Source organism: Clostridium aceticum (genome assembly GCF_001042715.1).
GTDB lineage: Bacteria > Bacillota > Clostridia > Peptostreptococcales > Natronincolaceae > Andreesenella > Andreesenella acetica.
Genome location: NZ_CP009687.1, coordinates 346,029 through 403,699, shown reverse-complemented (window position 1 = coordinate 403,699; position 57,671 = coordinate 346,029). Strand labels below are relative to the sequence as shown.

Genomic DNA, 57,671 nt, shown 5'->3' with positions numbered 1-57,671 from the left:
ATGGGGGAGATCTGTAGACTTTACAATTTCTTCTCCGTTTAATGTAATTCTTTCTGTGGCTGTATGAGAATGAATCCATTGATAAGCTTCAAACTTCTCTTCTATATCCATCATAACGATATAGCCATCCTCCACCTTTACCTCCCCCTTATCATGAGGTATACCAGCACCAAAACCTTTGAAACGTATTTCTTTTAATACAAAGTTCTTTTTCTCATCAATAACGAAATATTCTATCCAAGGGATATGTTCCACAGAATGTATCCAATGAAAGGCTACCTCATCTCCTTCTTCTACTTCAATGGAAACAAATATTTCACCTGTTGTTTCCTCCTTTATAATTAAATAGTAGCTAGGATGGAGAGAATAAATAAATCTCATATGCAAAAAAGATATCAATAAAATCATTATGCTAAAAAAAACAATGCAAATCCTTCTTTTCTCTTCATTAAAACCCTTATTCAATTACACCAACTTCTTTAAAGTATTTCTCTGCTCCTGGGTGTAGAGGTACTACCATACCCTCCATTACACTTTCTAAGTCAATATGTCTTTCAGCAGCACTATGAGAACTATGAATAATTTCTAAATTCTCAAAAACACCTTTTGTGATATTATAAACAACTTCTTCTGATAAATTCTTATCCACTAACATTAAATTCATAATACTTGCCGTATTAATATCTTCTTCATTATCATAAGTACCAGCAGCTATGATATTTGATGTAAAGAAAGGATAATTTTCTTTTAAGTATTCCATACCCTCCCCTTCAATAGGGATGATTTTAATCTTATGAGTAGTGGCAAGATCCATAATAGTTGAATTAGGTAAACCACTGGTTACAAAGGCAGCATCGATCATGCCGTTTCTGATTTGATCAATAGCCTCTCCATAGTTTAAGTAGTCAGGTCGGATGTCTTCATAACTCATGCCGTGAGCCTCCAACATTAATCTAGCATTTAATTCAACACCTGAGTTAGGTGCTCCTACCCCTACTCTTTTTCCCCTTAAGTCGTCAAATGTATTAATTCCTGAATTTGCTGTAGTTACCAACTGTACATAGTTAGGATACAAACTCATTAGACCTCTTAAATCTTCCTTTGGTGTTTCTCCATCAAAAGCACCAAATCCTTGGTATGCCTGTAGTACAGCATCTGCCATTGTGATAGCTAACTCTGCACGATTGTTTAATAATAGATTGATGTTTTCTACCGAAGCTCCTGTAGACTGTACTGAAGATCTATAACCTAGTTCATGCTCGATGATATTAGAGAATGCTCCTCCAATAGGGTAATAAACGCCACTGGTGGCTCCTGTTGCAACGGTGATAAACATATTTCTATCTGCTTGCTCTCCTTCACCAGCTGGACTTTGACTACCACATCCCACCATCATCAAGGCAACTGCCAGTAAAAGAACTAATAATTTTTTCATTCGTATATTCTCCCTTTCTTCTTTTAAGTATTTTTAACCTTCTCTTCCTTAAAATATAATAGCAAGTTATGTGCCAACTTATTTTTTATAGTCATTGCAGTGGGTGGAAGTTTTTCTCTGCTTTTTCTTATATCTATAGAACGGCACAAATATCCCTTCTTGTGCAATATTGGTTATGAAATATTGCATTTGAAATATTGCATTTTAAAATTTGTTTGTATATAAACTCCTCATTTTGCTATGTTTTATCAGCTTTTTATTTAGATATTTGAATTAATTCTATCTAATTATTTCACAAAAGTGTAAAAAGGGAAAAAAATTCCCCTTAGGAACTTTTTTCCCTTTTGTGTATTTTAAAGCTACTCATTCAGCTTATACTTTGCAATTTTGTTCCTTAGACCCCTTTCACTGATCCCTAAAATTTTGGCTGTTTTCTTCCGTTGTCCTTCATTTCTGCTTAGTGTTGCTTCTATCAACAATCGCTCTACTTTATCAATACTCAATCCAACCAAAGACTCGATAGGATTTTGATTATAGCTAAAGGTGGCAATACTAGATTTCTTTTGCACCTCTAAAGGCAGGTTTGTTACTTGGATATAGGAGCTTTCTGCCATAAGCATAGCATATTCAATAATGTTAGCCAATTCCCTTATATTCCCCGGATATTGATACTGTAAAAGACATTCCTGAGCTTCCTCAGAAAGTCCTCGAATATCTTTATTTAATTCTGCATTATAGTTTTGTATAAAGTGCTGAAATAAAAGAGGGAGATCTTGAGGTTTTTCCCGCAATGGGGGTAAATACATCTCTACCACGTTCAATCTAAAATAAAGGTCTTGTCGAAAAACACCCTCCTCTACAGCTTTTTTTAGATCCTTATTGGTGGCAGCAATTACTCGTAGATTTAACTCTATAGGATCGTTTGAGCCCAGTGGTATTACTTGTTTTTGTTGAAGTACCCTTAATAACTTTGCCTGTAATGGCATAGGCATATCCCCTATCTCATCTAGAAAAATAGTACCGTGATTAGCATATTGGAACTTTCCTATCTGGTCTGAAGCCGCACCACTAAAGGCTCCCTTCTTATAGCCAAACAACTCACTTTCTAAAAGATTTTCAGGAATAGCAGCACAGTTTACCGCTACAAAAGGATCAGTTTTTCTTTTGCCGGAGTAGTGGATTGCCCTTGCCACCAACTCTTTTCCTGTACCACTTTCTCCAATAACAACAACATTGGTATCCACATCCTTTAATTTTTCAATAAGGTTGAAAACATTTTTCATTAAAGGGCTTTTACCAATAATTCCTTCGTAGCCATATTTATTTTCTAACTCTTTACTTAAATACTCTACTTGCCTATTTAATTTTTGATACTTTAATGCCTGCTCAATAATGGAATAAAGCCCTTCCTTGTTTAACGGTTTTGTCAAATACGTGTAGGCTCCTTTTTTTATAGCTTCAACAGAGGAAGATATCGTGCCATAGGCGGTCATAATAATGACTAATAGATCCTTCTGTATACTCTTTAATTCCATTAATATTTCAATACCATTATACTGTCCAATCTTTAGGTCTAAGAGACATATATCAAATTTCTCTTCTTTTACCCAAACCAATGCCTGTAGTGGATCTGTAGTACTTTTTACAGCAAAGTTATCTTCAAGGGCAAAGGTTAAAGAGGAGCAAATGGCAGCTTCATCATCAATAATAAGAATTTTTTCCATTTCCTTATCTCCCTTCGAAAATAATCATCATTTTGGTTCCTATATTTTTCTCACTCTCTATTTTCAACTTTCCTCCATTTTCCTCCAGAAACTGTTTAGATAAGGCAAGTCCCAATCCCGTTCCTTTTGGTTTTGTGGTATAAAAAGGATTAAATGTCTGCATAATTTCTTCCTGAGTCATTCCTATTCCTTCATCTATAATTTCTATATGCACGTTGTTTTCCTTCTTCCACCCCTTCACACGAAGGACCAGAGGTGGACTTTTTTGACTTTGCACTTCCTCCATAGCCTCTATGCCATTAATGATAAAATTGATAATGGTTTGTTTAATTTGTCCTTTATCAGCCTCTATCTTCAGTCCTTTTTCTGCCCTGATCTCTAAAAGCAATCCTTTTTGCTTAATGATTGGCTTATATAATCCACAGCAAGTTTCAAGCAGCTGCTGGACATCAATCATTTCCTTATTGGGCTTTTTAGGCTTTGCATAGTCAATGAGATTTTCAATTAATTGATCTACCCTTTCTACTTCCTTCGGAACATAGTTTACAATATCTCTTTGGAAATTTACATTGCTAAGTTTTTCAGGGATTAGCTCTACAAAGGTTTTAATAGAAGTCAGCGGGTTTCTAATTTCATGAGCAATACCAGCAACAATGGTATTAAGAGCTTGTGCCTTTTCTTTTTCAATCAATTGTGCTTTTATTTTTTTCTCAATCGTGTTATCTTCGAAGGAGAGCATTATACCTGTGATCAATTTCTCATAGTTTTTTAAAGGATAAATAATGTAACGAATATGATAATTCATTCCATCTTCCCGCAGCCACTGAACTTCTTCACTTAAAAACTGTTGATGTTTCTCTATCACTTTTTGCAGTTTATCTTCAAGTAGTTTTTGCAGCAGAGGTACTTCTCTATAGGATTTACCCATTGGATTTTCATCTATCCCTATGATTTCTATAGCCGTAGGATTATAAGAAGTAACATTTCCTTCGATATCAAAAGTAACCATGCCCCTTGGACTGCTTTGTAATATTTGATGAATTAGCTCACTCTTATTTCTTGTTTCCTTCACTTGGTAAGCTAGATCTGCATTAATTTTTTGTAACTCTGTGGTTTTTTTGCTGACTTCTTTTCTTAAACCTGTGTTCCATCGAAGGCTGAAGATAAAAACAACCATCGTCAAGATGATAAAAACAATGAAGATATTCATCAGCTGCTGCAACCTCTTCTGCATAATGAATTCCTCATCAACAAACCAGCGTTCATAGATTTCTCCGTAAAAACCTCTTTCCTTTAGTTGTCGAAGTCCACTATTTAGTTCCTCCAATAAACTATGACTTTCCTTGTCAATGGCAATAGAGTACTCTATTGGAAGGATATAACTACTGACAACTTTGTATTTGCTATCTAATGCGTACTTTTCTAGCAGGTATTCAGCTATGACCTTGTCCCCTATAAAAGCATCTGCTCTACCACCCAGCATTAAGTTAAAAGCATCTATCGTGTTGCTGGTGGTATGATACTGTATTCTTCTGACATTTTGCAAATATTGATATTCTACTGTATTTCTCTTCAAAGCAATAAGCATATCTGTCAATTCCTCCGGAGAATTCTTTGCCACCAAACCCACAGAAGAGTTCAAAAGTGCTTCTGTAAACATAAAGTTTTCAGACAAACCCGCCAAATAATTCACCCCTAGAATACCATCTACTTCCCCATCTTCTAGTGCTTTTATGCTCTTTTCCAATGACATTGGTACATATTCAATACTTATATTTTGAAGCTCTCCTATGCTATTCAAAAGATCTATATGAAAACCTGTAGGTTGATGGTTTTCTATATACTGTAGTGGAGGCATATTCAATTCCACAGCAATAGAAATTGTTTTTTGCGGTTCTATCTCATCAGCATTTTCAGCACTTGCTATAACTATTACTCTGTTTAAAAACAATAGTGCAATCATTATCATTAAATACACTTTTTTTATGTTCATTACTGTATCTCCTTCTACGCAGCAATCATCGCCTACAACTACCTCTATATTTTATAACAATGACTGTTTCTCCACAAGTAGGTGTGTTTAAGGATAGCTCTAATGGAGGTTTCACATAAAAAAACAGCGGTACTTAGGAACACATAGTATTTACAAGCATATACTTTATTGAAAAGAGCAGAGAGCTCTTCAAAATTTCCTATACAAACTGCTTGTTGTTAAGCATACTGGTTTTCCCTCCATTTATTTCATATCCTTAGAAATAGATATAGCAGTGAGAGTTATCTCACTGCTATATCTTTTCGATAAGTTTTTCCTTCAAAATCTATGTGATCTACACTTATATAAGCCTGTTTTTTAGCAGTTTCTATGTCTTGTGCCCAAGAGGTAACCCCTAGTACCCGCCCCCCATTGGTTACTAGTTTATTTTCCTTTATAGCAGTTCCAGCATGAAAAACAATGGTATTTTCCGCCACTTCCCCTAGTCCTGAAATCGCTTTACCTTTTTCATAGTCTCCAGGGTAGCCTCCCGAAGCCAGTACCACACATACTACAGCTTTGTTGTTCCATACAATCTTTATATCAGAAAGTTTTTCTTCTAGCATAGCAAGAAATATTTCCATTAAGTCAGTCTCCAATCTAGGCAAAACCACTTGCGTTTCAGGGTCTCCAAATCTTACATTATATTCCAGTACCTTTGGACCTTCTTTTGTAATCATCAGACCAATAAAAAGTATGCCTTTGTAATCCATGTTTTCCTCTTGGATTCCCCCTAATGTAGGTTGTAGTATATCTCTTTCAACCACTTTAGCCACTTCATCTGTGTACACATAGTTAGGAGAATAAGTTCCCATTCCTCCAGTATTTGGTCCTTGATCTCCATCATAAATTCTCTTATGATCTTGACTACTTACCATCGGCACAATGGTTTTGCCATCTACAAAACAAAGGACTGAGGTTTCTATACCTTCTAAAAATTCTTCAATAACCACCTTATTTCCTGCACTTCCAAAGACCTTTGTGATCAATATATCCTCTAGAGCCTTTTCTGCCTCCTGTTGATTGCCGCAGATTAAAACACCCTTCCCTGCCGCTAAACCATCTGCCTTGATCACTACTGGAAAACTATATTCCTTCAATGCTTCTATCGCCTCGTCATAGGAATGTACCTCATGATACATAGCCGTAGGGATATGGTACTTCTTCATAAAATCCTTAGAGAAGGATTTGCTGCCCTCTAGTTGTGCTGCCCCTTGAGAAGGTCCTATAACCTTAAGCCCTTGCTCTTTAAACTTATCAGCAATTCCTAATACCAACGGCACTTCAGGTCCTACTATAGTTACATCGATTGACATTTCCCGGGAAAAATCTGCAAGTTCCTCTATATTTTCCACAGATATTTCTACACACTTTGCTAATTCTGCTATTCCAGGGTTTCCAGGTGCACAATATATTTCCTTTACCAATGGACTTTGACTTAATTTCCAAACAATTGTATGCTCCCGGCCCCCATTGCCAACCACCAATACCTTCAATATCTTCACCTCCATATGTTATAAATACCTATAGATATCTAAATTAGAAACTTATACTCATAAATAGTTAAATAGTTAAATAGTTGAATTGTGCAATTATAGATGTGCGCTTCTAAAGTTAAATTTTAATATACACGGTCTACGGTTTCGCCTCAAAACCGCGGGCTGCAAATGTAGCCCTTAGTATATTAAAATTTAGGGGCGCACATCTATATAGATAACCAACTACAAAGCTTAACAAAATGCAGACTGGAGTGAATTGCTAACATTGTTCATTTCTGAAATCGCAGGAAGGCGTATTTTGTTAAGGTATAAAATTGGTTATCTATATCTGATGTAGTAATGAAAATTTAATATATACCCTCATTTCATTTCAAGTATTGACAACGCTAAAGCTCTGGAATGAAAAATCCTAAAAATTGCACAAACCAAGTTGCATATATAACGCATTAGCGTTAACTTAGTCCATAATTTGTCATCCTGAGGGGAGCAAAGCGGAGTCGAAGGATCTTAGTATTAGTAAAATTCTTCGTTACTCCAAGATCCCTAAACTAATGTTTAAAATGTCTCATTCCTGTAAACACCATAGCAATCCCCTGTTCATTGCAGGCTTCAATAGACACTTTATCATTTAGAGAGCCTCCCGGCTGGATGATGGCTTTTACACCAGCTTTAAAAGCCGCCTCTACACAGTCGCTAAAGGGGAAGAAAGCATCTGATGCTAAAACACTGCCCTCAAGATTATGGGTGCTATTTTTAATGGCATTTTGCAGAGCCCATATTCTACTGGTTTGTCCCGGTCCTACCGCCAAGGTTTGTTTATCCTTTACCAATACAATAGCATTAGATTTTACATGCTTCACGATTTTAAAAGCAAACACTAGGTCTTCCATCATTTCTTCAGTAGGCTTTTTCTCTGTCACTGTTTCTATTTCTTGCATCAAGTTCTTATTGATATCTTGAATCAAAAGACCTCCAGCTACCTTTTTCATATCGATAGCTTTTTGTTTTTTCACTGTAATATTCGACAACTTGATTAATCTTAGATTCTGTTTATCACTGAATATTCTTAAAGCTTCTTCAGTAAAATCAGGAGCTATAATTACTTCTAAGAAAACATCCTGCATTTTTTCTGCTGTTCTTCCATCTATGACTTGGTTGGTAGCAATAATACCTCCAAAAATAGACAGAGGATCTGCTTCAAAGGCTTTACTATAGGCTTCATAGATATCTTTACCAGAAGCTACTCCGCAAGGATTTGTGTGCTTGATGGCCACCACTGTAGGTTCTTCAAATTCCTTTAATAATTCTAACGCCCCATTGGCATCATTGATATTATTAAAAGATAGTTCTTTCCCCTGTAGTTGGACACCTTCTACCAATGTTCCCGCTTGAAATCCTACTTCCCTATAGAAAACCGCCTGCTGATGAGGGTTTTCACCATACCTTAAATCCTGTACCTTTTCATAGGTTAAGGTTAAAGTATCACCGAAGCCCTCTTTATCTTTACCTAAGTAAGCAGCAATCAATGTATCATAATGACTTGTATGTTGAAAGACCTTTAAAGCTAAGTCATATCTTGTTTCAAAGGCTGTATTCCCTTTTTCTCTCACTTCTTCAAGAACTTTTTCGTAATCTCTAGGATCTGTTACAACCGTCACGAATTTGTGGTTTTTCGCAGCAGATCGCAACATGGCTGGTCCACCAATATCAATGTTTTCTATAGCTTCTTCCATTGTTACCCCTTCTTTTAAGATGGTTTCTTTGAAGGGATATAGGTTGATTACCACCAAATCGATAGGTGTGATATTTTGCTGTTGCAAAGTCTTTTGATGTTCTTCATTATCCCTTATAGCTAAAATACCTCCGTGAACTGCCGGATGTAAAGTCTTTACCCTGCCATCAAGACATTCTGGAAAACCTGTTACATCAGAGACATCGATGGCATTTACCTCAGCATCTCTTAAAAGCTTAGCCGTTCCTCCAGTGGACAATATCTCTATCCCTAACTTTACCAACTCTTTTGCAAAATCTACAATACCAGTTTTGTCAGAAACGCTTATTAGTGCTCTTTTTATCATATCTCCACCCCATTTACAGATTTTTTATGTTTTATTTTTACTACAGAATTTTCACTCTATTTCCTATAACCTTTAGCCTGCCCTCTGCAAATAACCTTACTGCTTGCGGAAGGATTTTATGCTCGATCTCTAGTACTTTTGTCTGTATGTCCTTTAAGTCATCATCAAAGTCTATTGTGACGGTTTCCTGTAAAATAATAGGTCCTCCATCGGTTTCTTCGTTAACAAAATGAACCGTCGCCCCTGTCACCTTCACACCTCTATTCAAGGCTTCCTGATGCACCTTTTCACCATAATAGCCACTGCCGCAAAAGCTTGGTATGAGGGAGGGATGAATATTTATCATTCTGTTTTCATATTTGGCAATAATCCTCTGTGGGACTATCGCTAGGTATCCTGCTAAAACGATTAAATCTATTTTCTGCTCCTGTAATATCTGCAGAAGAGCAGCATCCCGCTCTTCTATTCCTCCGTAGGTTTTCTTGTCCAAAAGCATTGCTTGTATTCCATGATTTTCTGCTCTCGTAAGTCCAAAGGCTCCTTTTCTGTCGGAAATCACTAAAGCAATGCTTCCTTTGATAGATCCTTCTTCTACTGCATCTATCAAAGATTGAAGATTGGTACCGCCGCCAGATATAAGCACAGCTATTTTTATTCCCTGCATAATACCACCTGTTTATTTCCAGCACGGATTTCTCCTATTTTATAAGGGTTTTCTCCAGCTTCCTGTAAAATTGTTAAAGTTGTTTCAACATCCTTCTCCTGTACCACCAGCATCATACCGATTCCCATATTGAAGGTCTTGTACATTTCTTCTTCTTGGATGTTCCCTACTGTTTGAATCATTTTAAATATTTGAGGTATCTGCCAACTGTCTAATTGAATGTGGGCATCCACTTCCTCCGGTAAGATTCTTGGGACATTCTCATAAAACCCTCCGCCAGTGATATGGGCAATCCCTTTTACTTCTATTGACTTCAATACCTCTGTAACTGCTTTAACATAAATTTTTGTAGGAATAATTAAGGCTTCTCCCAAAGTACTTCCTAGTTCTTCTATCGGTGCATTTAAAGAAAACTTGTCTCCTTCTAAAAACACTTTTCTTACTAATGAAAAACCGTTACTGTGAAGTCCACTGGAGGGAATCCCTATGATCACATCTCCCGCTTGAATCTCTTTGCCTGTGATTACTTTGGACTTATCCACCAAGCCTACAGAAAAACCAGCAACATCATACTCTCCATCCTGATAAAAGCCCGGCATTTCTGCTGTTTCTCCACCAATCAAGGCACAACCTGCCATTTTACATCCTTCTGCAATACCCTTTACGATATCCGCTACTTTTTCAGCTTTGAGCCTGCCAGTAGCTATATAGTCTAAAAAGAATAGTGGTTTTGCTCCTTGGCATAATATATCGTTGACACACATAGCAACGCAATCTTGACCTATGGTGTCATGTTGATCCAACAAAAAGGCCAATTTTAGTTTGGTGCCTACACCATCTGTCCCAGAAACCAAAATAGGCTCCTTGATATCTTTTAAATCCAAAGCAAATAGTCCACCAAATCCCCCTATATCTTCTAAAACATTCTTATTAAAAGTACTCTTTACATGGTTCTTCATTAGCTGAACTGCCCTTTGTCCTTCTTCCACATCTACTCCAGCATTTTTATAGGTCATATTTTCCAATGCTATTCACCTCCTGATAATCTCTCAAACACCTTTTTTTCCCCTACCTCAGGTACTTCTAAAGGATAGTCCCCGTTGAAACAAGCTAAACAAAAATGTTCTTTAGGTAAAACAGTAGCTTGCACCAATCCATCGGTGCTGATATAGCCCAAACTATCCGCTCCAATCATTTTTCTAATTTGTTCTACTGTTTTTACTGCTCCAATTAACTGGCTTCTATCTGGTGTATCTATACCAAAATAACATCCAAATGCAACAGGAGGAGAGCTAATTCTTACATGAACCTCCTCAGCTCCAGCACTTTTTAATCTTTCTACCAGACGTCTGCTGGTGGTTCCTCTTACGATGGAGTCATCTATCAAAACAATTTTTTTGCCTTGTATCGTTTCTTTAAGAGGGTTTAGTTTCAGCCTTACTGCCAATTCCCGCATAGATTGCGTTGGCTGAATAAAGGTTCTTCCAACATATCTATTTTTTATCAAACCTTCTCCATAAGGTATTCCTGAAGCCTCTGCATATCCTATAGCAACTGGCACAGAGGAGTCCGGTGTAGCCACTACTAAATCTGCTTCTACTGGATATTCTTTTGCTAATATCCTTCCTGCATTTTTTCTAGCTTCATAAACGCTTACCCCATCAATGACACTATCTGGACGAGCGAAATAAATATATTCGAAAATACAGGATGCTCTTTTACCATTATTTTTATAAAAGGTAGATTGAATACCTTCTTTATTAATCGTTACAATTTCTCCTGGTTCGATATCCCTTACTAAGGTAGCACCCATAACATCGAAGGCACAACTTTCTGAGGCTAATACATAACTATTTTCCACTTTCCCCAAACAGAGAGGTCTTAATCCCAGCGGGTCCCTCACCCCAATAAGTTCTTCTTCTGTCATGACCACTAAAGAGTAGGCTCCCTTGATTAAGTCCATCGTTCTTTCAATGGCATCCATCATTCCATCATTACTGTATCGGGAGATTAAATTAACGATAACTTCGCTATCAGTAGAGGTTTGAAAAATCACGCCATCATCCTCTAATCGCTCTTTAATAACTTTTGCATTGGTCAAATTCCCATTGTGGGCCAGCGAAATACTGCCACCTCTATATCTAGCCACTAAGGGCTGTGCATTTTCAACATAGCTCTCTCCCGCAGTAGAGTACCTTACATGACCTATCCCGATATGTCCTAGGAGTTTCTTTAAAATATCCTCGTTAAATACATCCGGCACCAAGCCCATGCCTTTATGATAATTGCTTTTTACACCATTATTCACAGCAATTCCTGCACTCTCTTGACCTCTGTGCTGCAATGCATATAGTCCGTAATATAAAAGTCTAGAGGTATCTTCATCACTATCTGTATAAATCCCCAATACACCACATTCTTCTTTTAATTTATCGAGATTTATTCCACGATACATTTTAATGCCCCTCTCTATCTTCCTGAATTTTTTTACATTCATCTATTTATCTTGATTTTTCTTTTAAGGTGGAGCAGCATCTTTATCTGATTCCCCAATGTTTCAGTTTCTAAAACAAGTTTAACCCTTCAATCGACTTAATACTTCTTGGTAGGACTCCTCAACGTTGCCCAAATCTCTTCTGAAACGGTCTTTATCTAATTTTTCATTGGTATGAACATCCCAAAGTCTACAAGTATCTGGAGATATTTCATCTGCTAAGATCACCTGTCCTTTGTATAAACCAAACTCTAGTTTAAAATCAATTAACTTCAAGTTTTTTTCTATAAAAAATTTCTTTAACACGTCATTGATTTTAATGGTCAATACTTTGATAGCTTTTATTTCTTCTTCTGTAGCAAGTTCTAAAACCATTACATGATCTTCATTAATCATGGGATCTCCTAAGGCATCGTTCTTGTAACAGAATTCTAAAACCGGAGTCTTAAAGATTTTTCCTTCCTCCAGTCCCAAACGTTTTGCTATAGAACCAGCAGCTGCATTTCTTAGTATAACCTCTACTGGCAGGATTTTTACTGCCTTTACCAACATTTCTCTATCACTTAAGGTCTCAATATAATGATTGTCGATGCCCTGTTCCTTCAAGATACTAAAAATCAGTGCCGTCATCTGATTATTGACAATACCCTTATTGGTAATTGTCCCCTTTTTCTCCCCATTAAAAGCAGTAGCATCATCTTTATACTCTACAATATATTGATCTTCATGACTGGTTTTATAAACTTTTTTCGCCTTTCCTTCATAAAGCATCTGCAATTTTTCTATTTTACACATCTTAACCCCTCCTACACATCCGCTACCCAAAATTTATAATCAAATCCTTACTTGGACAAATAACTTTCGTAGCCTACCGCTTCTAGTTTGGCTGCTTTTTCCTCCACCATCTCTCTAAGACCTTCTTTATACTTTACGAGATTTGCCTTTACTTTTTGATCCTGTAAAGCAATTACTTGTGCCGCTAATATACCAGCATTTTTTGCACCATTAATAGCTACAGTAGCTACAGGAATACCAGGGGGCATCTGCACGATAGAGTAAAGGGAATCCACGCCGTTTAGCGTTTTACTCTGTACCGGAACTCCGATTACCGGCAGGTTGGTTAAAGAAGCCACCATACCCGGCAGATGAGCCGCACCTCCTGCCCCTGCTATAATGACTTGAATACCTCTTTTTTCTGCTGTCTTGGCAAATTCATACATCCTATCCGGCGTACGATGTGCAGATACAATACTACATTCATAGGCAACCCCTAGGTCTTCTAAAATCTGTGCTGCCTCCTGCATGATGGGTAAATCCGAATCACTTCCCATAATGATGCTTACAACCGTATTCTTCATATTTTCCCTCCCAGTACACAAAACTTAATCTTCTGCGATAATCCGCATCAATTCACTTACTTTCTTTCCTTTACTTAAAGCTGAATCTATATCATCTGCCAATACAGTTACATGTCCCATCTTACGCTCCGGCTGTGTAAAAGTCTTCCCATAAAAGTGAAGATAGGCTTCTGAAATTCCCATGATCTCTTCAACACCTATTATTTTTGCTCTTCCGTCATAACCATCTTCTCCTAAGAGATTGATCATGACTGCTGGCTTTAATAACTTTGTTTCTCCAAGGGGTAATCCTAAAATCGCTCGAATATGTTGGGCAAATTGAGAAATACTACAGGCTTCTATCGTATAATGTCCAGAATTATGGGTTCGAGGAGCAATTTCGTTGATCAATACTTCATCCTTAGCATCCACAAACATCTCTACACAAAATATCCCTACACCCTTTAGTTGTTCCATTGTTTTCAAAGCCAGTGCTTGTGCCTTATATGCTGCTACTTTATTTACTCTAGCTGGAACAATGGTGGTTTTCAAAATGTTGTTTTCATGAATATTTTCCGCTAAAGGATATACCTTTATTTCTCCATCTATACCTCTTGCTACAACCACTGAAATTTCTTTGATAAAGGGAACAAAGGCCTCTACCATAAGTTGAGCAGTATCTCCCCCTAAGGTATGGTAAGCATTTAAGACTTCTTCCCTTTGCTTTATAAGATAGTTTCCTTTGCCATCATATCCTCCTCGACAACTCTTCAAAAGCAGTGGTAAACCATATTTCTCAACAGCTGTATGAATTCCCTCTACTGAATCTACTGCTTCAAAAGCTGGCACAGGAATATTACATTGCTTTAAAAAACTTTTTTGTTGAAATTTATCTTGAATGATTTTTAGTGTTGATGGGGTAGGATAAATTTTATAGCCTTCCTCCCTAAGTTCCATCAATATATCTGCATCAATGTGTTCAAATTCATAAGTAATCAGGTCTGTTACCTCAGCTAAAGTTCGAATTTTATCTTTATCGTAAAAATTCCCTTCAATATATTCATCTGTAATGGAGAAGGCTGGACAGTCCTGACTAGGGTCTAAAACAGTAAAATGAAGTCCTAACTTCTTCCCCTCTAAAATCATCATTTTCCCCAGCTGTCCTCCACCAATTATCCCAATTTTTTTGAAATTCAAACTACTCCCTCCTTTTCCGACTAATCCCTAATAAATTTAAGTTTAGAAAAGCAGCTAAGGTTTTCTTAGCTGCTGTTTTTAATTAATGAGGTAGTATCGTAAACCTTAGAATAAACAGAATAGCTAGTACATACACCGTTGGATGCACTTCTCTTGCTTTTCCTGTAGCAATTTTAACAATTGGAAGAAACACAAGTCCTGCTGCGATACCATTTGCTATACTGAAGGAAAATGGCATAATTGCAATGGTTAGGAAGGCAGGCAATGCTTCACCAAAGTCTTCAAAATCAATTTCCTTTAATGTACCCATCATTAGAACACCCACGATGATTAGTGCAGGAGCTGTTGCTTCTGCTGGCACCATCAATGCAAAAGGTGCTAAAAGTATAGAAAATATGAATAATATCCCTGTTGTTACAGCAGTTAGTCCGGTTTTTCCACCTTCAGCTACACCAGCAGCTGATTCAACATAAGTAGTTACTGTAGATGTTCCTAACAAAGCTCCAGCAGAAGTTGCAACAGCGTCTGCCATTAAAGCCTTGCTCATATTAGGTAAATTGCCATTCTCATCTAACATTTTTGCTTTTGCACCTGTACCGATTAATGTACCAATGGTATCAAACATATCTACTAAACTGAAGGATATAACAACGGTTAGTACACTTGTTATTGCTCCTACAACACCAGCTTCTCCAATGTTTAATAATCCAGGTAAATCCATTTTAAATAAAGTAGGTCGAATATCAAAGGAGAAGTTCATCCCAGCGGATAGATCAGTTACTCCCATAGGGATACCAAGAAGCATTGTTGCTAAAATACCAATTAAAATAGCTCCCTTTACTCTCTTTACCATTAATACGCCAGTAATGATTAAACCAATCACTGCTAATAGTACTGCTGGATCTTGAAAATTTCCTAATGTCACTAAAGTAGCTTCATAAGGCACAACGATCCCTGCATTTTTAAAGCCAAGTAACGCAATAAATAGTCCAATACCTCCGCCAATAGCGTGCTTTAACGATGTGGGAATAGCTTCTACAATAGCAGTTCTAAGACCTGTTACAGTTAAGAGAATAAAAACAATTCCTGAAATAAAAATAGCTGCTAAAGCCTGTTCCCATGTATACCCTAAGCCTAATACAACGCCAAAGGTAAAGAATGCATTTAACCCCATTCCTGGTGCTTGCGCGAAGGGCAAGTTTGCATAAAAGCCCATAATCAATGTACCAATCGCCGCTGAAAGGCAAGTCGCCATAAAGACAGCATTAAAATCCATACCAGCAATAGATAAAAGATCAGGATTTACAAATAAAATATACGCCATTGTGATATAAGTAGTAATACCTGCAATAATTTCCGTTTTTACATCAGTTTTATTTTCCGTAAGCTTAAACATTCTGTCTAAACCTTTTGTACTCATAAGTATGACCTCCTTTTTGTTATAGTTTTATGATGCCATATTTATAAAAAAATAAACCCAGACGGACAGGTTGTTTTAAAGTGAACCTATCCGTCTGGGCTTTTTTCCCATCGGTGTAGCATTGAAGCAATGCCTGTATCCCTTGGACCAGCTTCTTCTTAAGAACGGAACCCTAGATACACTTTCACTCATAGCAGAATAATTATCGGTTATCCTGTAGAAACTGTCGAACCCTATTATCGACTTTATATGAGGTTTCTGTTGTCATAGCACGTCTTGCTACCTCTATGATAACAAATACAGTGTAAAAGGTCAATGGATTTTTCGAATATTTATATGCATATTTTGAATTAAGTTTGCTCTATTACGAATGTTAATTCTAATTAAACTTTATATCGATTGTCTTATTCCCACTCCACCGTTGACGGCGGTTTAGATGTAATATCATAAACAATGCGATTAACACCCTGTACCTCGTTTACGATTCGGTTAGACATTCTTTCCAATACATCAAAAGGAATCCTCGCCCAATCTGCTGTCATAGCATCAGAACTGGTGATGGCTCTTATTCCTATTGTATGGGCATAGGTTCTTTCATCTCCCATCACCCCTACACTCATGATACCCGGTAGTACGGCGAAGTATTGCCAAATTTCTCGATCTAAACCAGCTTTTTTGATTTCTTCTCGAACAATTGCATCCGCTTCCCGAACAATGTGCAGTTTTTCTTCTGTAATTTCCCCTAAAACACGTACAGCTAGCCCAGGTCCTGGGAAGGGTTGTCTCCAAACAACTTCTTCTGGAAGACCTAATTGCGTACCTACAGCCCTTACCTCATCTTTAAACAGATATTTAAAAGGTTCTATAAGCTCAAACTGCATATCCTCAGGAAGTCCACCTACATTATGGTGGCTTTTGATAACAGAAGCTGTCTCTGTGCCACTTTCTATAATATCTGGGTAAAGGGTACCCTGTACTAGATAATCAATTTCTCCTAATTTTCTAGCTTCCTCCTCAAAAAGACGGATAAACTCTTCACCAATGATTTTTCGTTTTCTTTCTGGGTCTGATACGCCAGCTAATTTTCCAAGGAAACGTTCCTTTGCATTTACTCGGATAAAGTTCATCTTAAACTTATTTTTAAAGATTTCTTCTACCTGATCACCTTCTTCTTTACGAAGCAATCCATGATCTACAAAAACACAAGTCAGGTTGTCACCAATCGCCTTATGAATCAACACTGCCGCTACAGAAGAGTCTACTCCGCCAGATAAAGCACATAATACTTTTTTGTCCCCCACCATACTTTTAACTGCTTCTATTTCTTCTTCAATATAATTTTCTGTGGTCCAAGTTCCTTCACAGTCACATACTTCGTACAAGAAATTTTTAATCATTTCTTTTCCAGACGCTGTATGCTCTACCTCAGGATGAAATTGAACAGCATAAAGTTTTTTCTCTGGGTTTTCCATAGCCGCTACAGGACAGTCCGCTGTAGTAGCTGTGATAATAAAGTTTTCTGGTGCTCTTTCAATAAAATCTGTATGACTCATCCAACAAATACTATTTTGTGCTATATCTTTAAATAGTGCAGAATCCTTATTTAGGTTTAAAGCAGTTTTTCCATACTCTCTTTTTTCAGCAGCCTTTACCTTGCCCCCCAAAGTCTCTGCCATCAGCTGTCCGCCGTAGCAAATTCCCAATACAGGAATACCTAAGGCAAAGATGCCTTCATCACATTTTGGAGATTTTTCTCCATAAACACTGGCGGGTCCTCCTGTAAAAATAATACCTTTAGGGTTTTTCTCTTTGATTTCCTCTAAACTTACTTTATAGGGTACAACTTCGCAGTATACATTACACTCTCTAACTCTTCTAGCAATTAATTGGTTATACTGTCCACCAAAATCCAGAATTAGGATTAGTTCATTATTCATGGGATTCATCCTCTCGTCCTTATTCTCCTACACTATAGTTTGGTGCTTCTTTTGTAATGATGATATCATGGGGATGACTTTCTCTTAATCCTGCCCCTGTAATCCTAATGAATTTTCCATTTTCCTGTAGGTCTTTAATCGTAGCAGTACCACAGTACCCCATACCAGCCTTTAATCCACCTACTAGCTGTAGTACAGTATCCTTTAAAGGCCCTTTGTAAGGTACTTTTCCTTCTACGCCCTCTGGTACTAACTTTTTATTGTCTTCTTGGAAGTAACGATCCTTACTGCCCTTTTCCATAGCACCGATAGATCCCATACCTCGATAGGTTTTAAAACTTCTTCCCTTATAAATCACTGTTTCCCCAGGACTTTCTTCTGTGCCTGCAAATAAAGAGCCTATCATGACAACATTGGCTCCTACAGCTATGGCCTTTGGAATATCTCCAGAGTATTTTATACCCCCATCCGCAATGACTGGTACATCATAAGCCTTGGCTGCTTTTGCACAATCGTATACAGCTGTAACTTGCGGAACCCCTATTCCTGCTACAACCCTTGTCGTACAAATCGATCCAGGACCAATACCTACCTTAACAGCATCTGCTCCTGCTTCAATCAAGGCTACCGTCGCTTCTGCAGTAGCTATGTTCCCAGCTACTAGTTGAAGTTCAGGATATTGTGCTTTAATTTGTTTTACCGCCTCAACAACGCCTTTAGAATGTCCATGGGCAGTGTCTACAACCACTACATCTACTTTGGCCTTATACAAAGCTTCTACTCTCTCCATCATATCTTTAGTAATACCTACTGCTGCACCTACCAATAGTCTGCCCTTTGAATCCTTAGCTGAGTTAGGGTATTTTATGGATTTTTCTATATCCTTAATGGTAATTAATCCCTTTAGCATGCTCTCCTGATCTACAATAGGCAGCTTTTCAATCTTATTCGCCATCAAAATCTTTTGGGCTTCCTCCATTGTAATACCTTCTTTGGCAGTGATTAGGTTGTCTTTGGTCATTACCTCTGTAATACTTCTATCATAATTGGTCTCAAAACGAATATCACGATTCGTAATGATACCTACAAGTTTTCCTTTTACAGTGATAGGTACACCAGAGATATGGTATCGCTCCATAAGTTCTAAAGCATCGGAAACAGCATGTTCTGGTGATAAAAAGAAGGGATCTACAATCACCCCATGCTCACTTCGCTTTACCTTGTCCACTTCTAATGCTTGTTCTTCTATTGACATATTTTTATGAATGATGCCGATGCCGCCTTCTCTAGCCATCGAGATTGCCATCTTACCTTCTGTTACTGTATCCATCCCAGCACTCATCAATGGAACATTCAGCTTTATTGTCTTTGTTAGGTAAGTAGATAAGTCCACTTCATTTGGTAAAATCTCAGATTTAGCAGGAATCAATAGAACATCGTCAAAGGTTAAGCCTTCTTTTACAATCTTATCCTCCATGGGGTAAACCCTCCTTTGTTGAAATGATATTAAGATAAAGAAACCCGTATAATAATTACTCTCTCAAAAGAGTGAAATTATTATACGGGTTTTATAAAATATATAAAGTTCAGCAAAACCACACAGAAATCCTCTCCATACAGCCCCACCGCAATATAATAACTTCACCCATAGCCCAGGGATTTACGGTCCCAATGGTAGAAACTATCGATCCATATTATCGATATTATATGAGTGTTGTTTTTATTGAGTTGTTAATTAATATATAACTTAACAAATCATTCGACAAAAGTCAAGAATTATTTTACCATTTTTTGCGGTTTCGTTCGGACTTTCTATGCATCTAGTTTTTGATTGGTTTTTTCCATAAATTTATCTACTGCAATAATGTATCTTGTATGAGTTCCTTCTCCGATCTTATCCTTTTCATCATAGGCAGCAATATTAAAAGTAAGTTTCTTACCTTCTACTTTCACTAACTCTGCTTCTGCATAAGCCTTCATACCAATTGGGGTAGCAGCCATATGTTTAGCATCTAAATGTGTTCCCACAGTGGAATAGCCTTCTGGTAAATCAGCCGCTACTACCTTCATTGCCGCATTTTCCATTAACGCAATCATTCTTGGTGTGGCCAATACCTCTACACTTCCACTTCCTAGAGATACTGCTGTGTCCTTCAGTTCTACTTCTAATTCTACCTTATAAGACATACCAACCTTTAAATTAAATTCCATCTCATACACCCCTTATTAAAATTTAGAAATTATGGTTTATAACCTATGTACTATAACTCACCCATTTCCTTTAACCGCTCTATAATAGGCAGCTTTTGTGTACATACAACCTCGCATTTACCACAGGCTATACAGTCGGCTGCAATAGGGTCATCTTCTTTAATCCTACCGGCTTGTTTTAACCAGTCAACCTGCTTTTTCATTGTTTCTTCATCCTTTAACACCTTCAAATTATATGCCTGTAGATAGTGATGGATCTGTATTTTTTTAGGACAGCTAATGCAGTATTGACAACCTGTGCATAAGGAGTCCATATCTTTAGCAATTTTTCTTTTAATTTCTTCACGTTTTTCCTCCGAGAAGGTTAGTGGATGTTCTAAAGTCTTTATGTTTTCCTCCACCTCTTCTAGCGTCCCCATCCCTGCTAAAACCACCGTTATACCATCTTGTGCCCCATTGAATCTTAAGGCTGCTTGGTTTACAGATTCACCTTCATATTGTTTTATAAAGTCAAAATACTCATGATGCTGGGGAATTAATCCCCCTCCTAAAGGATTCATGGTTACAACTCCTACATTATGTTCAAGGGCGGCTTTGATACCTTCCTGGCGGAAGGGATGATTAATAACATTATAACCCAGCAATACCCCTTCAAAAACTTTATCTTCAATAATTTTACGGATATCTTGCCCTTTACAATGGGTAGAAAATACCAAGTGATCGATCAAACCTTCCTCTTTTGCTTTCATAGCTCCCTCATAAGGACCGCCAGGAGCCATAATCTTTGTATACTGTTCTAAGTTCATAATGCACCACATATGAAAAAAGTTGATTTTCTCTACACCTAACTTATTTAGAGAATCTTCTATTCTTCTTCTTACAGCATCTGCATCAGGATCGATCCTCAACATAGTTTTTGTGGAGGTATAAAACTCCCTTGGCATATTTTTAAATGCCTTTCCAAAAATGGCTTCACTTCGTCCATCACAATAAAGATGTGCTGTATCAAAATAATTAATACCTAACTCACTGGCTCTTCGGACAACCTCTACAGCATAATCTTCATCTTTACCAAAACGCATTCCGCCAAATCCGATGACAGAAACCTTTTTTCCCGTATTACCATACTCTCTATAAATCATTTAAAAACCCCTCCTTGCATACTGTCGTAAGTAGTCTTTCCTTTCTATCCATTATACATGATTTTTTTTGCTTTTTCTAATCTTTGTCTGTTTTTCTATACTAGCAAAACGGCTTCATCAAGATTCATTTACTGGAAGTAACAAGTTTATTCATGTATGGGTTTATTTTCAATCTATATCTTTTTAATTTTGTTAAATAATAATGTAGGAATAGATTCTACTCTAACACATCTTAAGGAGGTTGTATCAATGAATACCAACATGAACAATCAAGCAACACCACAGTTAGATGCTAATAACTTAAAAATCTTAGAAGATCAGTTAAACTATGAAGCCATGATGAACAAAAAGTTTGCTACCTATGCTGGATATTGCACAGATACTGAACTAAAAAATTTATGTCAGCAAGCAGCTCAAAAGCATAAACAACATTACAATGAATTATTAAATTATCTAAACTCTCATCAATAATCAATAGGCAATCGAGAGAATAACTTTAAACATATTTCAAGGAGGGTTATTTTATGAATACAAACCATCAAGCCAGCTTTACTGAAAAAGAGTTAATGAACGATCTATTGGCCTCCGCGAAGCAAGTAACCTCTGCTTATAACGTCGGTATTACTGAAGCTTCTTGCCAAAATTTAAGACAGCATTTAACACAGTGTTTAAATGACACACAGCAAATCGAATATCAAATTTTTGATGCTATGCAAAAAAGAGGTTGGTATCAAGTGAAGCAAGCTCAGTCTCAAGATGTTCAAAGTGCTAAAACAAAGTATAATCAAATGAAAACCGAGTTAAAATAGTGAATTTCTTCAGCTAAAGCTGTGAATATCTACAAAAAATTAATAGACCAGATTTTCAGTAAACTGAATACCTGGTCTATTATCTTTTAAAATCCTTCTCAGCAGATTTTTGAAACACTTCTTCAATCAATTCTTTCACTTAATTCCTTTCTTATTTCTTACTCTTATTTACTAACAAATTTACTCTTTTACAACAAGCTTACGATCTTGAAGCTCAGTCATCCCCAAAATGAGTTTCTGGTAGATGCTTACAAATCTTTTCTTAAAAATCTTTTCTTAAAAATCTTTCACTCAATAATCTAATAGCTACTTCTTTTACTTCTTTACTTCTTTACTTCTTTACTTCTTTACTTCTTTACTTCTTTACTTCTTTACTTCTTTACTTCTTTACTTCTTTACTTCTTTACTTCTTTACTTCTTTACTTCTTTACTTCTTTACTTCTTTTATCCTTACACCTAACTCTTTACACCTTGACTATATCATACTTCTTGCATTACTTTGGAAAGCCTTGTTTCTTTATTGCTACTATACAAAACTTATGGTAAAGCTTTTTGGTATAACCTGCTTGGGAAGGATCTTATCTATAGTATACCAAGTTTTTTGAAAATTAGCAAGATATTTTTAAAATATTTATAATATTTTTATTTTTCTATTTATTTCCAATATAATAAAGGGAGTGGTTGCAACCACTCCCTTTGTTGTATTACTTTATTACATCATTGGCATACCGCCGCCCATTCCTGGAGGCATTGCTGGCTCATCTTCTTTAACATCTACTATTGCAGCTTCAGTTGTTAATAACATTGCTGAAATAGATGCTGCGTTTTGAAGTGCAGATCTTGTTACTTTTGTTGGGTCTACGATACCTACTTCAAACATATTTACATACTTTTCATTTAGTGCATCAAAACCTATACCTTTTTCTGCGTTCATTACTTTTTCTACAATAACAGAACCTTCAAGCCCTGCGTTTTCTGCAATTTGTCTTACAGGCTCTTCTAATGCTCTTCTGATAATCTTAACACCTGTCTTTTCATCGCCTTCAACAGTATCTAATAAAGCTTCTACTGCTGAAGCAACATTTGCTAATGCTGTACCACCACCAGGTACGATACCTTCTTCTACAGCAGCTCTTGTAGCGTTTAATGCATCTTCAATTCTAAGCTTTCTTTCTTTTAGTTCTGTTTCAGTAGCAGCACCTACTTGGATTACAGCTACACCACCAGATAATTTTGCTAATCTCTCTTGAAGTTTCTCTTTATCAAACTCAGAGGTTGTTTCTTCAATTTGTACTTTGATTTGATGTACTCTATCTTTAATGGCTTTTTGATCGCCAGTGCCTTCTACAATCGTTGTATTTTCTTTGTCTACTTTAACGGTTCTAGCTGTTCCTAGCATGTCAATTGTAACAGACTTTAACTCATAGCCTAGTTCTTCGGAGATCACTGTACCACCAGTTAAGATAGCGATATCTTCTAACATAGCTTTTCTTCTGTCGCCAAAGCCTGGAGCTTTTACAGCTACACATTCAAAAGTACCTCTTAATTTGTTTACAACTAATGTAGCTAATGCTTCACCTTCAACATCTTCAGCAATGATCAATAGTTTTTTACCTTGTTGTACGATTTGCTCTAATACTGGCAGGATTTCTTGAATGTTAGCAATCTTCTTATCAGTAATTAAAACGTATGGATCACTTAATACAGCCTCCATTTTTTCTGTATCTGTAACCATGTATGGAGATAAATATCCTCTGTCAAACTGCATACCTTCTACTACATCTAAAGTAGTTCCCATAGACTTAGATTCTTCTACAGTAATAACACCATCTTTACCTACTTTTTCCATAGCATCTGCGATTAATTTTCCGATTTCTTCATCACCAGCAGAAATAGCTCCTACCTGCCCAATAGCTTCTTTACCTTCTACTGATTTAGAGATATTTTTCAATTCAGCTACTGCTGCAGTTACAGCCTTTTCTATACCCTTCTTTAGAATCATAGGATTTGCACCAGCTGCTACGTTTTTAATACCTTCTCTAATAATAGCCTGTGCTAAAAGTGTAGCTGTTGTAGTTCCGTCTCCAGCCACATCATTTGTTTTTGTAGCAACTTCTTTTACTAATTGAGCTCCCATATTTTCATAAGAATCTTCTAATTCAATTTCTCTAGCAATGGTAACACCATCATTGGTGATTAATGGAGATCCAAACTTTTTATCAATAACAACATTTCTTCCTTTTGGCCCTAATGTCACCTTTACAGTGTCTGCAAGTTTATTTACACCTGATTCTAACGCACGTCTAGCGTTTTCACTGAATTTAATTTCTTTTGCCATTGTAATACCCTCCTCGAATCTTTTTGTTTTTTCTTCTCTTTTATGTATTCTTCTCTTGTCTACTGAACAATAGCTAAAATATCATTTTGTCTTAAAATTGTGTATTCCACACCATCATACTTTACTTCTGTTCCTGCATACTTTGAGAAAATTACTTTGTCTCCTGGTTTTACTTCCATAGTAATTTCTTTTCCTTCTATTACACCCCCAGGACCTACAGCCACAACTTCCGCCATTTGTGGTTGCTCTTTAGCACTTCCTGGTAAAACAATACCACTTTTTGTTGTTTCCTCAGCTTCTACTTTCTTAATAACAACTCTGTCACCCAATGGTTTAATATTCATAATTTAACCTCCTTAACAAAATTTTTTATTTTAAAATAGATTTGCCTAACTTTTTTGTTAGCACTCATCTTTAAAGAGTGCTAATTACATTTATAATATTATATAAAAGCATTTTACCAGGCAAACTTCACTAGTTGTTATTATAACCAATTATTGTTTATTATTACTATTTATCTAAGTTTTTTACACTTTTTCATTTCTTTTCATAAAATTACATGCTTTTCTAAATTGATAACCTATCGATATAATAAATTCTTCCTTTGGAAAATTTAAAGGATGACTTTGTTATAAGCAATAACGGAAATTATAACTTATCTACAACTTATAAACTTTATAAGTTGTAGATAAATTATAGAAAGCCACCTTATGTGGCTTTTTATAAGATATTTTGTAAGACTGTACTAATACTAAGCAATAACGGCTGCAATACTGGCTGCAATACCTGATAAACAATAGGAAGAAATACTGCTGGCAGCATATTGGCTACAGAAATTCGTTTGATTTCTAGAATGTTAAAGGCTATCCCTACAATCAGCAATCCTCCAATCGCTGACATTTCCTGTATAACAGACTCCACCAAAAGATATTTTACAGCACCTGCTGTTATAGTAATCAGTCCTTGATAGATAAAAACAGCCGCAGCAGAAAAAGCCACGCCTATACCTAAGGTGGAAGCAAAAATAACCGCAGAAATTCCATCTAAGAGAGACTTTGCATATAATGTCTGATGATTTCCTGTTAATCCACTTTCTAAAGATCCTACAATTGCCATTGCCCCTACACAGTATACAAGACTTGCAGTTACAAATCCTTTAGCAACAGTCCCCTGCCCTTTACCAATTTTTCCTTCTATCCAAAGTCCTACTTCATCTAATTTGGTGGCAATCTTTATTTTTTCACCAATAATACTACCTAATACAATGCTGAATATTACTACAAGAATGTTACCAGTTTTAAAAGCCCCCATTAGACCGATCACCAATACACTAAGACCTACCCCCTGCATGATCGTAGTTTTATAATGGTCAGGAATACCTTTCCTTAGCAAAACACCTAATAGTCCTCCTAGAATAATAGCTACTGCGTTTACAACTGTTCCCAACATTCTTATTCCCCCGTTTTTCCTTAGTTTTTCTTTTGAGAATTACTGAATCCCTGCCTCTAAGCAGCATGATTCATTTTTTTCCTAAGCCTAGTTCCCTAGCATAGTAAAACAAATATTGTTGTGCAAAACCCGCATATCCTCCGTATCTTTCTTTAGCAAATTCTTGTATTTTAGGGATTGCTGTTTCTTGGGAAAAATAAAAGTGTTCCATCACTCTTTTAATCCATACATCCACTGGAAAAGCTTCCATTTTACCCATGCAAAAAAACAATATGCATTGGGCAACCTTTGGACCTACACCCGAATAATTCATCAGTTCCTTCTGACAATCTGTTGCATCGAGATTTTTTATTCTCTCCAAAGCTGTAGGCATACTAGCCACCACAGATGCGGTTTTGGCAAGATAAGAAGCCCTATACCCTGTATTGCAAGCAGCAATTTCTTCTATAGTTAGCTTGGCTATTGTTTGTGGATCAGGAAAAGCATATCTTTTTTTTCCGTAAAACTCTCCTAAATATTCTCCATGGCCTTCACACAACAGTTCAATAGATTTCTTTATCCTGGGTATATTATTATTAGCTGATAGAATAAAAGATACCAATGTTTCCCATGGCTCTTGCCTCAAAATTCTAATTCCCTTACCAAAGGTTACAGCTTCCTTCATAACTGCATCATCTTTACTTAATTTTCTTTTAATCTCACTATAGTCAGTATTTAAGTCAAAATAGTCCATCCATATTTCCATGAAATCTTCTTTAGTGGTATATCGAAATACAACATCTTCCCCTACCTTTTTTACATTCAATACCTTTTTAAAGGCAACCCCTGTATAACTGCCATCTGACTCTCTTTCCCATCGAAAACATTGTCCACATTCAAATATATGCTTAGGATCAAAATCTAGTATGTTTTTTACGATTATTTCATCATCTTTATAGAGGATATTTAATTGCATTTTTTTCTCCTTCTCTTATATCACTACCTTAGCTGTTATAAATATCCGAAAACTTAAAGCCTAAGAGCACACTGGTTGCCTTCTGCTGCAACAACGCATTCTTTGGCCAAACCTTAAAGTCTTCTTTTAAGAAAAACTGGATAGCATTATCGTTACTCTCTTCTATTATTACCGTAATCCCTTCAGCCTTTTCAAACCTTGCGTAACCTTTAGAAGCCTTTACTAATTTTCTAGCAATCCCTCTTCTTTGATATTGTTCTAAAACCCATAAGTTTCGTATCTCTAAGAAATTGCTGACCTTATCATATATCATCTCAATGCAACCCATCGTTACTTCATCTTGTTCTATCACAAAAACCTTTGTTTTTGAGTCCTTCTGCATCTTTTTTATATCTATCTGTTGTAATTCTCTAATGATCATAATTTAGGTTTGTTGAGGTGTTCATCCTCAACTTCCTCCTTCTTTTAGCATTTATTCAGTAGCTTCTCCTCCTGATTTTAGACCTCTAAGGAGGACTTTTGGCATGAAGATACCACTCCTCTACAAGCAAGTGGTCACAAGTCTACTGAGAAACAGGATGGTATATATAATACATTTTATGAACTAGCATACCTGTATCTATATCAATAAACACCATTACTGGCTGCTGATTTTGTTCAATACGATAACTATGGGTCAGCTTAGGCTGATAACGGGTATAAAATGATCTAACAATCGCCAATCCATTATATTGCATATCTCCAAAGTCTTTTCTAAACTTCTCTTGTACTTCTTCTTCAGTTATGGTTTCCTTGTCATCTTCTATTCTTGTGTTGGTAAAATCATTAGTAAACTTCAAAATTTTCCCTGAATCAGCAGATATATTGACGATATAGGCATCTGATACGATTTGCATCCCATTTCTTAAAGGCGTGAACCTAAAGGAATATACTGCATCTTCCTTCTCCTGTGATTCTATATAGAATACTTCTTCCTTTACTTCCTCTTTATAAAACATAGTTAAGAATTTTCTTGCAATATCTAACGCTTCTTTTACCACCAGATCTTTACCCTCAGAAGCATTTTGTTTTGTTTCGAAATTTCTGATGTTTCCGTGTATAGCATCCATCCATATCAAATATACTTCTTCTTCACCCTCATAATAGCTTAATTGATAATAATGCACGCCATCTCGTATAAATACCTGTTGGTCATCATCCCTTAGCTCTAAATTTTTTAGAAAAGGCATTTTATCTTCAGCAAAGAGCACTACCTCTCCATAAGATATATATTTAGGATGCTTATTAGGCAGTTGACTATGCCTATAGAGTTTGCTAATCTCTTCAATGCTATTTGCAATTTGGATCAGACCACCATCATTAGCTACAGGGTTTTTCAACTCTACTAAACGATCTTCTATACTATGATACGCCAATGATAATCTCTTTAACTGATCCTGCATAGCTTCTAACATATCTATGTCATATTTCATCAGCTGATTCTCATTGGTCTTATATTGACGATCTAAATGATGACTAATGGTATTTCTTAAAGCTTCAATGCTACCAAGGGCTTTTTGCATTCTTTCGTTAGGTATTTTGTTAGACTGGTTTAAGTCCACCCAATGATTGAAGGCAAAAGCTAGGGTAATAACAGATGTCTCAAGATTTTGAAGTGCTTCTGGTGACTGTTCTTCTATCAACTCTTGCATATACATAATACTTTGCCGTATATTACTTTCAACATTGGAAGCTGTAACTGTATTTACTTGTCCTATCTTTTCATTGGCATTCTTTAAATCTCTATAGTAGATTAGATTGACTCCTATACTACCAATCAACAATGTTACTAGAATGGCTTTCGTATACTTCTTCATCGCCTCTATGACCTCCTAGTTTGCTTTTTCTTCATATATCATACCACAAAGATAGAAGATTAAGTAAGTACTTTCTTGACTTTTTTAAGCTTTGTAGTTACCATAGAATTAAAAGATTTTGCAAGAATGAACTGTTTATAAACAGTCATCCTTGCTTATAGAAATGTGGGCTATTTATGAAGGAAAAACGTATCGATTGTTATAAATGTATATATTTTCATATTACTTGGGATAAGAAGTTTCCTAGGGGCTGTAAATTTTTCGGTTTTAAAACTCATCAACTTCCCTCGATTTCTGTCCTTCAATCCTCTGGTAAGCCCTGCTATGCTTTCAAAGAAAAACCGAAGGATTTTAACTAAATTCTATTTCTCTAATCCCTGAGGGGTCCACCTCATTTAATGTCTTTAATTCCTCTAATGTAGGTGGCGGCGTAAACTGTAAACTGTCATAGACAATAGGGAATCCTGTATTCTCTTGCACTTCCTCCAATGTGGTATAAGGATGGACACTTTCTAACACCAAACCTCTTTCCTCTTTCTTAAAAACACATAAAGGCGTTACTACCCTATGTATATTTCCTTGAGCAGTAACAAAATCACACTTTTCTACAAAAGCCTTCTGATCATGCTTACTTCTCCATATAATAGCTTTCTTCGCAGTGGGAAGCAAACAAGCACTGCCAGCTCCTCCTGGCAGGCGTACCTTTGGCTTATGATATTCTCCTATAACACTAGAATTAATTTTCCCCATAGCATCTATCTGAACACCACTTAAAAAGGCAACATCTAAACCTCCTCTTGCAGACAAATCAAAAACTTCTTCAAGTTTGAAGACAGCTTTTGTTCCCCTCAATAATACTGGTGCATCGGTAGACCTTGGCAGCGGTTTCGGTTCAGCATCTACTCCTCCTGCAATATTTAAGTATACAAGATGTGGTGCATGTAATGCCTTCGCCAGCAAAATAGCTACCATAGGCAAGGGGGATGCTACCCCATGAAAAACAGTTTCTCCATTTTTCAACATTCTTGCAATGGTTATTGCCATCATATCAGATGGTTTATATTCCATAAAATCACCTCTCTTCTTTTTCTAGAGCCCTCTTCCGTCTTTTAGCTCGTAGTTTTCCAAATAAAGTTTTAGTTCCTCTGCTGTTTTTATTTTTTTAAAGTTATCTAAAGAGACCTTATCTAAATCATATACACCTGCACAAGTTCCTGGCTTTGCTCCTCCTGGTAGATGCACTACTGCCTTTACTAAAAAGCCCGGTATATCTATTAACTCCGGCTGTTGTTTAAGCCTTTCTCCATCTATAATAGCTTCCGTTGTTATGATTACATTTTTTGCTGCTCTTGACATAAGGATATCTTCGTACTTTGGACCTATAATCCTAGCATTACCTTCTTGATCTGCTTCTTGTACGTGAAGAACTGCCCAATCTGGTCGAATAGCTTCCACAGCAACCATTCTTTCTCCACTATAAGGATCTTCAACAGTTTTGAACCCACTGACCTCTATCAGATCACTGCCTATCATACCTCTTATTGGCATAAAGGGTATCCCATAGGCTGAAGCCCTTAATCCTGCGATAATCGTATAACATGCATGCTCCTTTACCTCTAGTGTTCCCTTTTCCACTGCTTTTCTAAAATGCTGGGCTAAACCATACTCAGTTTCGTAGCTAACAAATCCCGCTGAAACCCTTCTAACAACGCCATAAGCACTCAGAAGGTCCAGATCATGAGCCCCTGCTGTTTTTATAACTTCTATGTTTCTGAGACCCTGTCTTGCCATTTGTCGAACAAAAGCATGGGGACTTCTATGTAAAACATTTCCTCCTAGTGCTACAATATCTTGATGCTTCATCATTAGAACTGCTTCTTCTAAAAAAATTATTTTGCCTTTCCGTGACAGCATTTTTTCACCTCCTATTTTCTTGCAGGCCATGGTACATTTCCTGTTATTCCCATTTTTTCTCTTATTTTCAGCAAATCTTCTATTTTATCATGAGATAACTCATTGGCTTGCCCCAGCATTTTAGTAGTCAATATCATTTTCGAATAAAACTCTAGGGTTTCCATACGATAGTAAGCTTCCAAAAGATTCCTTCCCCATGTTAAAGCACCATGATTTGCTAGCAGTACAGCATTATGATCCTTTAAATAACTGGCTATAGATTCTGGTACCTCTTGGGTAGAAGGTGTAGCGTACTTAGCTATAGGAACAACCCCTAATGTAATAATAGCCTCCGGCAGCAGCGCTTTGTCCAAAGGAATTCCTGCCACTGCCAAAGCTGTGGCAGTCAAAGGATGAGCATGTACTACAGCCTTAACATCCGGTCTTTCTTGGTATACCTTTAAGTGCATTTTCAACTCAGAGGATGGCTTACTATCACCTTCTAATACCTGCCCTTCTAGATCCACCTTCACCAACATGTCTGGTGTCATAAATCCTTTACTAACACCTGTGGGGGTAGTCCAAATTTCATTTTCTGAAACACGAAGGGAAATATTACCATCATTAGCGGCTACAAATTCTCTATCATACATTCGTTTCCCTATTTCACAAATTTCTTCCTTCATTCTTCTCCTCCATCATACTCTTTATAGATTTTTTCCTTTAAGATTTGTCTTTAATAAAGCTATGCTGAAATCTCTTATTAATACCAATCAGCGACGATACTAGGTATTAGTCTTTATCATTTCAAAGGTTTGCTGTTTCTAAAACCCAGCATATTTACGCATAAACATATGCGTAACTGTGCTGGGTTTTCTCAAATACCTTTATAATAAAGTCATAGGCGTTAACTTAATACAATTATTACTAAAATTCTCTTAAACTGTCATCCTGAGGGTAGCGAAGGATCTTGGAGTAGCCAAGGATTTTACTAACACTAAGATCCTTCGATTCCGCTTTGCTCCACTCAGGATGACAAATTATGGCTTAAGTTAACGCTAATGATAATAAAGTATAGTTAATTAAAAGCCTTTATTCTATCTACCACTTCGTCAATATTTTTTATTTCTTTACGCTGCAAAACAAGAATTTCACCAATATCTAATGCTAATAACTGGGCCTTTTTTCTTTGTTCCAGTTCCTTAATATTATCAATATCCGCCACATGAGCTAAACCATAAATTCTTCGAATCATTTTACAGCCAGCATAGCCTAAAGTATCTTCAAACAAATTCCTCATATACACTTGTTTATATAAAAGATTGGATTCCATAGGGGCAGTAACATTATCTTCCCATAACTCCATAAAGTTCTTATAAAATTCCTTCCATATCTTCTTTATACTTTTTAATAAGTAGCTTCTATAGCTTTCTAGTTTTTGTTGATCTTCTTCCATATGGGCAGCTTGTGCAATATAATTTAAAATAAAGTTTCCTATAATAGCTCCTATATCAAAACCCATTGGACCATAAAAGGCAAACTCTGGATCGATTACCTTCGTACTTTCCTCGGTTACAAAGACACTGCCAGTATGCAGATCTCCATGAATCAAGGCCTGTGCCTTCGTCATAAAGCCTTCCTTTAGGATTGCCACTTCTTTTATAAGCTCTTGATTATTCCAGTTTTTTCTTACTCTATCTAGTAGATGAGGTTCTATTTTATTTCCTGCCGCATCAAAGTAAGGTTCAGAGAATACTAAATCCTCTGTAATTTTACAAAGCTCTGGGTTGATAAATTTTTTTTGCATTTGTTTTTTCTTCATCTGGTCCATGCCTAAGTCAGAAGTAAAGAAAAGTGTGTATGCCATAAAGACGCCTATGTTTTCTGCAAAATTAGGATATTCATTACCCTCAATTAAGCCTTTTCTCAATATAATATGGTCAGATAGATCCTCCATAACAATCAGATATAAATCCCTATCAAAGCGATATACCTTAGGTGTTAAGTTTGGACATAGTTCTCCCTGTAACATCAATGCTTCACTTTCTATTCTAGCACGCTCTAATGTTACTGGCATTGCCTCTCCCACGATTCTCGCATAAGGTAAGGCCTGCTTTAGTATAATGCTTTTTTCAGAAGCCTCCTCCCAAACACGGAATACTAGATTTAAGTTTCCATCTCCAATTTCTTTACATTGAAGAGCAGCCTCTTCAGAAAAAATATCTAAGTTTTTCTTCACATACTCCACTGCAGTAGCTTCTGTCAACGCTTTGTAATTGACCGCCATAATTTCCCCCTCTTCCTCTGACTTTATACCTTTTTAAAAGAAATCGTTTTCATGCATTGGCTTAAAAAAATTGTTTTGGAAGTGCTTATCTGAATTTTCCACCTTTTTTGAACATTATATAATAGATTTTTATACAAGTCTAGCAGTTTTTACTTTATCTTTTATTTAACAAAGCCTCCCCGTCAGCCTATGTAAGAACCTAGCCTAGCAAAAAGTCTCTAAGGTCTAACGAAAGTGTCATTCTGAGCACAGCGAAGAATCTTAAGCTCCTAAGGACAAAAACATGTATAAAAACCTCGAGTTCTTACGAGAACTCGAGGTAAATTCATCTATAAATATATCTAGTACCATCCTCTTAGCTTCATGGCATCCGAAACCCGCTTAATGGACATCATGTATGCTGCTACTCTCATATTCACATTATGCTCTTCTTTTAATGCCCAAATCTCTTCAAATGCCTTTACCATTAGTTGCTCTTGTTTTTCCTGAACCTCTGCAAACGTCCATGTATATCTCATTAAGTTTTGTACCCACTCAAAATAAGATACTGTAACCCCACCAGCGTTTGCTAAGATATCCGGAATTAAAACAACACCCTTTTCATCGAGAATTTTGTCAGCATCAAGTGTAGTAGGACCATTTGCTCCTTCGCTAATAATTTTTGCTTTGATTTGACCTGCATTTTCTGCTGTAATTTGATTTTCCAAAGCACAAGGTATGAGAATGTCTACATCCGTAGTGACTAATTGACTCCTATCTAACTCTTTTTCTGCCTGCTTAAAACCCTTTATAAACTTATTGGCTGTTGTATATTCTACTAATGCAGGAATATCTAATCCATCTTCCTTTACAAGACAACAAGATGCATCAGAAACCGCCACTACCTTCGCACCCATTTGTTCAATATAGATGGCAGCATAGCTACCAACATTACCAAAACCCTGGATAGCAACTCTTGCTCCTTCTAAAGACATACCAATTTTTTTAGCAGCATCCCTTGCCATAATAGCTGCTCCATAGCCTGTGGCTTCTGTCCTTGCCAAAGATCCATAGAAGTTTACAGGTTTCCCTGTAAGCACACCTGGCTCAAATCTACCAGTAGCTTTGTGATATTCATCTACCATCCAAGCCATAATTTGACCATTTGTATTTACATCAGGAGCTGGAATATCTACCCGTTCACCAATAATCGGTGAAATAGCCCTTGCAAAACCTCTAGATAATCTTTCAAGTTCTCCTTGGGATAGTTTCGAGGGGTCTACGATAATACCACCCTTACCACCACCATAAGGTATACCTACCACACCACATTTGAAGGTCATCCATGTTGAAAGCGCTTTTACTTCGTCCATTGTTACATCAGGATGAAATCTAATTCCACCTTTGAAGGGCCCAACAGCGTCATTGTGTTGTGATCTATAACCAATGAAGCTTTTTACTGTACCATCGTCCATTTTAACGGGGATAGCTACTTCTAATACTCTCATTGGATTCTTCAGTATTTCATATACCGCTGGATCTGCACCTAATTTGTCGCATGCCTGTTTTACCTGCTGTTGTGCTGTTTCAAATACATTAATGTGCTTTTCTCCCATGTTTATAAATCCTCCTTAAAAGTATTTTTAATATGGTGATAAAAAGTGTAGTGTAGGTTTCGTCGGTCATAAAATTACAATGGCTGCTTTTAGGTTATATATTATAAGCTATTATGTAGTTATGAAATCCTTTTCATAACCTTCACCTGCATTATAACATACCCTTATTTTAGTTGTAAATAATCTACTACTGGATGACTAAACTTTTTACAGCTACATCAACAGCCATAATATTGAAAGACGTCATTTCCTCTACCTCATACTTTACCTGCTCCTGTAGTCTTTCCATCAAAGGTCTAATTGGGTTACCATAAATAATTTTTACATCTAGCTGAATAATTAATCCTGCATGCATGTTGGTAATATCTACATTTTCTACCTTATATACCCCAATAATTTTGTTTGCAGTATACAGCACAAGTTCTCTAATCACTTTATCAGATATGGTATACTTGCCCATATAACTAAAGGTTGGCCGAACAACTGATCTTTCTTCCAACTCTTGATGCTCTCCTTTTCCTAACTTTCTTAAAACTCTTAAAGGATTTAAAAAATATCCAGAAAAATCTTTTTTTATTTCAAAGGTAGGAACAGGAATGACGTGCTTCCCCTCTTTATTTCTAACTTTTTTAGCTAACTTAATTTCTTCTTCTGTAGCGATATCTTGTATAAAAACCTTCTCTGTAATTTCTCCAAGTTCCAAGGTTTTTACTATGGCATTCACCATTTTTTCTGAGGTTCCTAAAACTAAAATTTCTTCTGGGTTTTCTTTTTTTAGAGCTTTCGTTACCTCTTCCTTATGGTTCTCCGACAAAAACAACGCTCTTTTAACAGCAGCCATTTTGGACTTCTCTCGTTTTGCCGAATACCCAGCTACCACTTTATTACCTTTAATCAGCAAACCATCATCTATAATATAATTAATCTTCTTTATTTTTGATAGATGGACGGCTTGATAGCTTTTTCCAGTCCCACTAGAACCTACTAATACAACTACCTTCATAAAAAACCCCCTAAATAGATACCACTGAAAACCCTTTTTCAATGTCCCTCTTATCATCACTTTTACTTATTTTAACATAGTTTATTTATTTTATACAGCAGCATAATTAAAATGAAAATCATTATATTTTGACGTTTTTGTCCAAAAATTTCATTTATTTGTTGATTATATTATTTTCTCCTTGATATAATACTAATTGTAGGAAAGCAAACTATACATATTGAAGAGGAGGAATTGACCATGGCTTATGTAATTAATGATTCTTGTATTAACTGTGGAGCATGTGAACCAGAATGTCCAGTAGATGTTATCTCAGCTGGAGACGACTTATATGTAATCGACGCTGAAGGATGTATTGACTGTGGTGCTTGTGCTAACGTTTGTCCTGTAGATGCACCTGTTCAAAAATAATTTTAGTTGACTGAAAAGTGGTGGCACATGAGGTTGTACTGCCACTTTTTCATTGCACTTTTTCATTGCATTTCTTCTTGCTCTTTGCTTTTTTCTTTGTGGAGCATGTCCAACTTCACTAAAAATTTTAATATTGCCTTTTCTTCATTAAAAGAAAAATCGTTTAACAACGAAAAAAGTATTTTCTTCTCCTTATCGCTTATTTCACAAAATGCCTCTTGCCCCTTTTCTGTTAAACTCAAAATTTGCACTCTTTTATCTCTTTTCGACTTTGTTTTTATTATAAATTGTTGCTGTAATAATTTATTAATAATCGTTGCAAAGGTATTGCGATCTAGACCCAAATCATCAATAATCTCATACATCTTTTTTTCCTTATCATCCCCCAATGCCTTTAATACAAGAATATCTGTTATAGATAACACTACACCATTAAGGAGAATCCCATTTCTATCATAGAAAATAGTGTTTTTTATTAATTTGTACAAATATTCATTAATTTCAATATAATAATTTCTCATCCCATCACCTTTTTAAATCATTATTGTTATATAGTTTTTGCTATAAATATTTCATATCCCCTTGCCGTGCCAACAGGATACCATCAATCTATAGTTTTCTTAAGTATATCTTATTGTTAATTAATTGACAATCCTCTTCTCTTTTATCTGTTCTTTTAAAAGCAAAAAAGAATAAAACAAAAGCGACCTTCCTCCCTTATGAACTAGGAATTTGTGTCACTTTCTTTTACCATGCTTTTATAAGTTTTCTTGGTTGCTCAACAGATAAGATAGTATAAACAAACTATCACTTAGATGGACATTTTCAATAATAACATGTTCTGGCACTCTAAGATCTATAGGTGCAAAATTCCAAATAGCTGATACACCTGCTTTGATAAGTTTATTTGCTATATCTTGAGCAAACTCTTTTGGTGTACAAATAATACCTATATCTACCTGCTTTTCATCGATAAAACCCTGTAATTCATCAATATCAAATACTGGCACATCTCTAATCTTCATGCCTATCAACTTAGGGTTGGTATCAAATAAGGCTAATAATTTAAAACCATATTTTTGAAAATTCGTATAGTTAGCAATTGCCTGACCCAAATTACCTGATCCTATAATCACGGTTCTATAGGTAATGGTTAGTCCTAAAATCTTTTGAATTTCTCTATAAAGTTCCTCAACATTGTAACCATACCCCTGTTGACCAAAACCGCCAAAGTTATTTAGATCTTGTCGTATTTGTGAGGCGGTAAATCCCATCATAGCGCTTAGTTCTTTTGAAGAAATTCGATAAACTTCTTTGTCTATTAATTCTTTTAAATACCTGTGATATTTCGGTAATCTACGTATCACTGCCATAGATATGCTTTTATAACTTTTTGCCATGCAATCGTCTCCCACTATTAGTTTTTAATCCTCTATCTTTTCATAAAAGAAGAAATGTAAAGTTTTCTTTATATAAATTAGGTATGTACTGAGTTATTCTACATCTACAAAGCCTTTAAAATTCTTTTCCCTAATCTTTATACCAGTTTTTTATTCAATATAACAAAAAGTTTTGTGTTGTACACTTCATTATCTAGCTTACAACAAATAAACCTTTCTATATTAGTGTATTATAACAAAAAATTTTTTTAGTGTAAATCTTTTATTTAACAAAGTCTTCTAATTACTATATATTCGGTTTACCTTTATTATTTCCACTTTTTTTGCTAAACTATTATTAAAATATAAATTAATTATAGATACATTCATAAAGCGTAAAAAAACTTGATGAATATAGCAATAATTTTAGGAGGACATTATAAAAATGATTGTATTATCTTGTAATAATATATCAAAATCTTTTGGTGTTGATTTAATTATAAAAAACATTACTTTTAGTATAAACAAAGGAGAAAAAGTAGCTTTAGTTGGCATGAACGGTGCTGGTAAATCCACTCTTTTTAAAATACTTTGCCAACAACTTTCCTATGATGATGGTGAATTGTATGTAGCCAAATCTACCAGAATCGGTTACCTAGAGCAGAACAACATTTTAAATCTATCTCATACGATCTATGATGAGGTAATCTCTGTATTTTCTGATCTGGTAAAAATGGAAGAGAAGCTCAGAGACTTAGAATATAACATTGCAGAGTTAGGAAAAAACCCAAACTCTTCTAAAGCGTTAGAAACCTCCATGCAAGAATATGCCACAATGTTGGATACTTTTAACCAAAAAAATGGCTATGGCTTCCGCAGTGAAGTAAGAGGCGTCTTACGTGGACTGGGTTTTACTGAAGAAGAATTCCATCAACCAATTCTACATCTCAGTGGTGGACAAAAAACTAGAGTTTCTCTTGCTAAGCTATTGCTGTCAAAGCCAGATCTTCTCATGTTGGACGAACCAACAAACCACTTAGATATCGAAGCTGTTGAATGGTTAGAAGGGTTTCTTAAGGACTATAACGGCACAATCTTAATTATTTCTCATGATAGATATTTTTTAAATCAATTAGTAAATCGGGTCATGGAGATAGAAAACCATCAGTTAGAAAGCTATCATGGTAACTATACAGAATTTACGAAAAAAAAGCAAGTGATTCGAGAACAACAATTAAAAGAATATGTAGAGCAGCAAAAAGAAATAACCCGTCAAAAAGATATCATTAGACGATTACATCAGCATGGCACGGAAAAATTAGCGAACCGTGCCAAAAGTAAGGAAAAACAGTTTGCTAAAATAGAGGAAATCTCTCCCCCGCCAAGTCAGCAGGGGAAGGCAAAAATGCAGTTTCAAGCAGCTGTAAAAAGCGGCAACGATATACTCAGCATTGAAGGTCTTGGTAAATCCTTTGATGATACAGCACTGTTTCAGAATATAAGCTTTGATATTTATCGCGGGGAAAGGGTAGCATTGATTGGTGCCAACGGTGTAGGAAAATCCACGTTGTTTAAAATCATTTTAAATAAACTTCAAGCTACAGCAGGGGATTTCCGTCTAGGTCATAATGTCTACATAGGCTATTACGATCAAGAACAAGAGGGCTTAAATCCTGACAAAACCATTATTGATGAAGTCTGGGATGAGCATACCTATATGGATCAAACAGAAGTAAGAACCCTTTTAGGTTCCTTCTTATTTAAAGGAGAAGATGTTTTTAAAACAGTATCTACTTTAAGTGGTGGTGAAAAGGCAAGATTATCTCTTTTAAAACTGATTTTATCTAAAGCAAACTTGCTGTTATTGGACGAGCCCACCAATCATCTAGATATTGACTCTAAAGAAGTGTTAGAAGAGGCTCTTTTACAATATGATGGTACTATCTTTGTCATCTCTCATGACCGCTACTTTTTAAATAGAGTAGCTACCAAAATTGTGGATTTAAACTGTGATAGCGCAGAAACTTTTTTAGGCAACTATGACTACTACGTAGAAAAGAAAAAGGGTCAGTTTTTTGAAGAAGAAGATGTTCCTACCAAAACCAAAACCCAGTTGAAGGAAGAGCGCCGTAAAGAAAAAGAAGAGCGGGATCGGGCTCGGCAGTTATCTAAAAAACGTGAAAAAATAGAAGAGGAAATCATGACACTAGAAGAAAAACTATCTCAGTTGGAGGCCTTGATGTGCCAAGAGGAAGTTTATTCTAACCCTGACAAAAGCAAAGAAATCCATCAAGAAACTGTCAAAGTGAAAGAAAAAATCAGTGAACTTTATGAGCTATGGGAGATGAGCGAAGTATAAAGATGCTTCAATTGACGGCTACTTCAATCTATTAGAAGGAGTTCACTTTATGTTAACAAAATTTTCGAGGCATATTCTATAGAAAAACAGCATATACTATAGGGAGGAAGTATATCCACATTCATCCACAAGATTTCCACAGTTTCCACAGAGTTATCCACATGTTTACCCCTTACAATAGGCTTATTTGATACTTATCCACATTTATAACAGGTTTGTTTTTTATTTATGTGTATAATTTGTATAAATCAAAAAAAATAAAAACCCTTCTCTATACCAAGAGCAGGGTTTTTCATTAACATAAAGTTTGCTATCATTCCTATCATATCCTTATGTAAAAGATCCTTATGTAGAAACTATTGTTGTTGTGATTCTTTTGCTAATTTTTGTATAGTACTTTTAGATTCTTTGTTTTCTTCTAGTAGTGCTTGAATCACGCCATGCATTTCATCAATTAATTCTAAGAGTGCCTTTTTTTCCATAGATCTGTCCACTTTTTTCATCCATGACAACATTTCCATATAAACTCTCCCCCTATTGTATTGGTTTGTTCACTTCATTATATCATAGGAGGAGTGGTGGCTTATACAAGTAATCTTATGTAGTTTTAGTAAATTTTTCAAATATTATGAATGTACCTCTCCAATTTTTAGGTTCGGTACGCCATTTAGACTCAAACTTGATCGGTAACCTCTGATATAGTTGTAGTATCCTACGCAACCAATCATAGCAGCATTATCTGTACACAACTGTAAAGAAGGGTATTTTAAATCTATTCTCTTTTCTTCTGCTTTGTTTTGCAACAATTCTCTAAGACCGCTATTGGCAGCTACTCCTCCAGCCAAAACAATTTGTTTCGTCTCTTTTTCTACAGCACAGGCTATCGTTTTTTCTACTAATATTTCAATAACTGCCTGTTGAAAACTAGCAGCTACATCTTCTACAGAAATTGAGTTTCCTTTCATTTTTTGAGAATTGAGGTAATTCAACACAGCAGATTTTAATCCACTGAAACTAAAATCATAGCTTCCTTCCTCTAAATACGCCTTTGGAAAAAGGATGGCTTCTTTATTCCCCATTTTTGCCAGTCTGTCAATTTGAGGACCACCAGGATACCCTAATCCTAAGGCTCGAGCTACTTTATCAAAGGCCTCGCCAGCAGCATCATCTCTCGTCTTGCCTAATACTTCATAACTGCCATAGTCCTCCATATACACCAAGTGGGTATGTCCACCTGAAACAACTAAGCATATAAAAGGGGGTTCTAATTCTTTATGTTCAATAAAATTTGCATAAATATGACCTTCTATATGATTTACACCATTTAAAGGAATTCCCTTTGCAAAGGCAATCGCTTTTGCCGCCGACAGGCCCACCAATAACGCTCCTACTAGTCCAGGACCATAGGTAGCGGCTACATGAGTAATATCGTCAAAGGAAACCTTCGCCTCCTCTAAAGCCTCTTCTATAACCATATTAATATTTTCAATATGTTTCCTAGAAGCTACTTCTGGGACAACACCACCAAATTTTTGATGTTGTTCTATTTGTGAAGCAATAATATTAGATAAAACGGTTCTACCGTTTTTTAGCACACTAACAGAAGTTTCGTCACAGCTGCTTTCAATGGCCAGAGTAATAACATCCTCTTTTGTAGTATCAATAGGCATAGTACTTCTTCTCTCCTTTTTTTCTAAGATTACATTTTTTAAAATCTTATCTATTTAGATTATCCACTATTTCTATATTGATTACATTAGCGTTAACTTAAACCATAACTTATCATCATATTGATTATATATTAGTTGCAAAAATTTTGCATTTGGAATTTTTTAAATTACTAGTTTTCCTTGATTTTGTTTATACTATTTATAGAGTTTATTTAACTTTGCTTTTTTATTTTGATCTCTTCTTTTATAAAGGAGTTGATGATGATGGCTAGAAGACATCGAACTGCTTCCCCTGAAAGAAGCTTAACCCAACGATTGGGCAGCGAAAACATTATGCCTGATGGTATGCTTTATCCCGTTGATGCAACTGATTTAGCTGTTTTTCAAGTAGAAAAGGGAAGAAAATCAAAAAATAATAAAGCCAGATAGACAAATCGATAGGAGCTTACAGCTTCTATCGATTTAAATATTTTTATCTCCAAGTTTCTTTTCATCTAAAATAACTTCTCCATCTCGAAAACTTATAATTCGCTTTGTCCTTTCAGCAATTTCCTGCTCGTGGGTGACAATAATGATTGTAACACCATCATGGTTCAGCTTTTCAAACAACTCCATTACCTCTTGCGTAGCCTTTGAATCAAGGTTGCCGGTAGGTTCATCTGCTAAAATAATCGCAGGGCGATTTACTAATGCCCTGGCCACTGCCACCCTTTGTTTCTGGCCCCCTGATAATTCATTTGGCTTATGATGCACGCGATCTGCTAATCCTACCTTTGCTAATGCCTCCAGTGCTCTTTGTTTTCTCTCTTTTCCTGATATACCTGCATATAGCATAGGAAGTTCTACATTTTTTAAGGCAGAGGTTCGGGGCAATAGGTTAAAGGATTGAAATACAAATCCTATTTTTCTATTACGGATTTCTGCTAACTCGTAATCAGATAAATCTTCTATTTTTTCCTCATCTAGTATATACAATCCAGAAGTTGTTCGATCTAAACAACCAATAATATTCATAAAGGTGGACTTTCCAGAACCTGATGCTCCAGTAATAGCTACAAACTCTCCTTCTTCAATTTCTAAATCTACATTTTTTAGTGCCTGTACAGCTATACTGCCATTTTCGTAGACTTTGTTTAACTCTTTAACAGTAATCATCATAACACCTCACTTACTCATATCTTAGAGCCTCAATAGGGTCTAGCTTTGATGCCTTCTTAGCTGGATATACGCCAAAAGTGACTCCTACCACTGTTGAAAAAAGAAAAGCTAAGACAATTGTATTCTTTGACAGAATAAAGGGTAATCCTAGAAAATTTACGATACCAAAGCTAATCATACCTCCTGCTGCCAAACCCAACATTCCTCCAAATACAGAAAGAATAACGGCCTCTACTAAAAACTGAAATAGAATCACAGAAGACTTCGCCCCTATAGCTTTTCGAAGACCGATCTCCCGAGTTCGCTCTGTTACTGATACCAGCATAATATTCATAATTCCAATGCCACCTACTACTAAAGATATAGCAGCGATACCAGATATTGTTGCCGTCAAAAATCCTAGGCCTTCAGTAACTTGGTTAAACTGGTTTTCACGGGTATTTATTCGATACATGTTTTTTTCCTTACCTCTTCGTTCCAACAAACTCAGCACTTTATCCCCCACCATCCCTAGGTTTAGTTCCTCTTGGGCCTGCAGGGTAAATCTAGGATATCTATCAATAGCATTCATCCTAGACGCTACTGATATTGGCATGTAACCGTAGGCATAATTTCCTTGAGCCATATTCAAGATAGCAGAGTCCGACAGTTTATCCACACCTATAATCATCAATTCGGTAGTATACCATCCAGTGGTAAGTGTCACAACTTCTCCGATACAATCAGTGGAACCAAATAAGTATCTTGCTGTCTTTTCATCAATAATCATTACATTTCTTCTCCCCAGCAAATCCTCTTCCGTTAGAAACCTGCCTTGAAGAAGGTCCACCGTCTCCACTTCATCATAGTTATGGTTTACTCCGTACATATCTATGCTCATTTCCTTCTGCTCATACTGAATCGTCATCCATCTTCTTACTTCAGCTGATACGGCTACTACTTCCCTTTCCATTCTATCGATAGCTGCTATATCATCATCACTGAAATAGTCCCGATAAACCACTGGTCTTTCAGTATTATGATTTAGGCTGGCTGTTAATTTCCCTCTACCATATTTATCAAAGGCTCCCGTCATATCCGCTTGAGCAGCATTGCCTAAGGTGGTAATCACCACCACTGATAAGATTCCTATAACCAAGCCTAATATCGTTAGGCTAGAACGCATTTTATTTGCCCAGATGCTTTGCAACGCTATCTTAAAGGTTTCTATTAATAACATTTTTCTACCTTCCTTTTAAGAACAAATTTCCTACTCATATCTAAGAGCTTCTATTGGGTCCATTTTTGCAGCTCTATTGGCAGGGTATACACCAAATACCATACCTATTGCCATCGCCAGCAATGAAGCAAGCATCACTTCCTTTGCGCTGATAAGAGGTGGCATATTTAAAAGAAAAGAAGCACCAGCTCCTAAAACAAAGCCCAGACAAATTCCTATAATCCCTCCGATTAAGGATATAATAGAAGATTCTGTTAGAAACTGTAACAGTATTGTACGCCTCTTTGCCCCTATAGCTTTTTTAATACCAATTTCCCGTATTCTTTCACTTACAGAAACCAACATGATATTCATAATGCCAATCCCCCCCACCAATAAGGCTATTCCTGCAATGAAGGATAACACTGTTGTTATGGTATTAATGACACCGGTGATGGTTTGCATCATTTGCTCAAGGTTAAATACCGTATACATGTCTTGATTATTATGTACCCTCTCCAATAATCTTACTACCTGCTGACCTATGCGGTCCATATCCTCTCTATTGGTAATCTTTAAGTTTACACCATAGTATACAGTTTGATTGTAAATCCGCATAATTGTTGTAATTGGTACATAAACCTGTGCTCTGCCATCATTCATCGTGCCACTGAAAAAGTTTTCTTCATATTTCGTAATTCCTACCACATGAAAGTCCACTGGACCCCTATAGCTATTTAATGTGACAGTTTCCCCAAGAACATCCATCTTTCCAAATAGTTCTCTTGCCTCTTTTTCAGAAATCACTATACTATTGCTATAGTTGTCTACATCACGATCAGTGATGAATCTTCCTTTAATCATTTCAACGTTTGTAATAACCTGACTATCGGCATTTGCTCCTATTAAGACGACATCCATATGTTGATTTTGAACACGGATAGAGGACCAGTCCTCGTAAAGAGGGGTAATAGCCTCAATTCCGTTAATACTGCTAATTGCTTCTATATCTCTATCATTTAAGTAATCCCTCAGCCTCATTTCTCTCTGGTTGTCCCAATTCATATAGATCATTAAGCGATTGGTTCCAAACTGTTCCATACTCTTTTGTATTTGATACCTTCCTCCATTACCTATAGCCAATATGGCTATTACTGCAGCAATACCAATAATGATACCTAGCATGGTTAGAAAAGATCTCATCTTATTTGCCCAAATGGTAGAGAAAGCTAACCCAATATTTTCTAATAGATTCATAACAATCCTTCCTTATTTTTATTTCCTCTCATTTACAAGAACCTTCATTCCTTCTTGCAGATCCATCGAAGGGTTTAAAACAATTTTTTGGTCTACTTCTAATCCCTCAATAATTTCTATTTCAAAATCAGACTCTATGCCGGTTTGTATTTCTACCCTATGTAAGATATCCTCCTCTACTACAAAAACAGTCTTTGCACCATTTGCTTCTGTCATAATAGTATCAAAAGGCACCAACAAAACATCTTCTTGCTGTTGGTTGATGATCTTTGTTTTTACAGTGAACCCGGGCTTTAGTAAGTCATCTGTCTCTTCCACCTTAATGGTTACAGCAATCACTGTCTCGGTTGTCTGACCTGTAGATTCTCTTCTGGCTACAGGAGCTATTTTTTCTACAACGCCTCTAAAGGTTTTGTCTGCTACCGCATCTGTTTGAATCTCTACCTCTTGACCTAACGCTACTTTAGCAATGTCATATTCGCTTACCTTAATCTCAATTCTTAAATCCTTTGTATTGGAAATAACAAAACTAGGATTAGCTGGATTGGCAATACTTCCTGCCTCCAGATGCACCGCTGTAACAACCCCATCTATGTGGCTAATGATTTTATTCTGCTGCTTTCCCATCTTCTCTTGTATTTCACGAATTTCTAATTCTGTGATGGCGATTTTCTTTTGCATCCTTTGAATATCAAATTCAGCAGAAACTCGCTTTTCTTTTATTTCTTCATAGTCTCTTAAGGCATCTTCATAAGCTCTTTCTTCATCTCTATAGGCTTGTTGCGGTATAGCCCCATGGTCATACAATTCTTTACTTCTTTCTAACGATGCTTTAGCCTCCTCTACTAAGCTAAAGCTTCGCTCTATTCTACGGCGATGTTCTGCAACAGCTTCTTCTTGATCCCCTTCTAACTTTGCTAGTTCAATTTTCTCCATTCCCAGCATCTTTTTCTTAATTTCTAGTTGATTTCCTAAATCTTCGCTATCCAGTGTGGCTAATACTTGTCCAGCTTTTACAAAATCTCCTTCTTTTACTTCCACAGAGACCACCTTCACATTGGTTTCTGTATAAATCGTCTGTTTCTCCACTTCTTCTAATACACCATTTGCTGGCACTGTTACGGCTATCGCACCCTTCTGTAGGGCAAATACATCTACAAAAGCCCTCTGTTCTTTACCCCTCATGGCAGTAACTGTTACTATTGCAGCCACCATCACCACCGCTGCTACTACAACAATCATCATTTTCTTCTTCCACTTAGTTTTTGACATTTTCTTTCCCCCTAAGTTTCCTCCTTAAATATCCTTCCACATAATCAAAGCATCTTCACCATTGTCACTGTAGTACCCAGGCCTTATGCCGCAGGCTACAAAACCTAATTTTTTGTAAAGATTTTGAGCAATCATGTTGGATTTTCTAACTTCTAGAGTTATTCGATCAATCCTTTTCGTACCTACTTCCTTCATCAAAGCCCTTACAATTTCTTCACCAATTCTTCTTCCTTGAAAGTTTGGATGAACTGCTATATTTGTAATATGCCCTTCATCTACAACCATCCAGATGCCTCCATACCCAGCTACCTGACCTTCCCAAGTAGCCACCATATAAAGTGCCAACTTATTTTTCTTTAGCTCTGTTTCAAAGGCTCCTCTCGTCCAAGGAATAGGAAAACATTGTTTTTCTATTTCTACTACACTAGGAATATCCTTCATCAGCATTTTTCTTACCACTAATTTTTCCATCATTCATTAACCCCTATTTCGCTCTTCCCACTGCTTTTCTGCTTGGGACTTTCTCATATACACCGGCAGAACCTCCGATGCCTTTTTCAATTCTCCCTTTTTTACTTTTTCTCTAGCTAATTCTCCTATGGAAGAAGCCCTTGGCATAGTGACAATCTTTGGCGGAAATATTGCTAAGTCACCTAGTTCTCTGGTAATCTGCTCTTGAAATTTTTCCAAAGCGTCTCCAAGAAAAATTACTTCTTCTTTTCTACTTTTTAAAGTGTCTAGTAAATCTTCTATAGAAACAACATCTTCCTCCATAACTTTGGAAAGTTCTTGATGCCATTGATATAATCCCGTATATACCAAGTCCTGCTGTGCATCAATAATCGGACAAATCAACCCTTTACAATGTACTAAGTTAAAGGCTAGTCCCTCCAACGTAGAAACCCCTGCTACTGGTTTATCCAAGGCTTGAGCCATTGCCTTTATAGTAGCTAAACCAATTCTAAGCCCTGTAAAGGAGCCTGGTCCTAAGGCCACAGCAAATACATCGATGTCTTTGGGAGATACCTCACAACTTTTAAGGATTTCTTCTATCATAGGCATAAGTTTTTCAGAATGGGTTTTTTTATGGTTTATAATATATTCTCCCATCAATTTTTCATCATCTAGAACAGCTACAGTGGCTACTATGGATGAAGTATCTAAGGCTAGTACTTTCATTGTTGTAACAACTCCTCCACTAGTTTTTTATAATATTCATTGGTGGCCTCAAAACAGATTTCTCTTAGCTCTATATCCACGTAGTTTATTTGAATTTTCATATAATCCTTTGGCAAAACTTCTTGAATCAGATGTGCCCATTCAATGACACATACACCATTGCCATAAAAATACTCCTCATAAGGTATATCTTCCATTTCATTAATATTTTCTATCCGATATACATCAAAGTGGTACAGAGGTATTCTCCCTTGGTATTCCTGTAGAATCGTAAAAGTAGGACTGGTAACATCATCTTCTACCTCCAGTCCTATAGCAAAAGCCTTTGTAAAAGTGGTTTTGCCAGCCCCTAAATCTCCTATGAGACATAGAATATCCCCGGGCTTCACCAATCTTCCTAGCTTTATTCCTAAGTTTTTTGTTTCTTGTTCATTAAAAGATTTGATACATTTCATCAATACACCTACTTACTTTTTCTTTTTATTATATTCTTGTATATCTTCTTGCAAATTATGAGCGAATTCCTATCTCTCCATACTTTATTTTAACATAATTGAGTTTTTTATCCATATATACGACAAATTTTTTATATTCCCAATGAAAGAGATATAATTTAGTGCTTTTGACTTATTTTTTTATAGAATACCTTTTCTATGAAAGATCTTTCGTATACTATGTTGAGAAAATACTACAGGGAGGTACATCATATGAAAAAAATGTTGGCATTATTTTTGGGAGGTTCTTTATTAATTGGCTCTTTCGCCTATGCCTTTGCTTCGGAAAGTATACATAAGGAAGAGGATATTGTTATTGTGGTAGACATAGAAGATATGGAGGAAGCCTTTGAAGAGCTTCTAATCGTTGTAGAAAAGTTAGAATTAAGCGAAGAGGAGCTGGCGGAACTACTGGAGGAGATTTTAGAAGAACTAGATGAAGAGGAAAATGATCCAGTGATTGCTGAAGACAAAAAGAACAAAGAAGAAGTACTTAACAAGCTCCTGCAAAACCTATATAGGAAATTGCAACAATATGAAAAAGTCTACCATCGAGTAGCTGACCCAGCAAAACCAGCTATTCAAAAAAATATTGATAAAATACAGCTTAAAATTTTAAACTACACTACCGAAGAGATCCAAGAGGTTTTAGAAGAAGTAAAAGAGGATGGAGAAAATCTAGAGGCAAAGAAACAGGTGATTGATATAAAAGTAAAGGAAAAAAGAGCGTCTCAAAAAAATATTTCATCAGAATCTATTGAAAAGATAAGAAATGAAGATGCAAAAAATACAGTTGTATCTGCAAAGGAAAAAAATTCTAACGGTAATAATAGAAACAGCAATGCCAATGCTAAAGGAAGAAAAGACAACTAAAAAATAAGACTGCTGCAGCAGTCTTATTTTTTAAGAATTGGAGATATTTTTTTATAAATCAATAAAGTGGTAAAAGCCATTAATAGTCCTTTGAAAATATTAAAAGGTGTAATACCATAAAGTACTAAGGTTGGTACATCTACAATTCTGCTATTAACAACAGTTCCCATACGTATAATAGCATCAATCGGCATAATCCTTGAGTAAAAAGGAATAATTAAGTAGGTATTAGACAATGCTCCTGCAACGGTCATAACAACTGTTCCTACTAACACACCTATAAGGGCATGGGTTCTATCCTTTTTCAAGTGATAAATCATGGCTGCTGGTACTACGTAGGCTGTACCTACAATGAAGTTGGATAATTCCCCTACACCACCAGTAGAAGTCTTCGTTAAGAAGTGTAAAATATTTTTAACTAAGGTAATCATCACACCAGCTATAGGTCCTAATGCAAACCCTCCTATTAAAGCTGGTACATCACTTAAGTCAATTTTCAAGAACCCTGGAAAGATGGGTAGAGGAAAGTGTACGAACATTAAAATATAAGCTATTACTGCTAAAACCGACATCTTCACTAAGTTGGTGGTGGCAAATACTTTGTTTTTCTTTAAACTTACTGTTTTTCCTAGATTTTGCATAAATAACGCCTCCCTAAAAATTAATTATAAAAATAAATATTTAGGAGAATACAAAGAAATTTTTTTAATAAATAAAAAACGCCAAAAGATTTACTCTTCAGGCGTGTTGCGGCATTACAAAAACTTCTTGTATTATTCTTCTCCCATCCAGACTTTACTGTCGGTACTGGAATCTCACCAGTTCAATCGACAATACTGTCGACTCGCGGACTATCACCGCCGGTCGGGAATTTCACCCTGCCCTGAAGAAACAATTTTTATGTAGTTTTATTGAACTTATTATACACCTTTTTTTGATTTAGTGCAATACTTGATCAAATATTTTCTAAGACTTAGAAATCAAGCTGTTGCTTGTCTGCTTCATCAAGTAACAGAGACCTTGACTCCACGGCACTTTAGACTTAACAAAAACCAACTTACTTTGTTGACTCACCATGCAGTTTGCCATTTAGTTTTTTTAGTATTTTAATCTCTTGCTCTAGCGTGAACCTATACTTTTCAACGAAATAAGTGATGGTTATCAAAACAACTAGATAAGGCAAGAAGCTCAACATTCTTAACCCTTCCCTTGACATAATTTCTAGGATGCTAATTCCTGTAAAGTAAGGTATACTCAGCCCTATAGTGCTCTCTAATAATATCGCCATCGTCATCGCTACTGTCATGGCTATAAGTGAAGCCACAAAGGGAACCCTTATGATCAACCATGTTAACAATACAAAAGAAAAGTATTGCAATAAAATATGGATACCAAAATCAAAATCTTTTCTGACATAATAACAAACAGCCCCCTGAAAAATTCCTGCGATGAAGACCCGCCTTTTATCTGGTCTTATTCCTACTAAGATCAATCCCAAATAAATCAGTAGCATTGCCTCCGGTATAGCGTTGAAGATCACAACCTTTAAAGGCATTGTTTCCATGATAAAACCCCTTTTACCAAAATTTTCTCTACCTGACTTATTATTAGACGACTTTACTTTGAAAAAAGTTTCAAAAAATATTGTTTTACTTACTTTCTTTATATATATTTTTACAGTGAGTTTCTTTTACAAAGAAAATAAATACAAATCCTACTGCTGCAAAAATAAAGCAGTACATAAAAGCTTTTTGAAACAAAACTGTTGCTTCTAATACATCATGATAGCGATCAAAAATTCTTCCTAAAATTGGTGGTAGTATAGCAGCTCCTAAAAACCCTCCTATGTTTACAACTGAGGTAGATATTCCTGCAATACTAGGATGGTTCACTTCCTTCCCACATGCCCAACCTAACACAAAAGTCGAACACCCAACACCCATAATAAAAAATAAAGGATACAATATTTCTACTGGCGGCTTCCCCCCTCCTACAAAAACCAGTATTCCCCAAGTAACCACATAAATCCCACCGAAAACCAGCATAGGTAACTTTCTACTTCTCATAACATCTGAAATCTTCCCTATGACAGCACAGCCTAAAGATAGCCCTAGTATTGCTACCGTTGTGTAGTTTGGAGCAATCTGTCGTGGAAAACCATACACCTCTATCAAGTAACTAGGTCCCCAAGTACCGGTTAATGCCATAAAGGCGCCAAAAAAACCAGTAAAAGCAAGGAAAGGCGGCCAAGTTCTTTTGTTCAACAAGACCTTTATAAGCCCTTCTCCTAAGGGTGGTACCTTCATTGTCTGTCTTTTCTTACCTTCAACACTTTCAATAGTAGGCAGACCCATATCCTTTGGAGAATCTCTTACAATCAAATAGCATAGTAAAGCAACTACTCCACTAATAATACCGACAGCCACAAAAGTACTTCTCCATGTAAAATATGCTACCAGCATAGCAAGGGGTGTCTGAGCAAAAGCTCCCCCTAAGTTTCCTACAAAAGCGGTGATTCCTGACATAGTAGCAAATTCTCTTTCAAAAAACCACTGGGATTGTACCTTTAAAATAGCTATAAACACTACCGATACCCCTATTCCCACTAAAATTCTTCCTATAAAAGCTATGGCTATTGTCGGAGCATACCCAAATAGAATAGAACCTACCGCCGCTCCCAGGGTACCCAAAGTTACTGTCTTTCTGGCACCTAGTGAATCAGCTAAGATTCCTGAAGGAATTTGCATCACCATATAGGGATAAAAATAAGCAGAACCTAAATTAGCAAAAGTCGTACTGGTAATCTCAAATGCCTCTACCAATTCCTCTCTAACTACGGCTATAGCTAATCTATGAAAAAATACAATAACATATGCTATCACCAGTAAACCCCATACATACCACCTATAGGTCTTCAGCTTCTTTACTTCTTCTTCGGTCACTTATGCTTCTCTCCTTTGATCTGTTCTATTTATCAGACTTATATGTATACTAATCTCATTCTACCAAAAATATTCCTAGCATAAAAGCCAATAAATACGTATTGTTCTATTTTATTCCAGTATTCTTTATACGATCATCATAAGCGTTAACTTAATACAATTATTTCTAAATTTCTGCCGAACTGTCATCCTGGGCGTAGCGAAGGATCTTGGAATAACTAGGAACTTTGCTCCCCTCAGGATGACAAATTATGGTTTAGAACAAAGTCTTCCTTTGGAAGATTTAAAGGACGACTTTGTTGAAACCAATAACGGAAATTATAACTTATCCATAATTTATAAAGTTTATAATTTCCTATTGGTTATAAAAATAATATACCCGATTTGTCTAAAGACAAACCGGGTACTATAAAGGGGGGAGAATCGCTTGTAATTAACTTTTCTAATGCGTAAGCAACACCGTCTTCTGTATTAGATTTGGTAACAAAACCACTTTGATGCTTTACTTCCTCCGGTGAATTGTCCATCGCCACAGCCAAGCCTGCCACCTCAAACATCGCTAAATCATTAAAGTTATTTCCTATCACCATTACTTCACTGGAAGATATATTCATTTGATGCATTATATAGCTTAAAGCCTTTCCTTTAGATGTTCCTAAGTTCATTACATCTAGATAAATATCTGCAGAGCAAGTGATATATAATCTTTCAGCGTATTCATTTGCCAAGAATTTAAAAGCCTCTTCAATCCTTCGAGGTGCAGCAGAGTAAATGATCTTGTTTGGAGCCTTTTCTACTGAAAACTTATCCATCATTTTAGCTTTAAGCTTTTCAAGCTCCCAGTGTACCTTAACCATCTCTTCATCAAAGGTAATAACTTCGTCTTCGAAATAGCAGCTAATGGAATACCCATAGGCTTTACCATAATTTAAAATTTCCTGTGCTAATTCTAAAGGAACAACAGATGCGTAATGAGTTTTATTGGTTAAAGGGCATTTTACTACAGCACCGTTGGCAGCAATCACAGGTAACTGTAAGCCCAAATCTTTTACATAAGGATATAAAGATGCATAAGGTCTGCCACTGGCCAAAATAAATTGTATTCCTTCTTTACTGAAGTGCTGGATGATTCTTTTATTTTTTTCCGATACTTGATGATGATCATCCAGTAGTGTTCCATCCATATCAAGTACTACTAACTTATACTTCATATTGTTCACTCCTAATTCATCCCTGTCCATAGTAAGCATTTTTTCCATGTTTTCTTAGGAAGTGTTTATCTAATAGACCATCGCTGATGGCTTCAGTATCTGGTGAAAAAGATAATGTATAATAAGCTAACTTAGCTATTTCTTCCATAATTACTGCATTCTCCACTGCCTTTTGAGGATCTTTCCCCCAAGAGAAGGGACCGTGGTTTTTTACAAGTACTCCAGGAAAATAATTAGGATTTTTGTCTATAAGTTTTTCAATAATTACCTTTCCTGTTTCTTCTTCATAGTCTCCTTCTATTTCCTGTAATGTCATTTTTCTTGTACAGGGTATTTCACCATAAAAGTAGTCGGCATGGGTCGTCCCTAAGACCGGAACCCCTTTTCCCATCTGAGCCCAAACTGTGCTCCAATGAGAATGGGTATGCACTACACCCCCAATGTCAGGAAAAGCTTTGTAAAGTACTAAGTGGGTAGGGGTATCAGAGGAAGGTTTCATATCTCCTTCCACCTGATTTCCCTCCAAATCTACCACAACAAGATCCTTCAATGTCATTTCTTCGTAAGGCACACCACTGGGTTTAATAACAACCAGTCCTTTATCCCTATCAATCCCGCTTACATTGCCCCAAGTATAGGTGACAAGGTTGCGTTTTGGCAGCTCTAAGTTCCCTTGTAATACTTGTTCCTTCAATTTTTTTAACAATCCTTGACCCTCCTTAACTAAGCATGAAATAAAACTTTACTCTTTCCCTATTTGATTAAGGGCCATCATATTTTCTTTTAAGTTTAGATATACCTGCTTATATTGTTCATAGTACTTATCATACTTTTTGGTGTTTTCCAAATTGGGTTCAATGGTATCTTCAAAATCCAACCATGTAGTTATCACTCCCGGGTCCTTAATAACACCAGTAGCCAATCCTGCTAATAGTGCGTCTCCTAAGGGAGCCTCTACATCATTTTTTATGATTCTTACAGGACGTCCTGTAACATCAGCATAAATTTGCGGCCAAATCGTAGATTTTGAACCTCCTCCAACAAGAATCGTTTCTCGGTCTAGTACTGCATCGGTTTCGGCTACCATTTCCATGTTATGCCGTAAAGAATAAGCCACACCCTCCATAAAGGCTTTATATAGATGGGCTTTGTTATGAAATAAACTTAATCCAAGAATCGTACCTCTGGCATTGCTATCCCATATTGGACTTCGTTCCCCCATGAAATAGGGAAGTACTAATAAACCTTCTGACCCAGCAGGTACATCCTTGGCCTTTAATTCTAGCAGTGTATAAGCATTAATACCTAGACTCTCCTCTGCCGCCATTTCCTGAGCCCCGAAGATATCTCTAAACCATCGCACCACAGCTCCAGCAGTAGCTGCACCTCCAAAGGTATAGATAATCTCCTTTGAATCAATCGTATGGGGCATACTTACTAGCTTTGGAGAAAGGTTCGGCTTATTGGTAATAAAGCCCCAGCACATGGAGGTCCCTGTCATAGCCACATGATTTCCTTCACTGAAGGCACCTGCACCTAAAGTAGCCACAGGTGCATCCACACCACCACAGATTACTGGTGTGTCCACCTTCAAGCCAGTTTTTATAGCCGCCTCCTTTGTAATTCCTCCAACAATTTCGGTACATTCTACCAGACGTTGAGGAAAAAATTCTAAAGGAATACCTAGTTTTTCTATCATATCCTTAGACCATGTTCTTTCCTTTAGGTTGAATACCCCTCCAATATTTCCTGCTGAAGAATAGTCTACAGCCACCTCTCCAGTGAGCTTATAAACTAGATAAGGTGCTGGAGGCAGGAAGTATTGTATTTTGTCCCAGATATCTAGGTTATTCTTCATCCACAAGATTTTAGTAAAGCCGAAGTAAGAATTTACAGAGTTTCCAGTTACTTGAAAGAGTTCATCAAGATCAATATTCTCTTCTACCCACTTTACTTCCGCTTCTGCCCGTCGATCCATCCAGATTAAGCAGGGAGCCAATGGTTTCATGTCCTGATCCACAGGGATGCCAGATCCTCCGTATAAACTACTTATAGCTACCCCTTTGATATTCTCTGCTCCAACCTTAGATTTCTCCACGACTTCCTTGATGGTAGCGCAAGTAGCCTCCTCCCATGGTTCTGGCCATTGCTGCGCCCATGAAGGCTTTGGCGTTTCAACATCATAACCTCTGTAGCTATGGGCTAAAACCTTACCTGATGGATTTATTAAAACAGCCTTTGTACCTTGAGTTCCTATATCTACTCCGATTAGATACGCCATCTTTTCAACTCCTTTATCCCGTTATGGTTTTAATAAAACCTTTATAGCATCTGGCATTTGAGCCTTTTGGAAAGCTTCTACAAAATCTTCTAGTTTGTAACTATGTGTAACAATTCCCTCAGCAGTCACTAGCTTACGCTCAAACAAATCTATGGCAATCGGATAGGTATATGGAGATAAGTGAGAGCCTCTTATATCTAGTTCCTTTCTATCCCCAATCACACTCCAGTCGGTGGTAGTCTCTTTACCAAATACACTAAACTCTATAAATCTTCCTAGTTTTCTCACCATCTCCAGCCCTTGCGTTACCCCTATAGGAGAACCAGTTGCTTCGATATATACATCGCATCCATATCCGTCAGTTAGTTCCTTAACCTTTTTAACCGCATCTTCTTCCTTAGGATTGATACAAATATCTGCGCCAAACTTTTTAGCCATTTCTAACCTTTTTTCATTTACATCCAATACAATCAGCTTTTTCGGAGTTTTTAAGGCAATTAACTGTATCATACATAAGCCTAAAGTTCCTGCACCAGCCATAACCACCACATCTTCAAACTCAATATTGGCTCTTTGTACTGTATGAATTGCACAGCCCATTGGTTCAATTAAGCTGGCTTCCTCTGGTGTGACACCATCAGTAATTTTATGAATCTTTGATGTGCTACTGAATTTCATATATTCTGCCATTGCACCTTCAGCAACATCTTTTTGGAAACCATAGATATTATGTACTTCGCACATCCAATATTTTCCTGTTTGACAAAAACGACATTTGCCGCAGGGATTAATTTGATCTGCTGTTACCCTGTCACCCACTTTTAACTCAAATTTTTCTGCTGCACCTTCTCCCAGCTCTACAACCACACCATAAAATTCATGTCCAGGTATAACTGGAGCCTTTAGCCAAGGATCTTCCCCAGCCCAGTACATATCAGAACCATAGTAAGCCTTTACATCACTACCGCAAACGCCACAAGCTTCAACTTTAATTAGCACTTCTTCCTTCCCGATCTTTGGTACGGGAACCTCTTCTACTCGATAGTCCTCTGGACCATAGCATACAACAGCCTTCATTTTACCTGATAAATTTGTCATAACATCCTCTCCCCTTATAAATAGTTTATTTATAGTTGCTTTTAGCTGCTTATATAGAAATTTTAGTCTGACTTTCGTCTAGTACTATAATAGATTGCCACAAGAATAATTAATCCCTTGAAAACCCTCTGAACATAAGGAGATACCCCCATAAGGTTTAAACCATTACTTAAAACCCCCATCAACAGGGCTCCTAATAAAGTTCCTAGTATATGTCCACGGCCACCAGCAATATCTGTTCCTCCCAGTACAACCGCTGCGATAGCATCCAATTCAAATCCCACCCCTGCCATTGGCTGACCAGACATAAGCCTAGAGGTTAAAATAATACCACTAATACTAGCAGTAAATCCGCTTATAAGGTAAGCTATAATCTTATATCTCTTTACCTTAACACCTGATAAACGAACTGCTTCTTCATTTCCTCCGATAGCATAAATATATCTTCCCAGTGGTAAATGATTTAGAATCACATAAGCTAAAATATAAACAATGATCATAATCACTACAGGCATAGGAATACCTAAAATATATCCTCTTCCTATAAAAGCAAAGGATCTTGGTAAACCAGACAAGGGATATCCTCCTGTATATAATAAAGCCAATCCTCTTGGAATCTCCATCATAGCCAGCGTAACAATGATGGCGGGGATCTTAGCATAGGCTACAAAAATACCGTTTAGATACCCAATAAAAGCACCAAGTGCAATACCAATAATCACTGCCACTGTAGGAGGTAAGCCAGAGTTAATCATCATGCCCGCCATAATGGTGCCTGTAAAGGCCATCACTGAACCAACAGAAAGATCAATGCCGCCAGTTAAAATGACAAAGGTCATTCCTACAGCTAAAATTCCATTAATAGATACTTGTCTTGCTACGTTTACTAAATTAGATGTGGTTAAAAATTGCTCACTGATGATAGCCATAAATATACATAAACCTAAGAACCCCACCAAAGTTAGCATTTCTTGATTTTCAAATAATTCCTTCAGCTTTGAAGAAGGCTTATTATTTTTCGTTTCAGTTTTTTGAGTATTGATTTGACTCATTGCCAACACCTCCTGTTGCATAATACATCACTTCTTCTGAAGTAGCTGTTGTTCCGTCAATTTCTGATATCACTTTTCCTTTGTACATAACAACAATCCTATCGCTCATTCCAAGCACCTCTGGTAGTTCAGAGGAAATCATAATAATTGAAATCCCTTTATCTGCTAGATTGCGTATTAATTTATAAATTTCTTCTTTTGCTCCCACATCAATTCCCCGGGTAGGTTCGTCGAAAATTAGTATTTCACATTCAGTACTTAACCATTTTGCTAACACTACTTTTTGTTGATTACCTCCACTTAAATTCTTCACCTTTTGCCTCATGTGAGGTGTCTTTATCAGTAGGTTTTCGATGGATTCTTCAACAAGACTTTGTTCCTTCTTTTTATTAATAAAGCCATAATTGCCTGCAATCTTTTTCAATATGGACAGTGTAATATTGTTTTTAACGCACATATCTAAAACTAATCCTTGGGTCTTT

The 57,671-nt window shown here is 36.5% G+C and carries 55 protein-coding genes and 3 riboswitches (2 of these 58 cut by a window edge); of the genes, 6 read left to right on the top strand and 49 right to left on the bottom strand.

Annotation, left to right across the window (positions count from 1 at the left end):
- The 17 genes from CACET_RS01860 to CACET_RS01780 all read right to left on the bottom strand — a co-directional run.
- On the bottom strand, positions 1-381 hold the 5' portion of the coding sequence (locus CACET_RS01860; RefSeq protein WP_158385943.1) for a DUF1850 domain-containing protein. Its footprint begins 36 nt before the window's first position; the window shows 381 of its 417 coding nt (coding positions 1-381); the start codon lies at positions 379-381; the stop codon falls past the left edge of the window.
- 76 nt (positions 382-457) lie between these two features.
- Positions 458-1,435 carry a TAXI family TRAP transporter solute-binding subunit gene (locus CACET_RS01855; protein WP_044823227.1) on the bottom strand — a complete coding sequence of 326 codons (978 nt, stop codon included), beginning with the start codon at positions 1,433-1,435 and terminating at the stop codon, positions 458-460.
- Positions 1,436-1,794: 359 nt separating this feature from the next.
- A complete protein-coding gene (locus CACET_RS01850) occupies positions 1,795-3,159 on the bottom strand; it encodes a sigma-54-dependent transcriptional regulator (protein ID WP_044823228.1) in 1,365 nt (454 codons plus the stop codon).
- 4 nt (positions 3,160-3,163) lie between these two features.
- Positions 3,164-5,152, bottom strand: coding sequence for a transporter substrate-binding domain-containing protein (locus tag CACET_RS01845; RefSeq protein ID WP_044823229.1), 1,989 nt, complete (start codon positions 5,150-5,152; stop codon positions 3,164-3,166).
- 281 nt (positions 5,153-5,433) lie between these two features.
- A complete protein-coding gene (purD, locus tag CACET_RS01840; RefSeq protein WP_044823230.1) occupies positions 5,434-6,687 on the bottom strand; it encodes a phosphoribosylamine--glycine ligase in 1,254 nt (417 codons plus the stop codon).
- A gap of 551 nt (positions 6,688-7,238) precedes the next feature.
- Positions 7,239-8,768, bottom strand: a complete 1,530-nt coding sequence (gene purH / locus CACET_RS01835; protein WP_044823231.1) for a bifunctional phosphoribosylaminoimidazolecarboxamide formyltransferase/IMP cyclohydrolase — start codon at positions 8,766-8,768, stop codon at positions 7,239-7,241.
- 40 nt (positions 8,769-8,808) lie between these two features.
- Positions 8,809-9,432: a phosphoribosylglycinamide formyltransferase gene (purN, locus tag CACET_RS01830; protein ID WP_044823232.1), complete on the bottom strand. Its 624-nt coding sequence runs from the start codon at positions 9,430-9,432 to the stop codon at positions 8,809-8,811.
- Positions 9,420-10,448 carry a phosphoribosylformylglycinamidine cyclo-ligase gene (gene purM / locus CACET_RS01825; RefSeq protein ID WP_044823302.1) on the bottom strand — a complete coding sequence of 343 codons (1,029 nt, stop codon included), beginning with the start codon at positions 10,446-10,448 and terminating at the stop codon, positions 9,420-9,422. Before purM ends, purN begins: the two co-directional genes overlap by 13 nt.
- An 11-nt stretch (positions 10,449-10,459) precedes the next feature.
- Positions 10,460-11,887: an amidophosphoribosyltransferase gene (gene purF, locus CACET_RS01820; protein ID WP_044823233.1), complete on the bottom strand. Its 1,428-nt coding sequence runs from the start codon at positions 11,885-11,887 to the stop codon at positions 10,460-10,462.
- Positions 11,888-12,007: 120 nt separating this feature from the next.
- Positions 12,008-12,721: a phosphoribosylaminoimidazolesuccinocarboxamide synthase gene (gene purC / locus CACET_RS01815; RefSeq protein WP_479722650.1), complete on the bottom strand. Its 714-nt coding sequence runs from the start codon at positions 12,719-12,721 to the stop codon at positions 12,008-12,010.
- Positions 12,722-12,768: 47 nt separating this feature from the next.
- Complete coding sequence (purE, locus tag CACET_RS01810; protein ID WP_044823234.1) at positions 12,769-13,284, bottom strand: 5-(carboxyamino)imidazole ribonucleotide mutase; 516 nt, start codon at positions 13,282-13,284, stop codon at positions 12,769-12,771.
- Positions 13,285-13,308: 24 nt separating this feature from the next.
- Positions 13,309-14,460, bottom strand: coding sequence for a 5-(carboxyamino)imidazole ribonucleotide synthase (locus tag CACET_RS01805; RefSeq protein WP_044823235.1), 1,152 nt, complete (start codon positions 14,458-14,460; stop codon positions 13,309-13,311).
- Positions 14,461-14,542: 82 nt separating this feature from the next.
- Entirely contained in the window at positions 14,543-15,880 is a 1,338-nt protein-coding gene (locus CACET_RS01800; protein ID WP_044823236.1) for an NCS2 family permease, read from the bottom strand.
- A gap of 171 nt (positions 15,881-16,051) precedes the next feature.
- Positions 16,052-16,153, bottom strand: a riboswitch (purine riboswitch).
- 131 nt (positions 16,154-16,284) lie between these two features.
- Positions 16,285-17,817 carry a glutamine-hydrolyzing GMP synthase gene (gene guaA, locus CACET_RS01795; protein ID WP_044823237.1) on the bottom strand — a complete coding sequence of 511 codons (1,533 nt, stop codon included), beginning with the start codon at positions 17,815-17,817 and terminating at the stop codon, positions 16,285-16,287.
- A 19-nt stretch (positions 17,818-17,836) separates the two neighbouring features.
- Positions 17,837-19,294 carry an IMP dehydrogenase gene (gene guaB, locus CACET_RS01790; protein WP_044823238.1) on the bottom strand — a complete coding sequence of 486 codons (1,458 nt, stop codon included), beginning with the start codon at positions 19,292-19,294 and terminating at the stop codon, positions 17,837-17,839.
- A gap of 151 nt (positions 19,295-19,445) precedes the next feature.
- Positions 19,446-19,548: riboswitch (purine riboswitch) on the bottom strand.
- 81 nt (positions 19,549-19,629) lie between these two features.
- Entirely contained in the window at positions 19,630-20,028 is a 399-nt protein-coding gene (locus tag CACET_RS01785) for a thioesterase family protein (RefSeq protein WP_044823239.1), read from the bottom strand.
- A gap of 50 nt (positions 20,029-20,078) precedes the next feature.
- A complete protein-coding gene (locus CACET_RS01780; protein WP_044823240.1) occupies positions 20,079-21,170 on the bottom strand; it encodes an aldo/keto reductase in 1,092 nt (363 codons plus the stop codon).
- Positions 21,171-21,419: 249 nt separating this feature from the next.
- Here CACET_RS01780 and CACET_RS01775 point away from each other — a divergent pair, with 249 nt between their 5' ends.
- On the top strand, positions 21,420-21,641 hold the full coding sequence (locus CACET_RS01775; RefSeq protein ID WP_242846870.1) for a hypothetical protein: 222 nt from the start codon (positions 21,420-21,422) through the stop codon (positions 21,639-21,641).
- Positions 21,642-21,694: 53 nt separating this feature from the next.
- Complete coding sequence (locus tag CACET_RS01770; RefSeq protein WP_044823241.1) at positions 21,695-21,979, top strand: spore coat protein; 285 nt, start codon at positions 21,695-21,697, stop codon at positions 21,977-21,979.
- Positions 21,980-22,691: 712 nt separating this feature from the next.
- Here the strand turns inward: CACET_RS01770 and groL are convergent.
- The 12 genes from groL to CACET_RS01705 form a co-directional block, all read right to left on the bottom strand.
- Positions 22,692-24,317: a chaperonin GroEL gene (gene groL, locus CACET_RS01765; protein WP_044823242.1), complete on the bottom strand. Its 1,626-nt coding sequence runs from the start codon at positions 24,315-24,317 to the stop codon at positions 22,692-22,694.
- A gap of 59 nt (positions 24,318-24,376) precedes the next feature.
- Positions 24,377-24,661, bottom strand: a complete 285-nt coding sequence (gene groES, locus CACET_RS01760; protein ID WP_044823243.1) for a co-chaperone GroES — start codon at positions 24,659-24,661, stop codon at positions 24,377-24,379.
- 376 nt (positions 24,662-25,037) lie between these two features.
- On the bottom strand, positions 25,038-25,766 hold the full coding sequence (locus tag CACET_RS01755; RefSeq protein WP_044823244.1) for a DUF554 domain-containing protein: 729 nt from the start codon (positions 25,764-25,766) through the stop codon (positions 25,038-25,040).
- A 70-nt stretch (positions 25,767-25,836) separates the two neighbouring features.
- Entirely contained in the window at positions 25,837-26,721 is an 885-nt protein-coding gene (locus CACET_RS01750) for a DNA-3-methyladenine glycosylase family protein (protein WP_044823245.1), read from the bottom strand.
- Positions 26,722-26,749: 28 nt separating this feature from the next.
- The gene (locus CACET_RS01745) at positions 26,750-27,142 is read right to left on the bottom strand and encodes a GNAT family N-acetyltransferase (protein ID WP_044823246.1); all 393 of its coding nucleotides are present in this window, start codon (positions 27,140-27,142) and stop codon (positions 26,750-26,752) included.
- 142 nt (positions 27,143-27,284) lie between these two features.
- The gene (locus tag CACET_RS01740; RefSeq protein ID WP_044823247.1) at positions 27,285-28,577 is read right to left on the bottom strand and encodes a YcdB/YcdC domain-containing protein; all 1,293 of its coding nucleotides are present in this window, start codon (positions 28,575-28,577) and stop codon (positions 27,285-27,287) included.
- 351 nt (positions 28,578-28,928) lie between these two features.
- Positions 28,929-29,645, bottom strand: a complete 717-nt coding sequence (locus CACET_RS01730; RefSeq protein ID WP_044823249.1) for a CoA-transferase subunit beta — start codon at positions 29,643-29,645, stop codon at positions 28,929-28,931.
- A 21-nt stretch (positions 29,646-29,666) separates the two neighbouring features.
- Positions 29,667-30,491, bottom strand: coding sequence for a CoA transferase subunit A (locus CACET_RS20070; RefSeq protein WP_044823305.1), 825 nt, complete (start codon positions 30,489-30,491; stop codon positions 29,667-29,669).
- A gap of 11 nt (positions 30,492-30,502) precedes the next feature.
- Positions 30,503-31,156: a class II aldolase/adducin family protein gene (locus tag CACET_RS20065; protein WP_144414698.1), complete on the bottom strand. Its 654-nt coding sequence runs from the start codon at positions 31,154-31,156 to the stop codon at positions 30,503-30,505.
- Between the two features lie 392 nt (positions 31,157-31,548).
- A complete protein-coding gene (gene mtnK, locus CACET_RS01715) occupies positions 31,549-32,757 on the bottom strand; it encodes an S-methyl-5-thioribose kinase (RefSeq protein ID WP_044823250.1) in 1,209 nt (402 codons plus the stop codon).
- A gap of 341 nt (positions 32,758-33,098) precedes the next feature.
- A complete protein-coding gene (locus CACET_RS01710) occupies positions 33,099-34,352 on the bottom strand; it encodes a Glu/Leu/Phe/Val family dehydrogenase (protein ID WP_044823251.1) in 1,254 nt (417 codons plus the stop codon).
- A gap of 187 nt (positions 34,353-34,539) precedes the next feature.
- Positions 34,540-35,355, bottom strand: coding sequence for an Asp23/Gls24 family envelope stress response protein (locus tag CACET_RS01705; protein ID WP_044823252.1), 816 nt, complete (start codon positions 35,353-35,355; stop codon positions 34,540-34,542).
- A 240-nt stretch (positions 35,356-35,595) separates the two neighbouring features.
- Between CACET_RS01705 and CACET_RS01700 the strand changes: the two genes are divergently transcribed.
- Complete coding sequence (locus tag CACET_RS01700) at positions 35,596-35,766, top strand: 4Fe-4S binding protein (protein WP_044823253.1); 171 nt, start codon at positions 35,596-35,598, stop codon at positions 35,764-35,766.
- Between the two features lie 62 nt (positions 35,767-35,828).
- On the opposite strand, the gene CACET_RS01695 is transcribed toward CACET_RS01700, so the two are convergent.
- Both CACET_RS01695 and CACET_RS01690 read right to left on the bottom strand, forming a co-directional pair.
- Complete coding sequence (locus tag CACET_RS01695; RefSeq protein ID WP_044823254.1) at positions 35,829-36,287, bottom strand: MarR family winged helix-turn-helix transcriptional regulator; 459 nt, start codon at positions 36,285-36,287, stop codon at positions 35,829-35,831.
- A 237-nt stretch (positions 36,288-36,524) separates the two neighbouring features.
- Positions 36,525-37,166 (bottom strand): redox-sensing transcriptional repressor Rex, encoded by a 642-nt coding sequence (locus tag CACET_RS01690; protein WP_044823255.1) that lies wholly within the window; start codon positions 37,164-37,166, stop codon positions 36,525-36,527.
- 424 nt (positions 37,167-37,590) lie between these two features.
- On the opposite strand from CACET_RS01690, the gene CACET_RS01685 reads away from it, so the two are divergent.
- Entirely contained in the window at positions 37,591-39,504 is a 1,914-nt protein-coding gene (locus tag CACET_RS01685) for an ABC-F family ATP-binding cassette domain-containing protein (RefSeq protein ID WP_044826170.1), read from the top strand.
- Between the two features lie 356 nt (positions 39,505-39,860).
- Here the strand turns inward: CACET_RS01685 and CACET_RS20335 are convergent, their stop codons facing one another.
- Both CACET_RS20335 and tsaD read right to left on the bottom strand, forming a co-directional pair.
- A complete protein-coding gene (locus CACET_RS20335) occupies positions 39,861-40,025 on the bottom strand; it encodes a hypothetical protein (RefSeq protein ID WP_158385941.1) in 165 nt (54 codons plus the stop codon).
- Positions 40,026-40,130: 105 nt separating this feature from the next.
- Positions 40,131-41,174, bottom strand: coding sequence for a tRNA (adenosine(37)-N6)-threonylcarbamoyltransferase complex transferase subunit TsaD (gene tsaD, locus CACET_RS01680; protein ID WP_044826169.1), 1,044 nt, complete (start codon positions 41,172-41,174; stop codon positions 40,131-40,133).
- A 264-nt stretch (positions 41,175-41,438) separates the two neighbouring features.
- On the opposite strand from tsaD, the gene CACET_RS20330 reads away from it, so the two are divergent.
- On the top strand, positions 41,439-41,603 hold the full coding sequence (locus CACET_RS20330; protein ID WP_158385939.1) for a hypothetical protein: 165 nt from the start codon (positions 41,439-41,441) through the stop codon (positions 41,601-41,603).
- 33 nt (positions 41,604-41,636) lie between these two features.
- On the opposite strand, the gene CACET_RS01675 is transcribed toward CACET_RS20330, so the two are convergent.
- Genes CACET_RS01675 through tsaE form a run of 7 tightly spaced genes read right to left on the bottom strand, consistent with a single transcriptional unit; the run spans position 41,637 to position 47,693 of the window.
- Complete coding sequence (locus CACET_RS01675) at positions 41,637-42,332, bottom strand: ABC transporter ATP-binding protein (protein ID WP_044826168.1); 696 nt, start codon at positions 42,330-42,332, stop codon at positions 41,637-41,639.
- 10 nt (positions 42,333-42,342) lie between these two features.
- Complete coding sequence (locus CACET_RS01670) at positions 42,343-43,551, bottom strand: ABC transporter permease (protein WP_044826167.1); 1,209 nt, start codon at positions 43,549-43,551, stop codon at positions 42,343-42,345.
- A 30-nt stretch (positions 43,552-43,581) separates the two neighbouring features.
- Complete coding sequence (locus tag CACET_RS01665; protein WP_044826166.1) at positions 43,582-44,787, bottom strand: ABC transporter permease; 1,206 nt, start codon at positions 44,785-44,787, stop codon at positions 43,582-43,584.
- A gap of 18 nt (positions 44,788-44,805) precedes the next feature.
- Complete coding sequence (locus CACET_RS01660; protein WP_044826165.1) at positions 44,806-46,059, bottom strand: efflux RND transporter periplasmic adaptor subunit; 1,254 nt, start codon at positions 46,057-46,059, stop codon at positions 44,806-44,808.
- A gap of 24 nt (positions 46,060-46,083) precedes the next feature.
- Entirely contained in the window at positions 46,084-46,533 is a 450-nt protein-coding gene (rimI, locus tag CACET_RS01655) for a ribosomal protein S18-alanine N-acetyltransferase (protein ID WP_341411450.1), read from the bottom strand.
- Positions 46,534-46,536: 3 nt separating this feature from the next.
- Positions 46,537-47,238, bottom strand: coding sequence for a tRNA (adenosine(37)-N6)-threonylcarbamoyltransferase complex dimerization subunit type 1 TsaB (gene tsaB / locus CACET_RS01650; RefSeq protein ID WP_044826164.1), 702 nt, complete (start codon positions 47,236-47,238; stop codon positions 46,537-46,539).
- Entirely contained in the window at positions 47,235-47,693 is a 459-nt protein-coding gene (tsaE, locus tag CACET_RS01645; protein WP_201774970.1) for a tRNA (adenosine(37)-N6)-threonylcarbamoyltransferase complex ATPase subunit type 1 TsaE, read from the bottom strand. Before tsaE ends, tsaB begins: the two co-directional genes overlap by 4 nt.
- A gap of 252 nt (positions 47,694-47,945) precedes the next feature.
- On the opposite strand from tsaE, the gene CACET_RS01640 reads away from it, so the two are divergent.
- Entirely contained in the window at positions 47,946-48,605 is a 660-nt protein-coding gene (locus CACET_RS01640) for a hypothetical protein (protein WP_044826162.1), read from the top strand.
- 23 nt (positions 48,606-48,628) lie between these two features.
- On the opposite strand, the gene CACET_RS01635 is transcribed toward CACET_RS01640, so the two are convergent.
- The 9 genes from CACET_RS01635 to CACET_RS01595 form a co-directional block, all read right to left on the bottom strand.
- A complete protein-coding gene (locus tag CACET_RS01635; RefSeq protein ID WP_044826161.1) occupies positions 48,629-49,246 on the bottom strand; it encodes an ECF transporter S component in 618 nt (205 codons plus the stop codon).
- A gap of 131 nt (positions 49,247-49,377) precedes the next feature.
- Positions 49,378-49,500, bottom strand: a riboswitch (FMN riboswitch).
- Positions 49,501-49,662: 162 nt separating this feature from the next.
- Positions 49,663-50,169, bottom strand: a complete 507-nt coding sequence (locus CACET_RS01630; RefSeq protein ID WP_044826160.1) for a hypothetical protein — start codon at positions 50,167-50,169, stop codon at positions 49,663-49,665.
- Between the two features lie 85 nt (positions 50,170-50,254).
- Positions 50,255-51,547, bottom strand: a complete 1,293-nt coding sequence (locus CACET_RS01625; protein WP_044826159.1) for an MFS transporter — start codon at positions 51,545-51,547, stop codon at positions 50,255-50,257.
- A gap of 362 nt (positions 51,548-51,909) precedes the next feature.
- The gene (locus CACET_RS01620; RefSeq protein WP_048407516.1) at positions 51,910-52,758 is read right to left on the bottom strand and encodes a Cof-type HAD-IIB family hydrolase; all 849 of its coding nucleotides are present in this window, start codon (positions 52,756-52,758) and stop codon (positions 51,910-51,912) included.
- A gap of 16 nt (positions 52,759-52,774) precedes the next feature.
- Entirely contained in the window at positions 52,775-53,464 is a 690-nt protein-coding gene (locus CACET_RS01615) for an L-ribulose-5-phosphate 4-epimerase (protein ID WP_044826157.1), read from the bottom strand.
- A gap of 36 nt (positions 53,465-53,500) precedes the next feature.
- Positions 53,501-55,039 carry an FGGY-family carbohydrate kinase gene (locus tag CACET_RS01610; RefSeq protein ID WP_044826156.1) on the bottom strand — a complete coding sequence of 513 codons (1,539 nt, stop codon included), beginning with the start codon at positions 55,037-55,039 and terminating at the stop codon, positions 53,501-53,503.
- A gap of 21 nt (positions 55,040-55,060) precedes the next feature.
- The gene (locus CACET_RS01605; RefSeq protein WP_044826155.1) at positions 55,061-56,137 is read right to left on the bottom strand and encodes an alcohol dehydrogenase catalytic domain-containing protein; all 1,077 of its coding nucleotides are present in this window, start codon (positions 56,135-56,137) and stop codon (positions 55,061-55,063) included.
- A 62-nt stretch (positions 56,138-56,199) separates the two neighbouring features.
- Positions 56,200-57,189, bottom strand: a complete 990-nt coding sequence (locus tag CACET_RS01600; RefSeq protein ID WP_052661551.1) for an ABC transporter permease — start codon at positions 57,187-57,189, stop codon at positions 56,200-56,202.
- Positions 57,161-57,671, bottom strand: the end of a protein-coding gene (locus CACET_RS01595; RefSeq protein ID WP_044826154.1) for a sugar ABC transporter ATP-binding protein. Its footprint extends 1,016 nt past the window's final position; the window shows 511 of its 1,527 coding nt (coding positions 1,017-1,527); the start codon falls outside the window, past its right edge; its stop codon occupies positions 57,161-57,163. The genes CACET_RS01600 and CACET_RS01595 overlap by 29 nt, the downstream gene beginning before the upstream one ends.

What these genes read in the sequence shown, in the direction of transcription:
- groL (WP_044823242.1), bottom strand. Translation starts at nt 24,317, where the DNA reads ATGGCAAAAGAAATTAAATTCAGTGAAAACGCTAGACGTGCGTTAGAA.
- CACET_RS01745 (WP_044823246.1), bottom strand. Translation starts at nt 27,142, where the DNA reads ATGATCATTAGAGAATTACAACAGATAGATATAAAAAAGATGCAGAAG.
- CACET_RS01705 (WP_044823252.1), bottom strand. Translation starts at nt 35,355, where the DNA reads ATGAAGGTAGTTGTATTAGTAGGTTCTAGTGGGACTGGAAAAAGCTAT.
- CACET_RS20065 (WP_144414698.1), bottom strand. Translation starts at nt 31,156, where the DNA reads ATGAAGGAAGAAATTTGTGAAATAGGGAAACGAATGTATGATAGAGAA.
- CACET_RS01770 (WP_044823241.1), top strand. Translation starts at nt 21,695, where the DNA reads ATGAATACAAACCATCAAGCCAGCTTTACTGAAAAAGAGTTAATGAAC.
- CACET_RS20335 (WP_158385941.1), bottom strand. Translation starts at nt 40,025, where the DNA reads ATGGAAATGTTGTCATGGATGAAAAAAGTGGACAGATCTATGGAAAAA.
- CACET_RS01610 (WP_044826156.1), bottom strand. Translation starts at nt 55,039, where the DNA reads ATGGCGTATCTAATCGGAGTAGATATAGGAACTCAAGGTACAAAGGCT.
- CACET_RS01755 (WP_044823244.1), bottom strand. Translation starts at nt 25,766, where the DNA reads ATGTTGGGAACAGTTGTAAACGCAGTAGCTATTATTCTAGGAGGACTA.
- CACET_RS01635 (WP_044826161.1), bottom strand. Translation starts at nt 49,246, where the DNA reads ATGCAAAATCTAGGAAAAACAGTAAGTTTAAAGAAAAACAAAGTATTT.
- CACET_RS01675 (WP_044826168.1), bottom strand. Translation starts at nt 42,332, where the DNA reads ATGATGATTACTGTTAAAGAGTTAAACAAAGTCTACGAAAATGGCAGT.
- CACET_RS01855 (WP_044823227.1), bottom strand. Translation starts at nt 1,435, where the DNA reads ATGAAAAAATTATTAGTTCTTTTACTGGCAGTTGCCTTGATGATGGTG.
- CACET_RS01730 (WP_044823249.1), bottom strand. Translation starts at nt 29,645, where the DNA reads ATGGAATATAAACCATCTGATATGATGGCAATAACCATTGCAAGAATG.
- purF (WP_044823233.1), bottom strand. Translation starts at nt 11,887, where the DNA reads ATGTATCGTGGAATAAATCTCGATAAATTAAAAGAAGAATGTGGTGTA.
- CACET_RS01700 (WP_044823253.1), top strand. Translation starts at nt 35,596, where the DNA reads ATGGCTTATGTAATTAATGATTCTTGTATTAACTGTGGAGCATGTGAA.
- CACET_RS20330 (WP_158385939.1), top strand. Translation starts at nt 41,439, where the DNA reads ATGGCTAGAAGACATCGAACTGCTTCCCCTGAAAGAAGCTTAACCCAA.
- CACET_RS01750 (WP_044823245.1), bottom strand. Translation starts at nt 26,721, where the DNA reads ATGCAATTAAATATCCTCTATAAAGATGATGAAATAATCGTAAAAAAC.
- tsaB (WP_044826164.1), bottom strand. Translation starts at nt 47,238, where the DNA reads ATGAAAGTACTAGCCTTAGATACTTCATCCATAGTAGCCACTGTAGCT.
- groES (WP_044823243.1), bottom strand. Translation starts at nt 24,661, where the DNA reads ATGAATATTAAACCATTGGGTGACAGAGTTGTTATTAAGAAAGTAGAA.
- purC (WP_479722650.1), bottom strand. Translation starts at nt 12,721, where the DNA reads ATGTGTAAAATAGAAAAATTGCAGATGCTTTATGAAGGAAAGGCGAAA.
- CACET_RS01690 (WP_044823255.1), bottom strand. Translation starts at nt 37,166, where the DNA reads ATGGCAAAAAGTTATAAAAGCATATCTATGGCAGTGATACGTAGATTA.
- rimI (WP_341411450.1), bottom strand. Translation starts at nt 46,533, where the DNA reads ATGATGGAAAAATTAGTGGTAAGAAAAATGCTGATGAAGGATATTCCT.
- CACET_RS01785 (WP_044823239.1), bottom strand. Translation starts at nt 20,028, where the DNA reads ATGGAATTTAATTTAAAGGTTGGTATGTCTTATAAGGTAGAATTAGAA.
- CACET_RS01800 (WP_044823236.1), bottom strand. Translation starts at nt 15,880, where the DNA reads ATGAGTACAAAAGGTTTAGACAGAATGTTTAAGCTTACGGAAAATAAA.
- CACET_RS01740 (WP_044823247.1), bottom strand. Translation starts at nt 28,577, where the DNA reads ATGAAGAAGTATACGAAAGCCATTCTAGTAACATTGTTGATTGGTAGT.
- purH (WP_044823231.1), bottom strand. Translation starts at nt 8,768, where the DNA reads ATGATAAAAAGAGCACTAATAAGCGTTTCTGACAAAACTGGTATTGTA.
- CACET_RS01670 (WP_044826167.1), bottom strand. Translation starts at nt 43,551, where the DNA reads ATGTTATTAATAGAAACCTTTAAGATAGCGTTGCAAAGCATCTGGGCA.
- CACET_RS01685 (WP_044826170.1), top strand. Translation starts at nt 37,591, where the DNA reads ATGATTGTATTATCTTGTAATAATATATCAAAATCTTTTGGTGTTGAT.
- CACET_RS01775 (WP_242846870.1), top strand. Translation starts at nt 21,420, where the DNA reads ATGAATACCAACATGAACAATCAAGCAACACCACAGTTAGATGCTAAT.
- CACET_RS01665 (WP_044826166.1), bottom strand. Translation starts at nt 44,787, where the DNA reads ATGAATCTATTAGAAAATATTGGGTTAGCTTTCTCTACCATTTGGGCA.
- CACET_RS01620 (WP_048407516.1), bottom strand. Translation starts at nt 52,758, where the DNA reads ATGAAGTATAAGTTAGTAGTACTTGATATGGATGGAACACTACTGGAT.
- CACET_RS01845 (WP_044823229.1), bottom strand. Translation starts at nt 5,152, where the DNA reads ATGAACATAAAAAAAGTGTATTTAATGATAATGATTGCACTATTGTTT.
- CACET_RS01780 (WP_044823240.1), bottom strand. Translation starts at nt 21,170, where the DNA reads ATGATTTATAGAGAGTATGGTAATACGGGAAAAAAGGTTTCTGTCATC.
- CACET_RS01640 (WP_044826162.1), top strand. Translation starts at nt 47,946, where the DNA reads ATGAAAAAAATGTTGGCATTATTTTTGGGAGGTTCTTTATTAATTGGC.
- purN (WP_044823232.1), bottom strand. Translation starts at nt 9,432, where the DNA reads ATGCAGGGAATAAAAATAGCTGTGCTTATATCTGGCGGCGGTACCAAT.
- CACET_RS01660 (WP_044826165.1), bottom strand. Translation starts at nt 46,059, where the DNA reads ATGTCAAAAACTAAGTGGAAGAAGAAAATGATGATTGTTGTAGTAGCA.
- CACET_RS01850 (WP_044823228.1), bottom strand. Translation starts at nt 3,159, where the DNA reads ATGGAAAAAATTCTTATTATTGATGATGAAGCTGCCATTTGCTCCTCT.
- CACET_RS01710 (WP_044823251.1), bottom strand. Translation starts at nt 34,352, where the DNA reads ATGGGAGAAAAGCACATTAATGTATTTGAAACAGCACAACAGCAGGTA.
- guaB (WP_044823238.1), bottom strand. Translation starts at nt 19,294, where the DNA reads ATGGAGGATAAGATTGTAAAAGAAGGCTTAACCTTTGACGATGTTCTA.
- mtnK (WP_044823250.1), bottom strand. Translation starts at nt 32,757, where the DNA reads ATGGCGGTCAATTACAAAGCGTTGACAGAAGCTACTGCAGTGGAGTAT.
- purM (WP_044823302.1), bottom strand. Translation starts at nt 10,448, where the DNA reads ATGACCTATAAAAATGCTGGAGTAGATGTGGAAGAAGGACAAAGGGCA.
- CACET_RS01630 (WP_044826160.1), bottom strand. Translation starts at nt 50,169, where the DNA reads ATGGAAACAATGCCTTTAAAGGTTGTGATCTTCAACGCTATACCGGAG.
- tsaE (WP_201774970.1), bottom strand. Translation starts at nt 47,693, where the DNA reads ATGAAATGTATCAAATCTTTTAATGAACAAGAAACAAAAAACTTAGGA.
- CACET_RS01600 (WP_052661551.1), bottom strand. Translation starts at nt 57,189, where the DNA reads ATGAGTCAAATCAATACTCAAAAAACTGAAACGAAAAATAATAAGCCT.
- purE (WP_044823234.1), bottom strand. Translation starts at nt 13,284, where the DNA reads ATGAAGAATACGGTTGTAAGCATCATTATGGGAAGTGATTCGGATTTA.
- guaA (WP_044823237.1), bottom strand. Translation starts at nt 17,817, where the DNA reads ATGAATAATGAACTAATCCTAATTCTGGATTTTGGTGGACAGTATAAC.
- tsaD (WP_044826169.1), bottom strand. Translation starts at nt 41,174, where the DNA reads ATGCCTATTGATACTACAAAAGAGGATGTTATTACTCTGGCCATTGAA.
- CACET_RS01605 (WP_044826155.1), bottom strand. Translation starts at nt 56,137, where the DNA reads ATGACAAATTTATCAGGTAAAATGAAGGCTGTTGTATGCTATGGTCCA.
- CACET_RS01695 (WP_044823254.1), bottom strand. Translation starts at nt 36,287, where the DNA reads ATGAGAAATTATTATATTGAAATTAATGAATATTTGTACAAATTAATA.
- CACET_RS20070 (WP_044823305.1), bottom strand. Translation starts at nt 30,491, where the DNA reads ATGCTGTCACGGAAAGGCAAAATAATTTTTTTAGAAGAAGCAGTTCTA.